Source organism: Nocardia sp. XZ_19_369, assembly GCF_015355715.1.
Classification (GTDB): Bacteria; Actinomycetota; Actinomycetes; order Mycobacteriales; family Mycobacteriaceae; genus Nocardia.
Genome location: NZ_JACVED010000010.1, coordinates 1 through 56031 on the forward strand (window position 1 = coordinate 1; position 56031 = coordinate 56031).

Annotated in this window: 59 protein-coding genes and 1 tRNA gene (1 of these 60 only partly in view); 28 read left to right on the forward strand and 32 right to left on the reverse strand. The window is 66.2% G+C overall.

Translation table 11 applies throughout. The features are described 5' to 3' along the window. Nucleotides 1-393: 393 nt before the first annotated feature. The 3 genes from IBX18_RS32860 to IBX18_RS32870 all read left to right on the forward strand — a co-directional run bounded on the left by IBX18_RS32860 (nt 394) and on the right by IBX18_RS32870 (nt 3039). Nucleotides 394-591: a hypothetical protein gene (locus tag IBX18_RS32860; RefSeq protein ID WP_194837400.1), complete on the forward strand. Its 198-nt coding sequence runs from the start codon at nt 394-396 to the stop codon at nt 589-591. A gap of 160 nt (nt 592-751) precedes the next feature. After that, nucleotides 752-1624, forward strand: a complete 873-nt coding sequence (locus tag IBX18_RS32865) for a hypothetical protein (protein ID WP_194837401.1) — start codon at nt 752-754, stop codon at nt 1622-1624. A gap of 581 nt (nt 1625-2205) precedes the next feature. After that, nucleotides 2206-3039, forward strand: a complete 834-nt coding sequence (locus IBX18_RS32870; RefSeq protein WP_194837402.1) for a hypothetical protein — start codon at nt 2206-2208, stop codon at nt 3037-3039. A gap of 526 nt (nt 3040-3565) precedes the next feature. On the opposite strand, the gene IBX18_RS32875 is transcribed toward IBX18_RS32870, so the two are convergent. Both IBX18_RS32875 and IBX18_RS32880 read right to left on the reverse strand, forming a co-directional pair. Beyond that, nucleotides 3566-3638: transfer RNA gene (locus IBX18_RS32875), tRNA-Asn, on the reverse strand. Nucleotides 3639-3716: 78 nt separating this feature from the next. Next, a complete protein-coding gene (locus IBX18_RS32880) occupies nt 3717-4613 on the reverse strand; it encodes an endonuclease/exonuclease/phosphatase family protein (protein WP_194837403.1) in 897 nt (298 codons plus the stop codon). A gap of 180 nt (nt 4614-4793) precedes the next feature. On the opposite strand from IBX18_RS32880, the gene IBX18_RS32885 reads away from it, so the two are divergent. Next, complete coding sequence (locus IBX18_RS32885; protein WP_186818640.1) at nt 4794-4934, forward strand: hypothetical protein; 141 nt, start codon at nt 4794-4796, stop codon at nt 4932-4934. Between the two features lie 94 nt (nt 4935-5028). Beyond that, entirely contained in the window at nt 5029-5274 is a 246-nt protein-coding gene (locus IBX18_RS32890) for a hypothetical protein (RefSeq protein WP_107654933.1), read from the forward strand. 62 nt (nt 5275-5336) lie between these two features. Here IBX18_RS32890 and dnaG read toward each other — a convergent pair whose 3' ends face one another. From dnaG to IBX18_RS32910, 4 genes are all read right to left on the reverse strand, one after another. After that, complete coding sequence (gene dnaG, locus IBX18_RS32895) at nt 5337-7262, reverse strand: DNA primase (RefSeq protein WP_194837404.1); 1926 nt, start codon at nt 7260-7262, stop codon at nt 5337-5339. 381 nt (nt 7263-7643) lie between these two features. Then, nucleotides 7644-8903 carry a deoxyguanosinetriphosphate triphosphohydrolase gene (locus tag IBX18_RS32900; RefSeq protein WP_194837405.1) on the reverse strand — a complete coding sequence of 420 codons (1260 nt, stop codon included), beginning with the start codon at nt 8901-8903 and terminating at the stop codon, nt 7644-7646. Continuing rightward, nucleotides 8903-9583 carry a YdcF family protein gene (locus IBX18_RS32905; RefSeq protein ID WP_194837406.1) on the reverse strand — a complete coding sequence of 227 codons (681 nt, stop codon included), beginning with the start codon at nt 9581-9583 and terminating at the stop codon, nt 8903-8905. The genes IBX18_RS32900 and IBX18_RS32905 overlap by 1 nt, the downstream gene beginning before the upstream one ends. A gap of 63 nt (nt 9584-9646) precedes the next feature. Further along, a complete protein-coding gene (locus IBX18_RS32910) occupies nt 9647-10324 on the reverse strand; it encodes an MBL fold metallo-hydrolase (RefSeq protein ID WP_194837407.1) in 678 nt (225 codons plus the stop codon). A gap of 189 nt (nt 10325-10513) precedes the next feature. Between IBX18_RS32910 and IBX18_RS32915 the strand changes: the two genes are divergently transcribed. Further along, nucleotides 10514-12493, forward strand: coding sequence for a TPM domain-containing protein (locus IBX18_RS32915; protein WP_194837408.1), 1980 nt, complete (start codon nt 10514-10516; stop codon nt 12491-12493). A gap of 45 nt (nt 12494-12538) precedes the next feature. Next, nucleotides 12539-13357, forward strand: coding sequence for a MerR family transcriptional regulator (locus tag IBX18_RS32920; RefSeq protein ID WP_194837409.1), 819 nt, complete (start codon nt 12539-12541; stop codon nt 13355-13357). 27 nt (nt 13358-13384) lie between these two features. Here the strand turns inward: IBX18_RS32920 and IBX18_RS43255 are convergent, their stop codons facing one another. Both IBX18_RS43255 and IBX18_RS32930 read right to left on the reverse strand, forming a co-directional pair. Beyond that, nucleotides 13385-14836 carry a molybdopterin-dependent oxidoreductase gene (locus IBX18_RS43255; protein ID WP_194837410.1) on the reverse strand — a complete coding sequence of 484 codons (1452 nt, stop codon included), beginning with the start codon at nt 14834-14836 and terminating at the stop codon, nt 13385-13387. Between the two features lie 166 nt (nt 14837-15002). Next, nucleotides 15003-16265: an acyltransferase gene (locus IBX18_RS32930; protein ID WP_306796522.1), complete on the reverse strand. Its 1263-nt coding sequence runs from the start codon at nt 16263-16265 to the stop codon at nt 15003-15005. A 62-nt stretch (nt 16266-16327) separates the two neighbouring features. Between IBX18_RS32930 and IBX18_RS32935 the strand changes: the two genes are divergently transcribed. Beyond that, nucleotides 16328-16936, forward strand: a complete 609-nt coding sequence (locus tag IBX18_RS32935) for a TenA family protein (RefSeq protein WP_194837411.1) — start codon at nt 16328-16330, stop codon at nt 16934-16936. Between the two features lie 9 nt (nt 16937-16945). Here the strand turns inward: IBX18_RS32935 and IBX18_RS32940 are convergent, their stop codons facing one another. Next, complete coding sequence (locus IBX18_RS32940; RefSeq protein ID WP_194837412.1) at nt 16946-17866, reverse strand: NADP-dependent oxidoreductase; 921 nt, start codon at nt 17864-17866, stop codon at nt 16946-16948. A 231-nt stretch (nt 17867-18097) separates the two neighbouring features. Here IBX18_RS32940 and IBX18_RS32945 point away from each other — a divergent pair, with 231 nt between their 5' ends. Next, a complete protein-coding gene (locus IBX18_RS32945; protein WP_194837413.1) occupies nt 18098-18823 on the forward strand; it encodes a DUF899 domain-containing protein in 726 nt (241 codons plus the stop codon). A gap of 44 nt (nt 18824-18867) precedes the next feature. Next, nucleotides 18868-19308, forward strand: coding sequence for a DUF1707 domain-containing protein (locus IBX18_RS32950; RefSeq protein ID WP_194837414.1), 441 nt, complete (start codon nt 18868-18870; stop codon nt 19306-19308). Nucleotides 19309-19381: 73 nt separating this feature from the next. On the opposite strand, the gene IBX18_RS32955 is transcribed toward IBX18_RS32950, so the two are convergent. After that, on the reverse strand, nt 19382-20773 hold the full coding sequence (locus IBX18_RS32955; protein ID WP_107654921.1) for a glycine--tRNA ligase: 1392 nt from the start codon (nt 20771-20773) through the stop codon (nt 19382-19384). 223 nt (nt 20774-20996) lie between these two features. Between IBX18_RS32955 and IBX18_RS32960 the strand changes: the two genes are divergently transcribed. The 3 genes from IBX18_RS32960 to IBX18_RS32970 all read left to right on the forward strand — a co-directional run bounded on the left by IBX18_RS32960 (nt 20997) and on the right by IBX18_RS32970 (nt 22908). Continuing rightward, nucleotides 20997-21347, forward strand: coding sequence for a helix-turn-helix transcriptional regulator (locus IBX18_RS32960; protein WP_194837415.1), 351 nt, complete (start codon nt 20997-20999; stop codon nt 21345-21347). A 3-nt stretch (nt 21348-21350) separates the two neighbouring features. Continuing rightward, on the forward strand, nt 21351-21797 hold the full coding sequence (locus tag IBX18_RS32965) for a Fur family transcriptional regulator (RefSeq protein WP_194837416.1): 447 nt from the start codon (nt 21351-21353) through the stop codon (nt 21795-21797). Between the two features lie 127 nt (nt 21798-21924). After that, entirely contained in the window at nt 21925-22908 is a 984-nt protein-coding gene (locus IBX18_RS32970; RefSeq protein WP_194837417.1) for a hypothetical protein, read from the forward strand. A 102-nt stretch (nt 22909-23010) separates the two neighbouring features. Here IBX18_RS32970 and IBX18_RS32975 read toward each other — a convergent pair whose 3' ends face one another. Next, nucleotides 23011-23985: a hypothetical protein gene (locus IBX18_RS32975; RefSeq protein WP_194837418.1), complete on the reverse strand. Its 975-nt coding sequence runs from the start codon at nt 23983-23985 to the stop codon at nt 23011-23013. A 102-nt stretch (nt 23986-24087) separates the two neighbouring features. On the opposite strand from IBX18_RS32975, the gene IBX18_RS32980 reads away from it, so the two are divergent. Further along, nucleotides 24088-24693, forward strand: coding sequence for a TetR/AcrR family transcriptional regulator (locus IBX18_RS32980; protein ID WP_194837419.1), 606 nt, complete (start codon nt 24088-24090; stop codon nt 24691-24693). A 54-nt stretch (nt 24694-24747) separates the two neighbouring features. Here the strand turns inward: IBX18_RS32980 and IBX18_RS32985 are convergent, their stop codons facing one another. Continuing rightward, nucleotides 24748-25023, reverse strand: a complete 276-nt coding sequence (locus IBX18_RS32985; protein WP_194837420.1) for a YggT family protein — start codon at nt 25021-25023, stop codon at nt 24748-24750. A gap of 247 nt (nt 25024-25270) precedes the next feature. Between IBX18_RS32985 and IBX18_RS32990 the strand changes: the two genes are divergently transcribed. Then, the gene (locus IBX18_RS32990; protein WP_194837421.1) at nt 25271-25696 is read left to right on the forward strand and encodes a hypothetical protein; all 426 of its coding nucleotides are present in this window, start codon (nt 25271-25273) and stop codon (nt 25694-25696) included. A gap of 37 nt (nt 25697-25733) precedes the next feature. Here the strand turns inward: IBX18_RS32990 and IBX18_RS32995 are convergent, their stop codons facing one another. From IBX18_RS32995 to recO, 3 genes are read right to left on the reverse strand one after another with little or no spacing between them, the layout of a single operon-like run. Then, nucleotides 25734-26162 (reverse strand): YbjN domain-containing protein, encoded by a 429-nt coding sequence (locus IBX18_RS32995; protein WP_194837422.1) that lies wholly within the window; start codon nt 26160-26162, stop codon nt 25734-25736. Next, nucleotides 26159-26977, reverse strand: a complete 819-nt coding sequence (locus IBX18_RS33000) for an isoprenyl transferase (protein ID WP_194837674.1) — start codon at nt 26975-26977, stop codon at nt 26159-26161. The genes IBX18_RS32995 and IBX18_RS33000 overlap by 4 nt, the downstream gene beginning before the upstream one ends. Before the next feature lie 50 nt (nt 26978-27027). Further along, nucleotides 27028-27780 (reverse strand): DNA repair protein RecO, encoded by a 753-nt coding sequence (gene recO, locus IBX18_RS33005; RefSeq protein WP_135235594.1) that lies wholly within the window; start codon nt 27778-27780, stop codon nt 27028-27030. Nucleotides 27781-27921: 141 nt separating this feature from the next. Between recO and IBX18_RS33010 the strand changes: the two genes are divergently transcribed. After that, nucleotides 27922-28302 (forward strand): DUF1870 family protein, encoded by a 381-nt coding sequence (locus IBX18_RS33010; RefSeq protein ID WP_159080204.1) that lies wholly within the window; start codon nt 27922-27924, stop codon nt 28300-28302. A gap of 24 nt (nt 28303-28326) precedes the next feature. Here the strand turns inward: IBX18_RS33010 and IBX18_RS33015 are convergent, their stop codons facing one another. After that, nucleotides 28327-28926 (reverse strand): TetR/AcrR family transcriptional regulator, encoded by a 600-nt coding sequence (locus IBX18_RS33015; protein ID WP_107654909.1) that lies wholly within the window; start codon nt 28924-28926, stop codon nt 28327-28329. After that, nucleotides 28913-29779 (reverse strand): alpha/beta fold hydrolase, encoded by an 867-nt coding sequence (locus IBX18_RS33020; RefSeq protein WP_194837423.1) that lies wholly within the window; start codon nt 29777-29779, stop codon nt 28913-28915. The genes IBX18_RS33015 and IBX18_RS33020 overlap by 14 nt, the downstream gene beginning before the upstream one ends. Before the next feature lie 315 nt (nt 29780-30094). Between IBX18_RS33020 and IBX18_RS33025 the strand changes: the two genes are divergently transcribed. Continuing rightward, on the forward strand, nt 30095-31540 hold the full coding sequence (locus tag IBX18_RS33025; RefSeq protein ID WP_194837424.1) for an amidase: 1446 nt from the start codon (nt 30095-30097) through the stop codon (nt 31538-31540). 848 nt (nt 31541-32388) lie between these two features. Here IBX18_RS33025 and IBX18_RS33030 read toward each other — a convergent pair. Then, entirely contained in the window at nt 32389-33438 is a 1050-nt protein-coding gene (locus tag IBX18_RS33030; protein WP_194837425.1) for a hypothetical protein, read from the reverse strand. A gap of 329 nt (nt 33439-33767) precedes the next feature. Here IBX18_RS33030 and IBX18_RS33035 point away from each other — a divergent pair, with 329 nt between their 5' ends. Continuing rightward, entirely contained in the window at nt 33768-36878 is a 3111-nt protein-coding gene (locus IBX18_RS33035; RefSeq protein ID WP_194837426.1) for an NACHT domain-containing NTPase, read from the forward strand. Between the two features lie 34 nt (nt 36879-36912). Here IBX18_RS33035 and era read toward each other — a convergent pair whose 3' ends face one another. The 6 genes from era to IBX18_RS33065 all read right to left on the reverse strand — a co-directional run bounded on the left by era (nt 36913) and on the right by IBX18_RS33065 (nt 42348). Continuing rightward, a complete protein-coding gene (gene era / locus IBX18_RS33040) occupies nt 36913-37830 on the reverse strand; it encodes a GTPase Era (RefSeq protein ID WP_194837427.1) in 918 nt (305 codons plus the stop codon). Continuing rightward, entirely contained in the window at nt 37823-38200 is a 378-nt protein-coding gene (locus tag IBX18_RS33045; protein WP_194837428.1) for a cytidine deaminase, read from the reverse strand. Before IBX18_RS33045 ends, era begins: the two co-directional genes overlap by 8 nt. Next, nucleotides 38197-39555, reverse strand: coding sequence for a hemolysin family protein (locus IBX18_RS33050; RefSeq protein ID WP_194837429.1), 1359 nt, complete (start codon nt 39553-39555; stop codon nt 38197-38199). The genes IBX18_RS33045 and IBX18_RS33050 overlap by 4 nt, the downstream gene beginning before the upstream one ends. Next, entirely contained in the window at nt 39552-40106 is a 555-nt protein-coding gene (gene ybeY, locus IBX18_RS33055) for an rRNA maturation RNase YbeY (protein WP_014982750.1), read from the reverse strand. The genes IBX18_RS33050 and ybeY overlap by 4 nt, the downstream gene beginning before the upstream one ends. A gap of 85 nt (nt 40107-40191) precedes the next feature. Continuing rightward, complete coding sequence (locus IBX18_RS33060; RefSeq protein ID WP_373889250.1) at nt 40192-41283, reverse strand: PhoH family protein; 1092 nt, start codon at nt 41281-41283, stop codon at nt 40192-40194. A 129-nt stretch (nt 41284-41412) separates the two neighbouring features. Then, the gene (locus IBX18_RS33065) at nt 41413-42348 is read right to left on the reverse strand and encodes a LysR family transcriptional regulator (RefSeq protein ID WP_194837430.1); all 936 of its coding nucleotides are present in this window, start codon (nt 42346-42348) and stop codon (nt 41413-41415) included. A 141-nt stretch (nt 42349-42489) separates the two neighbouring features. On the opposite strand from IBX18_RS33065, the gene IBX18_RS33070 reads away from it, so the two are divergent. Next, nucleotides 42490-43707, forward strand: a complete 1218-nt coding sequence (locus IBX18_RS33070; RefSeq protein WP_194837431.1) for an MFS transporter — start codon at nt 42490-42492, stop codon at nt 43705-43707. Between the two features lie 9 nt (nt 43708-43716). On the opposite strand, the gene IBX18_RS33075 is transcribed toward IBX18_RS33070, so the two are convergent. The 3 genes from IBX18_RS33075 to hrcA form a co-directional block, all read right to left on the reverse strand. Next, entirely contained in the window at nt 43717-44457 is a 741-nt protein-coding gene (locus IBX18_RS33075; RefSeq protein WP_194837432.1) for a 16S rRNA (uracil(1498)-N(3))-methyltransferase, read from the reverse strand. Continuing rightward, on the reverse strand, nt 44458-45609 hold the full coding sequence (gene dnaJ, locus IBX18_RS33080) for a molecular chaperone DnaJ (protein WP_107654897.1): 1152 nt from the start codon (nt 45607-45609) through the stop codon (nt 44458-44460). 141 nt (nt 45610-45750) lie between these two features. Next, complete coding sequence (gene hrcA, locus IBX18_RS33085) at nt 45751-46782, reverse strand: heat-inducible transcriptional repressor HrcA (protein ID WP_107660156.1); 1032 nt, start codon at nt 46780-46782, stop codon at nt 45751-45753. 194 nt (nt 46783-46976) lie between these two features. On the opposite strand from hrcA, the gene IBX18_RS33090 reads away from it, so the two are divergent. After that, complete coding sequence (locus tag IBX18_RS33090; protein WP_194837433.1) at nt 46977-47207, forward strand: hypothetical protein; 231 nt, start codon at nt 46977-46979, stop codon at nt 47205-47207. A gap of 228 nt (nt 47208-47435) precedes the next feature. Here IBX18_RS33090 and IBX18_RS33095 read toward each other — a convergent pair whose 3' ends face one another. The 4 genes from IBX18_RS33095 to IBX18_RS33110 all read right to left on the reverse strand — a co-directional run bounded on the left by IBX18_RS33095 (nt 47436) and on the right by IBX18_RS33110 (nt 50686). Further along, a complete protein-coding gene (locus tag IBX18_RS33095; RefSeq protein ID WP_194837434.1) occupies nt 47436-48044 on the reverse strand; it encodes a hypothetical protein in 609 nt (202 codons plus the stop codon). 369 nt (nt 48045-48413) lie between these two features. Continuing rightward, the gene (locus tag IBX18_RS33100; RefSeq protein ID WP_194837435.1) at nt 48414-49553 is read right to left on the reverse strand and encodes a DUF3558 family protein; all 1140 of its coding nucleotides are present in this window, start codon (nt 49551-49553) and stop codon (nt 48414-48416) included. Nucleotides 49554-49723: 170 nt separating this feature from the next. After that, a complete protein-coding gene (locus tag IBX18_RS33105) occupies nt 49724-50149 on the reverse strand; it encodes a DUF4254 domain-containing protein (RefSeq protein WP_194837436.1) in 426 nt (141 codons plus the stop codon). 78 nt (nt 50150-50227) lie between these two features. After that, nucleotides 50228-50686, reverse strand: a complete 459-nt coding sequence (locus IBX18_RS33110; RefSeq protein WP_194837437.1) for a DNA-directed RNA polymerase subunit beta — start codon at nt 50684-50686, stop codon at nt 50228-50230. A 255-nt stretch (nt 50687-50941) separates the two neighbouring features. On the opposite strand from IBX18_RS33110, the gene IBX18_RS33115 reads away from it, so the two are divergent. From IBX18_RS33115 to IBX18_RS33145, 7 genes are all read left to right on the forward strand, one after another. Next, on the forward strand, nt 50942-51823 hold the full coding sequence (locus IBX18_RS33115; protein ID WP_194837438.1) for a helix-turn-helix transcriptional regulator: 882 nt from the start codon (nt 50942-50944) through the stop codon (nt 51821-51823). Then, complete coding sequence (locus IBX18_RS33120; RefSeq protein ID WP_194837439.1) at nt 51820-52026, forward strand: DUF397 domain-containing protein; 207 nt, start codon at nt 51820-51822, stop codon at nt 52024-52026. The genes IBX18_RS33115 and IBX18_RS33120 overlap by 4 nt, the downstream gene beginning before the upstream one ends. Nucleotides 52027-52253: 227 nt before the next feature. Then, nucleotides 52254-52835: a DUF3558 domain-containing protein gene (locus IBX18_RS33125; RefSeq protein WP_194837440.1), complete on the forward strand. Its 582-nt coding sequence runs from the start codon at nt 52254-52256 to the stop codon at nt 52833-52835. Nucleotides 52836-52878: 43 nt separating this feature from the next. Next, on the forward strand, nt 52879-53592 hold the full coding sequence (locus tag IBX18_RS33130) for a DUF3558 domain-containing protein (RefSeq protein WP_228542173.1): 714 nt from the start codon (nt 52879-52881) through the stop codon (nt 53590-53592). A gap of 98 nt (nt 53593-53690) precedes the next feature. Next, nucleotides 53691-54272, forward strand: a complete 582-nt coding sequence (locus IBX18_RS33135) for a DUF3558 domain-containing protein (RefSeq protein WP_194837441.1) — start codon at nt 53691-53693, stop codon at nt 54270-54272. Between the two features lie 39 nt (nt 54273-54311). Next, complete coding sequence (locus IBX18_RS33140; protein WP_194837442.1) at nt 54312-54959, forward strand: DUF3558 domain-containing protein; 648 nt, start codon at nt 54312-54314, stop codon at nt 54957-54959. A 73-nt stretch (nt 54960-55032) separates the two neighbouring features. Beyond that, on the forward strand, nt 55033-55302 hold the full coding sequence (locus IBX18_RS33145; RefSeq protein ID WP_194837443.1) for a hypothetical protein: 270 nt from the start codon (nt 55033-55035) through the stop codon (nt 55300-55302). A gap of 30 nt (nt 55303-55332) precedes the next feature. Here the strand turns inward: IBX18_RS33145 and IBX18_RS33150 are convergent, their stop codons facing one another. Then, a complete protein-coding gene (locus IBX18_RS33150) occupies nt 55333-55668 on the reverse strand; it encodes a hypothetical protein (RefSeq protein WP_194837444.1) in 336 nt (111 codons plus the stop codon). A gap of 171 nt (nt 55669-55839) precedes the next feature. Here IBX18_RS33150 and IBX18_RS33155 point away from each other — a divergent pair, with 171 nt between their 5' ends. Then, nucleotides 55840-56031: the 5' end (the start) of a DUF3558 domain-containing protein gene (locus IBX18_RS33155; RefSeq protein WP_194837445.1), read on the forward strand. Its footprint extends 387 nt past the window's final position; the window shows 192 of its 579 coding nt (coding positions 1-192); its start codon is at nt 55840-55842; its stop codon lies off the right edge, out of view.

Consider the following 56031-nt stretch of genomic DNA (forward strand, 5'->3'; position numbering starts at 1 on the left):
AACGCACCTGCCCGACCGTGCCTACCCGCATGAGGCCAGCATCCTTCCCACCATTGAACCCACCCGATGTGCCTCCCCGCCAACGGCTCGCACAATCGCCCAGTTCCCACACCGCGCGCATTCTCAGAAAAGAATCAGGGTCATCGGCCCCACAGGCTTCGCTCCGGCGAGGCCGAACCAGACACGAAGTGCCTCGCATGCCACCGCGGCGTCCAGTGCGTGGAAGTCGGCATATCGGTGCGTTGCCGACGCTGAGATGAACTGTGGCCGTTGATCTTCCGCAGACCCGCGCTGTCCACTTCACACCGCGCTGGTTGCCGCAGCTGCGTACGTTCGGAACCGCGCTGTGGACGGCAGAAGAGTGCATTCGCGCTGTGCCGTTGGATTCACTACGTGAGAGTGCGCATTCAGGCAGGCGACAAGCCGATAACTATCACCTATGAGGTCCAAGGCGATGAGCAGCTGCGCTCGGCCGGTGATCATGTCATCCTGGAGTACGACACCCCGGACGGCGCCGAGGACGATGTGCATGTTCGGGGTGCCAAAGCCCTTCCCGACCAGTCACCGACGATCGGGGCGATGGATTCCTGATCTCGAGACAGCATCATGGACAAGTGCCGATCCATCAGCTGAACCTATACGAACCCACCTGGCCTAGGCACGCAGCTGAAGCCTCGGACCGGAGGCGCACCACGATTGGCTTGGGGTGCATTGGGATCCGCGACCGTCGCGTCGCGTCGTCTATCTCCCGATGTCGATGATGTTCGCGAAATCCGCTGCTGCGGAATTGATCTACGTCTCGGTCGAGTCGTGGGAGTACGGCTGCTGTGGAGAAGTCCCCGCCGAAGGCGGTTCGCTTCGCGCGGGTGTAACGGCGTTGCCGGACGAGGCGGGTGGGCAGTTTCCCGCGCCGTCCATACGGGACTGGGCTCCTGACTTGGAGTTGGTGCGATTCACCAACTTCTCCGCTCGGTGGGACCCGAGGTACGGGGACCCTCGTGGGCTGCCGCTCCGGCTGGCCGTGTCGTGGCACAATCAGGGCTCAGTGATTCCGGCGATCGTGGCAGACGTCGTCACCGTGTACCAGAAGTCGGTGCTGTATCAGCTTTCCGCCCGGGCCCTGATCCCACTGTGCAACACCATGGAATACACGAGAATTGCTGCCGTCGAACGGTTCCCGGACACTTCCGCACTCGAAGGGGAACAGACAATCGGCGCCCCGGTGCGAAACGTGTGCGGTGCGCTGATGGGGGTCCGGTTACGGTCATGCGAGGAACCATCAGCCGAGGCCTTCATCGAGTACCGCGACGGGCTCGAGCGGGCCTCCCGAACGGTTGATCTCATCGGACCGGCGGCCATGTTCGGGCCTGTGGTGCCCGGACGCGGCGATCGACTGACAGTCGATCTATCGGATTCGCGGCTCACGCTGCTCGGCAAACGGACTGAACTGTCCGGAGTAGTACACGGGCAGGCTGGTCAGGTCAGCATCGTCAACAACCCCGGGCAAGGATGGATCGACCTCGGCGACATCACCCGAGGCGCGCCAACGGACACGATCGACGCACCGCTGTATGTGGCACTAACGATCGAACCCAGCCGTCGGCCCGAACTCCCAAGCAATTGAGGACGTTCGCTCGAATACTTCGGCTTGACCTTGCCAGTCCGGTAATTCGGCATGTACGGATGTACGCGGCGACCGAACTCGTTTGGTGAGTCGGAGAAAGGATTGGTCGGATCGTGGCCTTCGATGGTGAGGCTGCTGGTATGAGTAACGACCCACTGTCCGGGGTAGAGCTGACGCGACGATTTCACGCTGAAGTGGTTGCGCCACTGCTGGCACGGTGCGCTCCACGGCTTCGGTATGCGGCCATCATCGCTCACTCGCCCTTGCTGATCAGCACAGGCAACTGATGCAGAACGTCTTACGCTGACGTGCGGATCCTGCGCGGCAGTAGATCTCACTGTTCGGAACGTTCGCCCAGCGGTGGTGTTGGCGCCGTCGCTGGATGAGTACGCGGACTATCAGGGGTTCAAGGGCACCGTGATTGCAGACGGTCCGTACATGGCAGCGTTGGCGGATCACTACGTAGAAGCTAGCCGGGCCTGGTGAACCCTATCGAGGCCCAGTGGGGCCCGCTTATCGGCGGTTGGCCGGAAAACGACAACGAAGCCCAAAGGTGGTGAAGACCCAGGAGAATCGAGCCCATGACTGGGCTGACGCTGACGACTGAGCGACGCACGGAACTTGCTGCCCTGCTGGAGGATGAGCAGCGGCTTCGACTGGAGTATCCGAAGGTTGCGGATTATCTCGATACTGCTCCGATGCTGCCGGGGACGGAGGACGCTGCTGCGGATGCGGCGTTCGATCTGCGGCTTGTGCATTACATGACTGGTGACGAGTCGGAGTCAGGGAATCCGTACTGGGACATCGTCGGACCGTCTGTCGGCGTCGCTGATGGCCGGCGAGTCGTCAACGGCGGCAGGACGAAGGGAAGTGCACGGTTGGCGTTTGCGCAGACGATCCTGCAAGCGGCGTACGCCTATGCGGTTCCGTCGCCGGAAACGATTGACTGGATGGCGCGGTTCAGTGCGGGGAAACGGGTGCTCGAACTTGGTGCGGGGCGTGGGTATTGGGCTGGGCAACTGACCTCTCGAGGCGTAGACGTCGCTGCCTTCGACGTAGAGCCACCGGACAGCACTACAAATGCGTCATTTCCGGGCGCGGCGGGGCAGTTGGACGTGTGGCACGCGGTCGGAGGACTGGAAAAGTTCGAGGCGGAACTCAACGGTGACACTGTGCTGTTCCTCTGCTGGCCGCCTGGGTGGGGCGAGCCGATGGCATCGCGGGCACTGCAGGAATTCGAATCGCGGGGCGGTAGTCGACTGGTCTTCATCGGTGAGCCTAAAGGCGGGAAGACTGGCGATGATGCCTTTTTCGACCGTCTCGGAGAGCGATGGGTGCTGGAATCGCAAGATACGCAGCATGTTTCGTGGTGGAACCTTGCCGATGTAGCGCAAGGCTGGGTTATCGAGCCGTAGCGTTCATGTTCCGCCTGGTCAGTTGCGGAGGTTGCGGCCGACCAGGCGGCAACAAGATTCGTAGACGATCGGGTTGCGTGTCGGGCGCCGTCGGCCGACTACGACGTGGACCTGATCTTCCCGTCGTTCTAGTGGACGCTGCGGGATCCGTGAATGTGAATCAGTGGCAGCGTGTTCGTGAGGCGTTGGGGTTGCCCGATGATGTGGTCCCGTACTCCCCGCGCAAATTGGTGGCGGGTCTCCTCGATGACGAGGGCCTCTCGGCTCGGGTGACCGCTGATGTGCTCCAGCATGCCGATCCGGCAATGACTCAGCGCAAGTACATGGAGCGCGGGCGGGTGCATCATGGGTGTGGCGGCGGTGGTCCACAAGATGGTCATGATCGGACTCGGTCAGGATGACGATGATCGTGACGCGGAGGGACGAGGTACGACTTTTGGGAGCGTTAGTGGAGCGGTTCGGGGTCTGGAAACGAATTCGACCCCTGACCAGTTCCGGTGATTCCCTGGTCAGGGGTCGGTTCAGGCTCCCCCATCTGGACTCGAACCAGAAACCTGCCGATTAACAGTCGGCTGCTCTGCCAATTGAGCTATAGGGGACTATCCTCGGTCCGTCTGTGCTAGGCGGGCCGAGGAGAAACTTTAGCGTATGGGCGGGCGCCCGCCCAAATCGCGTCGCTACCTGCTGACATGTGGGGTGGGGTCGAGGGTGGCGGTGGCGGCGCGGTGGTCGCTGCCGGGGGTGTGGCGGACGGTGGCGGCGCGGGGGGTGAAGCCGCGGGTGAGGATGTGGTCGGGGCGGGTGAGGGGGAAGTCGGCGGGCCAGGTGAAGCCGAGGCCGCTGCGGACGTCGTGCAAGGCGAGGGCGGAGAGTTCGGGGTCGGTGGAGGCGGTGTTGAGGTCGCCGAGGACGAGGAGTCGGTCGGCGGGGTCGCGGTGGACGAGGTCGGTGAGGGTGCGCAGGGTGCGGTTGCGTGCGTCGGTGTCGTTGAAGCGGATGGAGCCGAGGTGTACGGCGTAGACGGTGACGTCGCCGGTGGGGGTTTCGAGGGTGGCGCGTAGGGCGCGGGCCCAGCCTTGGCCTAGGTCGAGGCGTTCGACGTCGGACAGCGGGTAGCGGCTCCAGAGGCCGACGGTGCCGACGGTAGCGACGTGGGGGTGGTGTGGGTCCAGGGCCGCCGCTACGGCTGTTCGGTTGCGGTCGGTGAGTTCCTGTACCGAAATCACTGCGGCGTCGGTCAATTCGTCTGCTGTGCCGTCTGCACCGAGGTTCTGGGTGGCGACACGCAATGCGTCGGCGGACGGCTCGCCGTGCGGGCGGTCGACGAGTTCGGGGACGAAAACCACTACCCAAGCCAGGATCGGTGCTGTGACGGCGACGAGGCCCACTTTGGAGGCCGCGCAGAGGGCGACGAGGGCGAGCAGCAGCGTCGGGACGATCAGCCAGGGCAGGAAACTACCGACGAGCTGGCGAAACCCGCCGGTCTCGGGCAGTAGTCGAGGGGCCACCAGCAGTGCGGCGAGCAGTGCGGCGGCCGACGCGAGGGTGATGTCTCGAAAGGTTCCGTGCGGCATACCGGCAACGATGGACGCGGCAGATGAGAGGTTCATGAAACCGGTTCGCGTTCCACCGTTCTCACCTGGAAGTAACGGTACGGCCGCTATCAGGGGCGAGAATGAACACAAAGCGCTGAGCGCGTGGTGAATTGGGAACTCCTTGGCAACCCCGCTGAGCAGAGGAACGAGGTGGCCGTCATGAACGAATTCGCATGCGGCGATTGCTGGCGTCGCGAGAATCTGACCTTCCGAGAACTGCTGGATCCGGCGCACATCCGCCGCGGCCAGCGCCAGCTGTGTGACGAGCATCGGGCCAAGCGAGAGGAACTCGCCGCCTGAGCATCTGCCCTCCCAGTCCTAGCCGGATCGACAGGGCCACCGGCCGTCGGGCAGGATAGAGCCGCGAACAGGCAACTGGGAGGAGCACATCGAGATGCTGCGGTTGATCATCGGCGTGGCGGCCGGGTATGTACTCGGCAGCAAGGCCGGGCGGGCTCGCTACGAGCAGATCAGCGCGGCGACCCGGGCGCTCTCGGAGAGCCCGGTGACCCGCAAGCTGGTCCTCGTCGGCAGGCAAAAGCTGTCGGACAAGCTCAGCACGAAACCGCGGCTGGAACCGATGGAGCCGCTGGACGAGCGCACCACCATCCTCGTGCCGCAGGATCAGCTGCGCCGTTGACGACGGATCGATCGGGTGAGCCGATCCGTCGCCACCGATGCTGAGGATCCCGGGGTTGGTTACTAGGCCCCGGTAGCGAAGTCGGCGTGGTTGCCCATCGCCTGCGTCAACAGGCTCTTGCGGTACTGCTCCAGCGCCACCAGATCCCCGAACAGCGCCATGTACGCATCCGGCTGCTCGGTAGACGACACCCGCTGCAACTTCGACTTCAGCTCGGCGATCTGCCGCCCCACCCACGCCTCCTGCGTGCGCGCCAGCACACCGGCGACGAACCGTGGGATACCGGCCGCGTTCTTCACCGGCAGCGGCTCATTGGCCAGTTCGGACAGCAGCGCGCGCATCGTCAGATCGTCGGTGCGGTCCGCAACCGCGTTGACCCACTCCGCACCACCGAGCCCGGTCGAGGTGCCACCCACTTCGGCGATCAGCTGCCGAACCGCCGCATAGGCGGGATGGGTGAAGGCGTCGGCCTCCAGCGAGTCGAACACCGACCCGGCCATCGCCGGATACTGCAACGCCGCGGCGAGCACCTGCCGCTGCGGCATCAGCGTCGGATCGTTCGGATTGGGCCGTGCCGCAGGATGTTCGGCGACCACCTCGGCCTGCCGCGCGGGCGGCATCTGTCGCCCGCCGGCGCTACCGCCCCCGGTGCGGTTGCGCTTGGCTTCGTCACCGACCCGGCGGACCACAGTCTGGATGTCGTCCCAGCCGATCCACCCGGCCAACTTCGTCGCGTACGCCTTGCGCAACGCGTTGTCCTTGATCTGCGCGACCACCGGGATCGCCCGGCGCAACGCCTCCACCTGGCCCTCGGCGGTGTCCAGGTTGTGGTCGGCGAGCAGCCCGCGAATCACGAACTCGTACAACGGAGTACGCCGCGCAACCAGGTCGCGGACGGCACCGTCACCGGATTGCTGACGTAGCTCGCACGGGTCCTGCCCGTCGGGCGCCACCGCGATGTAGGTCTGCCCGGCCAGCTTCTGGTCGCCCGCAAAGGCTTTCAGCGCCGCCGCCTGGCCCGCCGCGTCACCGTCGAAGGTGTAGATGATCTCGCCGCGCCAGAAGTTGTCGTCGAGCAGCAGCCTGCGCAGCAGCGCGAGGTGCTCGTCACCGAAGGCGGTACCGCAGGAGGCGACGGCGGTTTTCACGCCGGCCAGGTGCATGGCCATCACGTCGGTGTAGCCCTCGACCACGACGGCCTGATGTCCCTTGGCGATGTCGCGCTTGGCGAGATCGAGGCCGAACAGCACCTGGGACTTCTTGTACAGGATCGTTTCCGGGGTGTTGATGTATTTGCCCGGCATGGTGTCGTCGTCGAAGAGCTTGCGCGCGCCGAAACCGATGACGTCGCCGCCGAGGTTGCGGATCGGCCAGAGCAGCCGACGGTGGAACCGGTCGATCGGGCCGCGCTGGCCCTGCCTCGACAGGCCCGCACCCTCCAGCTCCTTGAACTCGAAACCCTTGCGCAGCAGATGTTTGGTCAGCGTGTCCCAGCCCGCGGGCGCGTAACCACAGCCGAACTGCTGGGCCGCGGCGGCATCGAAATTGCGGTCGGTGAGGAACTTGCGCGCCGTCTCGGCTTCCGGCTCGCGCAGCTGGGCCATGTAGAACTCGTGCGCGGCGGCATTGGCGGCGACCAACCGGGAACGGGTGCCCCGGTCGCGCTGCACCGAGGTGCCGCCACCTTCGTAATTGATCTGGTAGCCGATCCGGTCGGCCATCTGCTCGACCGCTTCGACGAAGCCGACATGGTCGATCTTCTGCAGGAACGCGAAGACGTCACCGCCCTCACCGCAGCCGAAGCAGTGGAAGAGGCCATGATTGGGGCGCACGTGAAACGACGGCGACTTCTCGTCGTGGAACGGGCACAACCCCTTCATGGAGTCCGCGCCCGCGCGCTTCAGCGCGACGTATTCCCCCACAATGTCTTCGATGCGGACGCGGTCACGTATCGCCGCGATATCGCGATCTGGGAGTCGTCCGGCCACGGCAGTGAGCGTACCCGCAGAGGGGCGCCTTCTTCACCCTTGGCTCCGGCTCGACAGTCGCTCCGACGATGCGACCTGGCAGAAGATGGCAGTAGCACCCGAACTGGGCCGACGCGGCGGCGCGAGTTCCTGCTCCTCCGCCGAGCGCCAGGTCATGCTCGTCACACCGACCGAGGCAGGGCAGGCCGCGCGCTCGGCACGACGCAGTGACTGAGGACACCAGCGGCATCTCGAAGAACCGAGCCGTCTCCCGCGAGGTGCACCATCCTCATCGCACTGACCGATGGCACCGATCGCTGACGGGTACGCGCGCCGCGAGCACCGGATCCTGACCGACGCCGCCACCCGCTCGAGTCTGCTCTCCGTAACCGATGACGCCGATCACTGACGCAGCGACGCCGCCACCCGCTCCAGCCTGCTCTCCGTGTAGGACGCGATCTGATCCACGATCACCCGGACCCGCGCAGTGTCGTCAGCGGCTGCCTCCCACCATGGCAGCAACAGCGGTTCGAGGCTGCGCGGCGCTTCGCGGAGCAGCCCCTCGGCGACCGCTTGGATGCGCTCGCGCTGAGCTTCTTGGCGAAGTCGGTGATCTGGGTCGGACATGACGTAGCGAAGCGCGACGGTTTTCAATACGGCCACCTCGGCGGCGACCACCTGCGGAACCTCGAGGTCCGCACCGTACCGGGAGAGGGCGGCACTGCCGGCGGTCTCCCGAGTGGCAGAGATGGCGGCGGTGGCGAACCGCCCGACCAGTTCACTGGTGAGTCGTTTGAGCGCAACCGAACTGGCGAGCGTGCCGTCGTAATCGGTAACCGCAGCAACGACTGGCAGCTCGGAAAGCCGCTGCGCCGCAGCGACGAGCTCGTCCACGGACAGCGAGTAATGCTTGTGCCGACCGAGGCTGGCCAGCGCCTCCTGCTCGATCGGGTCGGCCAGCGCGCGCAGATCGATACGGCCTGCGATCACACCGTCCTCGACGTCGTGCACGGAATACGCGACGTCGTCGGACCAATCCATGATCTGGCATTCCAGGCTGCGGCGGCGCTCCGGCGCGCCTTTACGTACCCAGTCCAGCCGATCGGTATCGATGTCGTAAGCGCCGAACTTGGTGCCGGGACCTGTTCTGCCCCATGGGTATTTAAGAGCGGCGTCGAGCGCGGCACGAGTCAGGTTGAGACCGGCGCTCGCCCCGTCGGCGTCGAGCACCTTGGGTTCGAGACGGGTGAGAATGCGCAGGTTCTGCGCGTTGCCTTCGAAACCACCGTGCGCGTCGGCGAAGACATCAAGGGCTTTCTCGCCGTTGTGCCCGTACGGCGGGTGCCCGATGTCGTGCGCCAGCCCGGCCAGATCGACCAGGTCGGCATCACACCCGAGACCGTCGGCAATGCTGCGGCCGATCTGGGCGACCTCGATCGAATGGGTGAGCCGGGTACGCGGAGTGTCACCATCGCGCGGACCCATGACCTGAGTCTTGTCGGCGAGGCGACGCAGGGCCGCCGAGTGCAGCACTCTGGCCCGGTCGCGAGCGAACTCGGTGCGATGACCGGTCTCGAATTCACTGCGCGGCGGGCCGAGTCCCGCGGTTTTCGCGCGCTCGACGACCAGCCGTTCGCAATCGTGCTCGGTGTAACCGTCCACTACTGCCCTGCCGTATATCGGAAGTCCGCCGCGAAATGGGTGAGCTGGTACCAGAGCAAAGCGCCTGTCTCCCTGGCGATTCCGTGTGCCTGCGACTCACGGGTGTACACCGCGGGCCCGGTCCTGGTCGGCGCGGTCCACGCGTCCAAGCCCTCGTCGCGGGCCATGGTGCGGGTGCGCAACGAATGCCACGGATCGCTCACCAGCACCGCGGAGCCCATGTCGCGGGCCTGCATGGCCGTCGCGACCGCCTCGACGCTGCGCAAGGTGTCCGAACCGGTCTCGACGGCAAGGATCTTGTCGCTCGGCACGCCCCGCGATTGCAGATAGTTCTTGCCGGACGCCGCCTCGGTGTACAGATCACCCTCCTGCTTACCGCCCACCGTGATCACCCGCGGCGCCACACCGAGCCGGAACAGCCGGTAAGCCTGGTCGAGTCGCGCCTCGAACACCGAGGAGGGAGTGCCGGAGTATTGCGCGGCGCCCAGCACCACGATGGCGTCGGCCGTCGCGTAGTCGTCGATGCGCGCCACCTGCCACACCCGGAACGCCGTCCCGCCGACCAGCACCAGCCCCATCAACACCGACCCGACGATCAGCCGTCGAACCCACCGCAGCACCCCCGCGCCTTTACCTCGCGGCAGCACGGGGTCGGGCACCGAATCGGCTCGAGCGCGCATCGTTGGCGAATCCACTCCCCAAGTCTGCCAGTACGTGTGCTTCGCCCGCGTTTTTCGCCCGATCTACCAGCCGCGTTCCCGCCACTCGGACAGGTGCGGGCGCTCGGTGCCGAGGGTGGTGTCGTCGCCGTGGCCTGGGTAGACGACGGTGTCATCGGGGTATCGGGCGAAGAGTTTGGTGGTGACGTCGTGGTAGAGGCTGTCGAAGTCGGCCGGACCGCTGGTGCGGCCGAGTCCGCCGGGGAACAGCGAATCGCCGGTGAACAGGTGGACCTGGCCTGCGCCGTCGGTGAGGGCGAGGGTCACCGAGCCGGGAGTGTGCCCGCGCAGGTGGATGACCTCGAAGGTGAGGTCGCCGATGGCGAGGTGGTCGCCGTCGGCCAGTAGCCGGTCGGGGCGGACCGGGAGCGGGTCGGCGTCGAGTTGGTGGGCGGCGGTGGGGGCGCCGGTGGCGGCCGTCGTCTGCTTCAGCGCCTGCCAGTGGTCCGGATGCTGATGCGTCGTCACGATCAGGGCGATCTGGCCGGGCGCGACGTGGTCGACGAGTGCCTCGAGCCGCTCGGGATCGTTCGCGGCATCGATGAGCAGCGAGGCACCGGTGGCCGTGCACTGCACCAGATAACAGTTGTTGTCCATGCCGCCGACGGACATCTTGACGATGCGGGCACCCGGCACGTCCCGCTGCTGCGGATCGGCACCCGGCGACACATGGCCGGTATACGGGCGATCGATGGTGATCACACCGACGATGCTATCGACCACCCGCAACGTCGGCCATCCCCGCACGCCGCGTCTTCATGATCAACGGCACATGGCTGCGGCATCTCGCGAGTAAAGCTCACCACCATGTGCCGTTGATCATGAGCCGGAACTTCCGGTTGCGGCGTTTACCAGCGGCCCAACGGCTGGGCCACGCGATAGATTCGTGCCATGCCGCTTCCGAATCGTGTTGCCCGCTGGACCTCCCGGATGGTGCTCGGCGTGCTGCTCGCCGGGACCGTGCTGCTGGGTGCGCCGGTGGGTTCGGCGGAGGCACCGCTGCGGATGGACACCTATGTCGTCGACTCGGCGCAGGCACTGAACGGCGGGCAGCTCGATCGGGTGCAGTCGGCGGTCGACGAACTGTATGCCGATCAGCAGCTGCGGCTGTGGGTGGTTTACGTGCGCGATTTCGGCGGGCTCGGCCCGGAGGCATGGGCGCAACGCACGGCTGCGGAGTCCGGGTTCGGCAGCCGCGATCTGCTGCTCGCGGTCGCCACCAAGGATCGCGCGTACTGGTTCTACGGCGAATTACCCAGTGGCGTCAGCGATTCCGAGTTGAACAGCCTGCTGACGCGCCAGGTGGAGCCCGCGCTGCGCGACGGCAGGTGGGCCGATGCGGGCGTCGAGACGGCGGACGGACTGAAGAAAGCCAGGCAGGGTGGCGGCGTGCATGTCGGCTTCCTGCTCGTCATCGCCGCGCTGCTGGTGCTCGTGGTGGGCGGGCTGGTGCTGTTCTCCCGCAAGCGCCGTCGCGACCGGGCGAAGGGCGAACTGGCGGCGGCACGGCAGGTGGACCCGGACGACACCACCGCCCTCGCCGCGCTCCCGCTGGAGGCACTGCACGCACGCTCGCGGGAGGCGCTCGTCGAGATCGACAACGCGATCCGCACCAGCGCCGAGGAACTGGAGCTGGCGACCGGTGAGTTCGGCGCCACCGCGGCCCTCCCCTTCCAGACCGCCCTCGATCACGCGAAAGCCGCAGCCGCCAAAGCCTTCTCGATTCGCCAGCGGCTCGACGACGACATCCCGGAAACCCCGGACGAACAGCGCACGCTGCTCGTCGACCTGATCGGTACCGTCGGGCGCGCCGATCGCGAACTCGACTCCCAGGTCGCCGAGTTCGACGCCATGCGCAACCTGCTGATCAACGCCGCCGACCGATTGGACGGGCTGACAAGGGATCTGGTCGAGCTGAAGAGCCGCGTGCCCGCCGCCGAGGCGGAGTTGTCCCGGCTCACCGCCGCGCACCCGGCCAGCGTCCTCGCCCCGATCCACGACAACGTGGCCATGGCCGGCGAACGAATCACCTTCGCGGAGCAGAACATCGACGCGGGCCGTGCAGCGCTTACCCAGCCCGTGGGCAAGCAGGGTGGCGCGGTCGCCGCGATCCGCTCGGCGGAGGCGGCGGTCGGCCAGGCCCGCACCCTGCTCGACGGCATCGACAACGCGTCCGCCAATATCCAGCAGGCCCGCGACGGCCTGCCTGCGGTGCTGGACGAGCTGCGCCGCGATATCGCCTCTGCCACCGAGCTTTCCGGCTACGGCGGCGCGGACCTGGCCGCCGCGACGGCGAGCGCACAGACCACGTTGGACAAGGCCGAGTCCACCGCGACCGCCGACCCGCTCAACGCCTTCCACGACGCGGTCGCCGCCGACGGCGAGCTGGACCGCGCCATCGCGGCGGCCACCGACCGCAAACTCGCCGCCGAGGACCTACGGCGCAGGCTCGACCAGGCGCTCACCGCGGCCGGCTCCAGGGTGAGCGCCGCCGCGGACTACATCACCACCCGGCGCGGCGGCATCGACGCCGAAGCCCGCACCCGACTGTCCGAGGCGCAACGCAATCTCGATGCGGCACAGCAGCTGAGCACCACCGACCCCGCGCGAGCCCTGACCAGCGCCCAGGCCGCCGCCGACCTCGGCGGACGCGCGTTGCTGGCCGCCCAGGCCAGCGTGCAAGCCTGGGAAACACGTCAGCCGATGTCGGGTTCCTCGCATGCCGGGGCGGTGCTCGGCGGCATCCTCATCGACGGACTGCTGCGCGGCGCGGCGAGCGGTGGCCGCCGATCCGGTTCCGGCGGCTGGAGCACGGGGTCCTACGGCGGCTCGTCGGGTTCGCGACGGATCAGCCAGGGCGGACGATTCTGACCGCTTGACCCTGACACCGTGTGAGGTCATAGACCAGGAGTCGTTATGTTCACCATCGGAGACTTCGCCAGGCACGGACAGGTGTCGGTACGCATGCTGCGCCACTACGACGCGATCGGGCTGCTGCGCCCGGATCGGGTCGATGAGCACAACGGCTATCGCTTCTACTCCGGCGGTCAGCTGGCCCGGCTCAATCGCCTTGTCGCACTGAAGGATCTCGGCTTCACGCTGGAGCAGGTCGGTCAGATCCTGGACGATCAGGTGAGCGGCGCGGAACTGCGCGGCATGCTCACGCTGCGCCGTGCCGAGCTCGAGCAGCGCATCGCGGGCGATCGCGCCAGACTCTTCCAGGTCGAGTCGAGGCTCCGCATCATCGAGAAAGAGGGCGTCATGCCTGTTCATGATGTGATGATCAAATCCCTGCCTGCGGTCCGGGTCGCCGAATTATCCGCTGTGGCCGCCGATTTCGAGCCCGGCTCGATCGGGCCGGTGATCGGGCCGCTGTTCGAGGACATCTGCGCGCGGCTGGAGAAGGCCGGTGTGCCGATCGTCGGATGCGGGATCGCGTACTACGAGCACCGCGACGACGGCACAGTGCTCGCGCACGCCGCGATGCCGGTCGACATCGACCCCGACGACGCGCACGATTTCACCGTCGTCGATCTGCCCGCCGTCCCGCAGGCCGCCACGGTCGTCCATCGCGGCAGCATGAACGAGGTGCTGGAGCCGTGGCAGACGCTGGGCCGCTGGGTCGAGGACAACGGCTACCGGCTCAGCGGCCCGAGCCGCGAGGTGACGCTGGTCTACACCGAAGACCCGAGCGGCTGGGTCACCGAACTACAGGAGCCCATCGTCGCGAAGTAGACCGCGGCGCATGACCTCGGTTGTTGCTCAGACCTGAACAGTGACCGTATGGAATCCGGACGGGCCGGTGGGGAACGGCGGGCGATGACGCCCCTCCTGAACCTCACCGGACCGGCTGATCGTCCTGGCCTGCACGCGGTGCTCGCCCGGCGGTAGTTCCACCGTCGTGCGCCAGCGGCGCCATGCGGACGGAGCGAGCTCGGCGCCGAGATCGGCTGGGCGCCAGTCACCTTCGCCCACCCGCACCTCCACCCCCGCGACACCATGCGGCGGCGCCCAGGCGACCCCGGCCACCGTGGTGGTGCCCGCGGCGGACCGGCCCGGTGCGGTCACATCGATGCGGGCCTGCGGCGTCACCCACAGCGGGCCGGACGGCCAGCCGCGCCGCCACCAGTAGTCGACGTGGTCGTCGTCGGTAAGTTCCAGTTCGCCAAGCCATTTCGCGCCGGTGTACTGGCCGTAGAGGCCGGGAACGAAGACGCGAGCCGGGAAACCGTGTGCCGGGGTGAGTGGTTCACCGTTCATGCCGATCACCACATAGCCGGGCCATTCCCCGGAACGTAGCGGCTCGATCGGCAGCGAGATCGAATAACCGTCCACGGCTCTGGTGACCAGCCGAGTGGCATCGGATTCCGGGATGGCGTGCTTCAGCAGATCGGACAGCGGCACCCCGTACCAGCGACCGTTGGCCGCGCGGCCCTCACCGGCATGGTTGTGCACGCACACCATGACCGCATCGAATTCCACCGCGTCCTCGGCCAATTCGTGCAGCGACAACCGCAGCGGGTGCGCCACTTTACCTTTGACCGAGAGCCGCCAGTGGCTCGGATCGATCCGCGGCGCACGCAGATTCACGTCGGCGACATACATCCGGCGCGCGGCGGTGACCAGTGGCGACAGCCCCGGCTCGTCCTCTAGCCCGTCCTGCGGCACCACACCGAGTGCACCCATCGGGCCGATCCGGCGAATCTCGTTGTCGTGCTTACGGTCCAGATCGTGCTGCAAGGTGTGCGCGGCCGCGAACATTCCGGCGCCGGTCGCCGCCCAAGCCAGCGTGCCGAGCACACCGCGCGGACGCCTGCGCAGACCGGCGGCGAGCACTCCGGTAGCCGCCACGGCACCGGCAACGGCGGACGTCGAACGCGTCGGCAGTCGCATGGCCAACGCGCCCGCACCCACGCCGAGCGCGGTGGCCGCGGGTGTGCGCAACCGTTCGGGCAAGGCACCGAGCCCGACGACGGCCGCGATCACCCCCACACCGATACCGGACCGGGTCATGATCTTGTCGTGCCTACCGGACATCGCCACCGTGGTCTCCACGACAGGCACCGGGGCGACATCGATGGCCGCCCGCCCCAGCGTGTCGATCAGCGAGCCACCCCTGGTCGCCGCGATCGCCTCACCGACACCCAGCGCCGCCACGCCCACCGCGGCCGCCGCAACCCGTCCGCCGCGTTTCCGGTCTCCGTTTGTCACCACCGCCGGCACACCCGCTTCCGCCTATCGTCCGCTGTCACCCAGCATTCTGCCCGACCGAGGCCATCGGCCAGCCGGTTTCCCCCGCAGCCCGGCCAGGTGGACGCCCGGCGACCAGTTGAATTCGTGCTGGGCATACAACCCAGCCGCACAGGCTACGAGTACCGGCTCACTCCTCGATCGTCTCGGCGGCCAACGCGGTCAGTTCTTTGCGGACCGCCGCGAGCAGCCGGTCGGCGTCGGTGCCGCCACCGAGTAGGCCGACGGCCAGGCGTCCGTGGAAGGTGTACACGAGGAAGGTGACCGCGGCGGATGCGCCGGTCGAGGGACGGGGGTGTGCGGAGAGATAGACGATTTCGTAGTCGGTGAAGACAAGGCCCGCAGGTGTCCGGAAACGCGGCACCGCGCCGGTGTTGGTGATCGCGACATGACCGGCGAGAGAGTTAATTCGACTGGGGCCGAAGAAGTCGGGAAAGTGCAGCACCGACTGTTGCACAACGCCTTCGGCCAGGTCGTCGCGGAGCCGTTTCGAAACCCGCTGAGCCAGTTCGATAACGCTCTCCGAGAGGTCGATGTCGGCGGCGAAGGACGCGAGTCCGGCCATGTTGGTGCCCTCGGCCGGTGCCACCCGCGGATCGAGTCGTGGGCGCATGTCCACCGGGTACAAACACCCCAACGGCACCGAACCATCGGCACTTTCGGACGCATACGCCCGCAGCAACGCGGCGGTGATCAACCCGTTGACGCTGACGCCCCGTTGATGGCCGAGCCTGACGATCCGCGCCGTCATCGCCTCATCCAGCAGCGCACGCGTCGGCCTGGCAAGCGAAGCAGGTGCCGGTTCACCGCCCGGGACAGCCTGCGTTTCCGGCGGCAGCGGCCGCGTCACATCCTCGAAGCCGGTCACCTCCCCGGCAGCGATGCCACGTTGCGCCAGATGCCACTCCAACGGTTGCGGATAGTCCTGTGGCACAACACTTATCGGCGTGGATTCGACGATGTCGGTGTAGAAGTCCCAGAACCGCGACAACAGTTCGACGCAGTGCCCAGCGTCCGCGATGCTGTGGTGCGCGTAGAGCGTGACCCGCCACCGATCACCACCGGACCCCACCGCATCCAGATAGGCCAGCTGCGTCGCCGGGTCCACCACAGCAGCGGGCAAACCCACAGTCTGCACATCACCCTCGACCACCGAGGCCTCGACAGGCGAATCCTCCGGGCGCAGAAGATAACCCGCCCCCGCCTCGTCATCCAGAATCCGGCAGAGCACCACCGGATACGCCAGCTGTAATGCGGCGAAAGCCTCTTTCAACGCCGCCGCATCGAGCGCCCCCGTCACCGACACCGACCGGCCCGTGTAGGTGCCGTGCCGAACAAACCGCTGTTCCGACGGTGCCAATACGCGCACCATCGCATCCTCATCCCGCAACACCTCGCAAGCGTGCGGCAACACCGGCGGACGCGCAAACCGCGGGATGCGCCAGACTGGCAGGCATGAGTCTCGCCGCGCATCTGGAAGAACTCGGCCGCCCCCTGGTCGAGCATCAGCTCGACCACCCGACGGTCGCGGGCATCGCCAAGGGCGACCTGCCCGAGCCGATCTTCCGTTCCTGGCTGGAGCAGGACTATCTCTTCCTGCTCGACTACGTCCGCGTCTTCAGCCGCCTGGCCTGGCAGGCTCCCGCGGCCCATCTCGGCGACCTGGTGGACCTGGCGCACGCCACCTACCACGACGAACTCGCACTGCACCGCTCGCTGGCCGCGGAGTTCGGCGCCGACCTCGGTGGTGCCGCCAAAGGCCCTGCCTGCCAGGCCTATACGGCGTTCCTGCTCGACTCGGCCGCCGACTACGCCGAGGGACTAGCCGCCCTGTATCCGTGCATGTGGGGCTACTCCACCCTGGGTGCCCGCCTCGCCGAGAACCCGCCCGCCGAACCGCGCTACCGCCGCTGGGTCGACACCTACGCCGACCCCGGCTTCGCCGCCCTCACCCGACGCTGCGCACAGATGATCGACGAAGCCGGGGCCGACACCGCCCGGGCGGAGCAGCTGTTCCTGGAGGGCATGCGCCACGAACTCGCCTTCTGGGACGTTCCCGCCTGAGGCAGCGAATCAGGGGCGCAGCACGATCTTGCCGCGGGTGTGCCGCTGCTCGAGCTCCCGGTAAGCCTCCTGCACCTTGTCGAGCGGATACGCCCCGGCGATCGGCACTTCCAGGGTGCCCGCCGCGGCGAGATCCGCTAATTCGGTGAGCACATCGATAGTCCCCGCGGCGGCATTGCCGTCGCCTTTCACGCCGTACTTCTCGACGGCGGCGAAGTTGATGATGGTGTCGATCCGCTCGATCGGCACGCCGAGTTCCACAGCGATGTCCACATAGTCGGCGCCGAACGTATCGATGAACGCGTCCACGCCCTTCGGCGCGGCGGCCCGGAGTCGTTCGATCAGTCCGTCGCCGTACGCGACCGGTGTCACGCCGACCTTCCGCAGCCAGTCATGGTTGGCCGCGCTCGCGATACCGATCACCTCGGCCCCGCGCGCACGCAGCAGCTGCACCGCGATCGAGCCGACGCCGCCCGCGGCGCCGGACACGACGACCGTATCGCCCGCGTTGGCTTCCACCGCCCGTAGCGTCGCGAAAGCCGTTGTCCCCGCGACATATAGGGCGCCCGCGACGTCCCAGTCCAGTCCGGCGGGCTTGGGCGTCACCTGGTCTACCGGCACCATCACATGCGTCGCGTGACTGGCCCGGTGCTCGGTGAACCCGAGCACCTCGTCGCCGACCTCGACCCCGCCGACGCCGTCCCCGACCTCGACGATCCGCCCGGCGAAGTCGCTGCCCTCGCCCGACGGAAACGTCGCGGGCCACTGCTCGCGGAACACCCCGCTGCGGATGTACGCCTCACCCGGATTGATGCCCGCCGCGACGACCGCGACCACCACCTGCCCCGGCCCGGCGGTCGGCGTCGGCACCTCGACCACCTTCAACTCTTCGATTCCGCCATATCGATCGAACTGCACCGCTCTTGCCATGCTCGGCTCCTCGTTTGGGTGACTTACGGCATTTCGAGCGTCAACCGCGCGCCAGGACCGGTTCATTCCCATCGGCCTGGGCCCGAAATCCATGGTTTCGCAATGGGACTCTGCACGCACCCATGCCGTCAAGCCCGCTGAACACGTTCGCACCTTGTCGACCGATTCCTTGCGCTCCGGCAGCCGGTCTACACACATGGACCACTGTTCCGCGAATCCAGGGAGAACCCCATGAACCGTCCCGCCGTGACCACCCGCGACGAGTGGCTGGCAGCCCGCACCAGCCTGCTGGCCGAAGAGAAGGCGCACACGCGCCGACAGGACGAGCTCGCCGCGAAACGCCGCGCACTGCCGATGGTCACGGTGGACAAGGACTACGTATTCGACGGCCCCACAGGCAAACTCACGCTGCGCGACCTGTTCGAGGACCGTCGCCAGCTCATCGTCTATCACATGATGTGGCGGTGGGACCTGGACGCGGGCTGCCCGAGTTGCGCGGTATTGCTCGACAACATCGGACATCTGGCGCACCTGCATATCCAGGACACCAGCTTCGCCGCGGTGTCGCGTGGCCCGTGGGACACGCTCAGCCGGTATCGCGAGCGGATGGGCTGGCAGTTCCCGATGTACTCCTCGTACGGCAGCGATTTCAACTACGACTACCACGTCACCATGGACGAGTCCGTCCGCCCGATCGAGTACAACTATCGCACCAAGGCGGAGATCGAAGCCAACGGCACTACCTACCAGCTCGACGGCGAACAGCCTGGCACCAGCGTCTTCTGGCGCGACGACGACGGCGCCGTCTTCCACACCTACTCGGCCTATGCTCGCGGCGGCGATGTCCTCATCGGCACCCACAACTACCTGGACTTCACTCCGCTCGGCAGGCAGCGGCACGTCGGCGAGGCGATGCATCACGACAGTTACGGCACCGATGCCGCGCACTGCCACTGAACAATTGCGGCGCGGATCACGCGCCACCGCTTACTCTGACCAGTGTGGGTGCGGAGAATGTGCGGGCGTCTGATGCCGATCGCGAGAAAATCGTCGAACAACTACGTTGGGCGATGGACGAGGGCAGGTTGACCCTGCACGAGTACGACGACCGGCTGCAGCAGGTGTACGCCGCCAAGACCTACGGCGAGCTGACCCCGCTGCTGTCCGATCTGCCCGCGCACCGCGGTTCGCGCGCGGCGCAGGTGAGGCCGGTACCGCAGTGGGTCGTCATCATGTGGACCCCCTGGGTGTTCGTGAACATGCTCTGCCTGCTGATCTGGGCGGCCACCGGCATGGGCGACTTCTGGCCGTTCTGGGTGGCGGTGCCGTGGGGTTGCGCGCTGCTCATCCCGACGGCGATCGGAATCATTGTGCGCGGCAACGGTTCCGGGCCACAGCAGCCACCGATGCCGCCGCTGCCACCTGTCCCGCCGAAGCTCTGAAACACCGAGGCAACGACGAACGACCCGCACCGATCACCGGTGCGGGTCGTTTCGTTCGAGTGTCGCGAAAGCCTCAGGACCCCAGCAGATGCTGAGCCAGGTACCCCTCGACCTTGTCCAGCGCGATCCGCTCCTGCGCCATCGAATCCCGCTCGCGGATGGTCACCGCCTGATCGTCGAGCGTGTCGAAGTCGACGGTGATGCAGAACGGGGTGCCGATCTCGTCCTGGCGCCGGTAGCGGCGGCCGATCGCGCCCGCGTCGTCGAACTCGACGTTCCAGTTCCGGCGCAGTTGCGCCGCAAGGTCTTTCGCCTTCGGCGTCAGATCCGCGTTGCGCGACAACGGAAGCACGGCCGCCTTGACCGGGGCCAGCCTGCGGTCCAGTCGCAGCACCGTGCGAGTGTCCACGCCGCCCTTGGCATTCGGCGCCTCGTCCTCGGCGTAGGCGTCGACCAGGAACGCCATCAGCGAGCGGGTCAGGCCGGCCGCGGGCTCGATGACGTAGGGGATGTAGCGCTCGTTGGTGGTCTGATCGAAGAAGCTGAGCTCGGTGCCCGAGTGCTCGGAGTGCGTCTTCAGGTCGAAGTCGGTGCGGTTCGCGACGCCCTCGAGCTCACCCCACTCGTTGCCCTGGAAGCCGAACCGGTACTCGATGTCGGTGGTGCCGGCCGAGTAGTGCGACAGCTTTTCCTTCGGGTGCTCGTAGAGCCGCAGGTTGTCCGGGTTGATGCCCAGATCGGTGTACCAGGAGAAGCGGGTCTCGATCCAGTACTTGTGCCACTCCGCGTCCTCGCCCGGCTTGACGAAGAACTCCATCTCCATCTGCTCGAACTCGCGGGTGCGGAAGATGAAGTTGCCGGGGGTGATCTCGTTGCGGAAGCTCTTGCCGATCTGGGCGATACCGAACGGCGGCTTCTTGCGCGCGGTGGTCATCACGTTGGCGAAGTTGACGAAGATGCCCTGCGCGGTCTCGGGCCGCAGGTAGTGCATGCCGTCCTCGGACTCGATCGGGCCGAGGTAGGTCTTGAGCATCATGTTGAAGTCGCGCGGCTCGGTCCACTTGCCGACGGTGCCGCAGTTCTGGCACGCGAGCAGTTCCATCGAGACGGTGTCCGGGTCATCGATCTTGTGCTTGAGCGCGTACGCCTCCTGCAGGTGGTCCTGCCGGAAACGGTGATGGCAGTTCAGGCACTCCACCAGTGGATCGTTGAACACACCGACGTGGCCCGAGGCCACCCACACCTGACGCGGCAGGATCACCGACGAGTCGAGGCCGACGATGTCCTCGCGGCTGGTGACCATGGACCGCCACCACTGCCGCTTGATGTTCTCCTTGAGCTCGACACCCAGCGGACCGTAGTCCCATGCCGACTTGGTGCCTCCGTAGATCTCACCGCTCGGGTACACCAGACCCCGGCGCTTGGCGAGGTTGGCAACGGTGTCCACCTTCGACTTGGGTGCCACGCGAGAATTCTCCATCCACTACGAGTCGGATTGTGCGTTCAGGCTCTTGTTTTGCGTGTACGCAACGATACGAAGACAGACTATCGGCCCTGCCTGTCCGACTTTCCACCGCACGCCTAACCTCCTGCGCTTCGCGGAAAATGCCGGTCCCCCGGCGCGCCCGTTTGACATGCGCAACTATGCATATCAAAATGGGATCGCTTTCCAATAAGGAGTTGGTGCCATGACCGCCGAGACCGCCGCCGCCCATCCGCACAACCCGTACCGCTCGCCCGCGCCCGCGCCGGTACCGGCGCGGACCGTCCTGGAGGACGCGGGCGAGCTGCTGCGAGCCCTGGCCGCACCCGTCCGCATCGCCATTGTGCTGCAACTGCGCGAGTCGCCGCGCTGTGTGCACGAATTGGTCGACGCGCTCGGGGTGACCCAACCGCTGGTGAGCCAGCATCTGCGCATCCTCAAGTCCGCGGGCGTCGTACACGGCGAGCGGTCCGGTCGCGAGGTGCTGTACGAACTCGTCGACGACCACCTCGCGCACATCGTGGTCGACGCCGTCGCGCACGCCGAGGAAGGGTAATTCGTGTCAGAGAACACTGTCGTTCCGCAGAAGCCGGTCGGCATCCGCAGCACCAGACAGCGCAGTGCGATCGCCGCACTGCTCGGTGATATCGAAGAGTTCCGCTCCGCGCAGGAATTACACGACGAGTTGCGCAAGCGCGGCGAGGGCATCGGCCTGACCACGGTCTATCGCACGCTGCAGTCGCTGGCCGACGCGGGCATGGTCGACGTACTGCGCACCGACACCGGCGAATCGGTCTATCGGCAGTGTTCTACCGGACACCATCATCATCTGGTGTGCCGGCATTGCGGGCGCACCGTGGAGGTCGAGGGTCCGACGGTGGAGGCGTGGGCGGGTGCCATTGCGCGCGAACACGGTTTCACCGAGGTCAGCCACACCATGGAGGTGTTCGGCACCTGCCGGTCCTGCGCGACCGCGGGCAACGGCGACGGCCGGGTGGTCGAGTAGTCCGCTCAGCGGACCGCGCTCTGGTTAACACCACCCCTCCCCCTACAGATTTCAACGCGAGCCCGAGAGAACGCCCGGACTGAACCGGGTGTCGAACGCTGGGTTCGCACATCTTCTGGGAGGCAGCGTGCGCTCGATTCCATCTGTGGCTGCGGCGGGCAACCGTCGAATCCGCACCGCCGCAGGAACGGTCGCGCTGGTCGGCGTGGCCGCGCTCGTGCTGACGGCATGCAACGACAAGGTAGGCACCGCAACACCGACCTCGGCTGTAGCCAGCAGTGCCGCAGCCACCAGTGTCGTCGCCAACGGTCAGCCCGGCGGCAAGAGCGGGCAGTCGACGGTTCGGGCGGTCGGCAAGACCGGCTGGTTCGACGGCTTCGCCATCACCGTCGACAAGGCCACCCTCGTGCCCGACGAATACGGCGGCGCCAAGGTGCTGATCGACATCACCTACAAGAACACCACGCTCGACAACAAGACCATGGGCAACAACACCTCACTGCTGGTCGACGACGAGGTCGACGGCGGAGCGAGCTGGGACAACCCGACGGTGCCCGGCGGTGGATCGGCGACCGGCAAGGTGACCACGCCGGTCAAGTCCGCCAAGGACGCCGAGCACCTGCTCGACACCATGACCGTGGTCTACGGGCAGGCCTCGGACAATCAGACCAAGATTCCGCTCAGCGCCGCAGGCAAAGTCGAGAGCGTGCAGCCGAAGACGTTGCCCATCACCGGCACGCTGGTGCAGGGCCACACCACGATCGAGGTGACCGCAGGCAAGCTCGACCCGAGCTACGCCAAGAACGAGCGCGGCAAGAACGAACTCGCGTTGCACATCAAAATCAGTGGCGGACAAGGGGTTCCCGCAGGTGGAGCGAACATCTTCACCGAGTACTTCTCGCTGAAGACACCGGACGGGAAAACCGTCGTCGCCGACGACCGCAGCCCGATCAACGAACTGCTCGACGCAGGCAAGACCATCGACAACCCGAAAAACTACGTCGTGTTCGTCTTGCCGACACCCAGCACCGGTGACTACGTGCTGAGCTACAACAGCCAGAAGGAAGAGGGCGCGGCTACCGCACCAACCTTCGCGTTCACCGTGAGCTGAGATTCGCCAGACCGACCTCGATACCGGTCGGCAGCGCAAACCAAAACCGCCGAAAGTCACCTCCTGCGTGCGAGGAGGTGACTTTCGGCGGTGCAGGCTGACTCAGCTCGCGGTGACGGGAACCGGTGCCGGAGCGGGAGTTTCGGCGATGCTCCGGCCGCGCAGTGCGCCGACCCCGAGTAGCCCGAGTGCTGCGACGGCCCAGATCAGCAGTATCGCAAGAGGACTCGCGGCGCCTGCGCCGTCGAAGAAGGCGACGGAGCGGAGCAGGGAGGCGGCGGCGCCGGGCGGGAGGAACTGGCCGATGGCGCCCCACGGCTGCGGGAGCAGTTCCGGGGCCGAGGTGGCGGCGGAGAACGGGTTGCCGATGAGCAGCATGGTCAGTGCGGCAATGCCGATGCCCGCTCGGCCGATTACGGTGGCGAGTCCGACGACCGCGCCGGCGACCGCGAACGAGACGAGTCCGGCGACGGCGGACAGTTCGAGGTAGGAGCCCGGCACCACCGACATCCAGCCGTGGATGATCTCCATGCTCAGCAGGCCGCCGACTACGCCGAAGGTGAGCAGCCCCAACGCTTTTCCGGCGACGGTCGGGATCACCAGGCTGAGCAGTACGCCCGCCGCGATGCCCGCCATCACCAGCGGCAGCACCATGGCGCCGAACGCGGTGCCGCGCGGGTCGTCGGAGTCGGCGGCGACCACATCCTCGACCCGAGGCGCCGGGGCGCCGGACATCTGCTGACCGATCTGGGTGAGTTGTTGCGCGACAATCGGACTCGCGCCGGAGGCGACCAGCACTCGGGGCGGTCCGTCGCCGGTGACGATCGCGCCGTAGACCTCGCGGTCCGCGATGGCGGCGCGGGCGGCGGCCTCGTCGGCCGGACGGGAGATGTCGAAGGCGCCGGGGCTGTGCTCGGTCAGCCGACTCAGCACCATCTCGGCCTGCGGACCGGTGACGGCGATGGGCAGATCGCGTGGGTTGATATTGGCGGCGGGCCAGGCGAATGCGATCAGCATCAGGGCCTGGAGCAAGGCGGCGCCGACACCGACGGCGAGCGCTCGCTGCATCGTATTCATGACATTCTCCCGTAAATCGAATGATCGTTCTCTTTCGATGGGCATATCGTCGCGCGGGGCTGCGGACTTGTCAAGAACGGATGTTCGTTTTACTTTGGAGGCATGCCCAGAGTCAGCGAAGAACACCTGGAACGCCGCAGGCAACAGATCCTCGAGGCGGCCCGCCTCTGCTTCGCACGCAAGGGCTTCCACGAGACCTCCATGCAGGACGTCTTCGCCGAATCAGGGCTGTCGGCCGGGGCGGTGTACCGCTACTTCAAGAGCAAGAACGACATCATCGCGGTCTTGGCCACCCAGACCACGCTCCCCCTGCGCGCGCGGATGACCGAACTGATCCGCGCCGATCCCCTGCCCACGCCGGACGTGCTGGTCGCCACCCTCGCCCGGCACATGGTCGCGAACAGCGGACCCGACGGACCGCTGCGGCTGGCCCCCCAAGCGTGGGCACTGGCGCTCATCGACCCCGATGCGGCGCAGTATGTGAAAGAGGCGATCCTCGGCCTCCGCGACCGCTGGTACGAGTACACCGAGCGCATGCGCGACGCAGGGTGGATCCCCGCCGACGCCGACATCCACGCGGTAGCCACCGCCCTCATGGGCGTGCTGCCCGGATTCATCTTGCAGCACTTGATCATCGGGGATGTCGATCCCGAAACCTTGGCCCGCGGCATCCGCACGCTACTGCCCTACGGGACTTCGGAAGCCTGACAAGGTGTGCGACAGCCTCTGCCCGTCGATGCGGCCGGGCAGGTCATCAGGGGGTCAGAGGCTGAACGCGATTCCGCGCAGGATCAGCGCGACGAGGAACACCGCGGTGAACGCCAAGTCGATCGCCATCCCACCGGCGCGAATCGGCTTCAATACCCGCCGAACAGGTGCGATCACCGGCTCGGTCGCGGCGTGCGCCAGTTCGCGGGGACGGTTGGCCCAGCTGGGATTGTTGCCGAGTGCCGTCATCCAGTCGAACACCATCCGAGCCAGCAGCAACACGATGAACACCGTCAAGGCGTACCCGATCAGGGTCCCGATGAGGCTCATGTCCAACTCCTTCGTGGTGGCCGCGTTGGCCCTCTCACCAGTGTCAACGCAGCGGACGGGGTCAAAAGTGTCGCGTTTGCCGGGTTCTCAGCCGACTATCAGGTCGGCAGCGACTCGTTCGCCGGCGGACCCATCCCCCAGAAACTACCGGCAGTGCGATCCGTTCCAGGCCATTGATCGCGGACTACACCTGTGTAAGTGTCGGAACCTCATGGGATGAATCTGTTCGTCGAAAGGGAAAACCGCAGTGACCGTTTCGAAGAAGACCGCCGCCACCGTCACCACGCTCGGTGCGTTGACCGCCGCGATCGCCCTCGCCGCCCCCACCGCGGGCGCCGCGGTCACCCGGATCGATATCGCACCTGGCCTGAGCTTCGGCAGCTCGGGTTCCTACGGCACCGGCTGCTCCTACACGGTCACCGCGACCGCACGACCGGGCGTCGCGGTGGTCTTCCTCGACGAGGTCGACGGAAACCGGACCGACACCACGTTCAAGCCGGTCGGTCCGGTCGCGGACGCCTCCGGCAAGGCCAGCACCACCTGGACGCCCGCCAAGAAGGGTGAGCACAAGATCTGGGCGGCTGAATACATCGCGGGTGAGACCTACTTCCTCACCTCGGTGACCGTCGGCACCGGCCTCAACGCCGGCCCGGCCTGTGTCGTACTGCCGTAAACAGCCGTACGCCGCTGGCACAGCGGCACTTACGGGGTCAGGGCAGGAGACCCTGGCGAGCCCGCCCGGCGCCGGACAGCACGAGGACCAGCATGGTGGCCAGCGCTTGGTCGTCGAGTCCGGCGGCGGGGAAGGTGTAGCGCAGGATGATGTCGGCGAGTTTGTCGTGCGCGATGACGGTGAGCGAGCCGAACTGCAGTGCGTTGTTCCGCTCGGCCACCCGCTTGTGCAGCTGCGGTTTGATCGGGCGGTCCCAGGCGAGCACGCAGGTGAGCGTGAGCACGTCCAGGCCAGGCGCGAGGTTCACCGCGCGCAGCGAGCACAGCGCACCCTCGTACTCGAACCCGATCGAGCCTTCGGGGTCGACGCGCACGTCGATGTCGTAGAGCGACAGGCAGGCGCCTGCGCGGGCTTGCAGTTCGTGTTCCGGGGTCACCGATGATTCCATGTCCGCGCCGCCGTTCATTTCGTGCCGCCGAACCGGCGGTCCCGCGAAGCGTACTCGAGGCATGCGGCCCACAGGTTGCGCCGGTCGAAATCGGGAAACAGGGTGTCCTGGTAGACGTATTCGGCGTAGGCGGACTGCCAGATGAGGAAGTTCGAGCTGCGGAACTCACCGGAGGGACGCAGGAACAGATCCACGTCCGGCATGTCCGGCTCGTCCATGTACTTCGCCAGCGTCGCCTCGGTGACCTTCTCCGGGTCGATCTCCCCCGCCGCCACCCGTCGCGCGATTTCCCTTGCCGCGTCGGCGATTTCGGCGCGTCCACCGTAGTTGACGCACATGGTGAGGGTCATCACCGTGTTGTCCTTGGTGAGCTCCTCGGCGACCTCGAGTTCGTTGATCACGCTGCGCCACAACCGAGGTCGCCGCCCGGCCCAGCGCACCCGCACGCCCATCTCATTCATCTCGTCGCGGCGGCGGCGGATCACGTCGCGATTGAAGCCCATGAGGAAGCGCACCTCCTCGGGGCTGCGCCGCCAGTTCTCGGTGGAGAAGGCGTAGGCCGAGAGCCACTTCACGCCGATCTCGATACACCCCTCGACGGTGTCCATCAGCACGGCCTCGCCGCGTTCGTGGCCCGCGGTGCGCGGCAGTCCGCGTTCCTGTGCCCACCGGCCGTTGCCGTCCATCACCAGCGCGACGTGTTTGGGCACCAGCACGGCCGGGATTTCCGGCGGACGCGCGCCCGAGGGGTGCTGCGAGGGCGGACGAACAGTGCGGGGTGCGCCCGACTTGGTCGCGGTGGAGGAGTCTCGGCGGAGGATCACGGCCCCTATCCTGCCTGATGGTTGTGGAGGCCTTGTGAAGGTCTCCGCCCACCCGGGGATCAGGCGGGCGAGCGCACCGGGCTCGACCGCTCGATCAGCGGCAACGTCCGCAACTGCCGTTCCAGGTGCCATTGCAGATGCGCGGCGACCAGGCCGCTGGCCTGCCTGCGCACCCCGTCGGGCACCGTCTCGATGTAGGCCCATTCCCCGCGCAGCAGCGCGACGAGCAGATCGAGCACCCCGGCGGCCGGTGTCGCCGCACCCGGCGGGCGGCAGTGCACGCACACCGCTCCCCCGGCCGCGACATGGAACGCCCGATGCGGGCCCGGCGTCGCGCACTTGGCGCATTCGTCCAGCGCGGGCGCCCAGCCCGCGAAACCCATGGCGCGCAACAGGAATGCGTCCAGGATCAGCTCGTGGGGCCGTTGCTTGGCGGCGATGGCGCGCAGCGCGCTCGCGGTGAGCGCGTGCAGTCGCGGCGCGGGGGCGCGCTCCTCGCCTGCCAGCCGTTCGGCGGTTTCCAGCACCGCGCAGGCCGTGGTGTAGCGCCCGTAGTCGTCGATGATGTCGGCGGCGAACGCCTCCACGGTGTGCACCTGGGTCACCACGTCCAGCGTGCGTCCCGGATGCAGCTGCACGTCGATGTAGGCGAACGGCTCCAGCCTGGCCCCGAACCTCGATTTGGTGCGGCGCACTCCCTTGGCCACCGCGCGCACCAATCCGTGCTGGCGCGTCAGCAACGTGACAATGCGGTCCGCCTCGCCCAGCTTGTGCTGGCGTACCACCACCGCCACATCTCGATACAAACGCACGCCTCATCCTCGCACGAGGACCCGACAGCCTTCGGCAGGCGCGGCATCACCTCTGCCACTTCCCCGACGAATCCCCCATGCGGGTCGGCGCACTGACCTATCCTTTTTCTCTACCGCACTGCTGGGGAGGGGTTTTCGGATTTGGACGACCTACTTGGTACCGGAACCGCCGCCGGGTTCCGGGCCACTCGCGAACTACTCGGTCTGCCGGTGCCCTGGTGCGCCCGGCTCTTCGCCGTCGCCGAACGCACCGTGGAACGGTGGGAACGGGGCGCCTTCCAGATCCCGGACACGGCGGCCCGCGAGCTTGCCGAGATCGCCGACGAGACCGAACAGGTCGTCGAGGCGATGGTCGACGCCATCGGCGCCGGCGAGATCTCCCCGCGCCTGCACACCTATCGGACCAACGACGACTACTGCAGGCACGAGCCGGACACCCGCTATCCGGCCACCTGGCATCGGGCCGTCTGCGCCCGGGTCATGGTCGAATTACCGCAGGTAGAGCTGCAATTCGTGGAGTAGAACGAGGCTTTCGCGCGAGCGGATTCAGGTCCGCACGATGCCGGAGATGAGCAGCAGCACCGACTGCTGGGCTTCGGCGCGGGCACGGTCCGGGTCGTCGGCGTGCGCGACGATCAAGGCCGACTCGGTGAGCGCGCTGAGCAATAACTGGGCAAGAACCTGAATGGGGGCGTCGGCGATCAGACCCGCGGCGCGGGCGCGTTCCAACTGCGCGGTGATCATGCCGAGGCCGTGCTGGTTCTCGAATTCGCGCCAGGCCTGCCAGCCCATCACGGCGGGCGCGTCGGTGAGCGCGATGCGCAGCATGGCGGGGCGCTGACAGATCTCCAGAAAAACGCTGAGGCCCACCGCCATCCCGGCCATCACATCGTCGGGATCGACTGCGCCGATGGCTTTTTCGATCTCCTCGGTGGTCTCCACCTCGATCTGTTCCAGCACCGCGAGGAACAGGCCGCGCTTGTCGCCGTAGTGGTGGTGCAGCGCACCGCGGGTGACCCCGGCCTCGGTGACGAGTTCCTCCGCCGAGGTGGCCGCGAAGCCGCGCTCGGTGAACAGGCGACGTCCGGCCTGTTCGAGCGCGGCCCTGGTGGTGCGGGAGCGGTCCTCCTGGCTACGGCGTGGCATGCAGCCGAGTGAACTCCAGGATCGACTCGGTGAGCAACTCGGGCTGATCTTCCGGCAGGAAGGTGTACGAGTCGTCGATAACCTGCAATGTCGCATGCGGCAGGTCCCTGGCCAGGCGTTCGGCGTAGGACATCGGGAAAATCTTGTCCTCGCGCGCCCACACCAGCAGCACCGGGATATCGACCGACGGGAAGCGGGACGCGGCCTCCAGCGTGTAGCGCCGGTGCGCGTTCTTCAGGAACAGCCGCAGGTCCTTACGGACGGCGCCGGACTGCTGCGGGCCCGCCAGATAGGAGTCGGCGATCTCCGGCGGCACCCGGCGCTTGGCGACCATCCCGAACACCAGTGGCGTCTGGTGCAGCGCGCGGATGCGCGCCAACTCGATGACCGGGCGCATCGAACCCGGAATCCTCGCCAGCCAGGACAGCAGCGCGAACGGTTTCGGGAGGAAGCCCTCGTAGCTGTCGACCGCGGCGAGCACGACGCGGCCGATCCTGGCCGGGTGGTGGGTCATCAGCACCTGGGTGATCGCGCCACCGGTGTCATTGGCGACCACGGTGACGTCTTGCAGGTCGAGTCGCTCGAGGAAGGCTGCGATGAGGTCGGCGACGCCGGACGGGGTCAGGTCCGCATCGGGCATCGCGATCTGGTGGGCGCCGAGCGGCCAGTCGGGGGTCAGGCAGCGGTGGCCTGCGGCGGCGATGCCGGGGACGACTTTGCGCCACAGGTCGGAGTTGACGAGCAGGCCGTGGACGAAAACGACCGGGGAGCCCTGGCCGGTGTCGTGGTAGCGGATGCGGCCGCCGGGCAGGTCTACCTCGTGGGTGGGGCCGAGTTCGGTGCTGATTCCCATCGTTCCTCCAGAATGTTGCGGTGCGTCGAGCTTTACATACATTCCGTATGTATGTCTATAGTCCTGCCCGCTGGCCAGCGGAAATCAGCAACGCCGTTCGCTGGCTGGCCTGCCGGCCACCTGGCTAGCCGACTGGCCGCCTCGGCTGGATGGCGGGATGGCCGATGGGCCGACCGCCTGGCTATCACCCATCTCGGCGGCCGACATGAATCGTTGTTGCGGCGACGGGAGCGGGCCCCAACAGACGAACTAGTCACTTGACCAGGTGCGCGATACCGTCTTCCGAAAGTGCGAAGAGAAGAGAGGGAGCTCACGATGACGGTGCCCGATCCCACTCGGCAGGCGTCCGAGACGCAGACCGGCGACCTCGGGCTGGCCGACTATGCCGCCACGCTCGCGCAGGGCACGCTCAGCTCCGTTGCCGCCGTCAGCGCAGTCCTCGATCGCATCGAGGCGTCGCAATCGACGCTCAACGCGTTTCGGATCGTGCGCCGGGAACGCGCGCTCGTCGAGGCGGCCGACGCCGACCGGCGCCTCGCGGCAGGCGAACGGTTACCGCTGCTCGGCGTACCGGTCGCGGTGAAGGACGATACCGACATCGCCGGTGAGCCGACGGCATTCGGTTGCGGCGGCAGCTTCGCCCCGAAAACCGAAGACGCCGAATCGGTTCGGCGGTTACGCGCGGCCGGCGCGGTGATCGTCGGCAAGACCAACACCTGCGAGCTCGGACAACTGCCGTTCACCAGCGCGGCCGCCTTCGGACATACCCGCAACCCGTGGTCGGCCGACCACACGCCCGGCGGCTCCTCCGGCGGATCGTCGGCGGCCGTCGCAGCTGGATTGGTCCCTGCCGCACTGGGTTCCGACGGTGCAGGCTCCATCCGCATCCCCGCGTCGTGGACCAACCTCGTCGGCATCAAACCGCAGCGCGGCCGGATCTCCACCTGGCCGCACGCCGAAGCGTTCTACGGACTCACCGTCAACGGGCCACTGGCCCGCACCGTCGCCGATGCGGCCCTGCTGCTCGACGTGGCCGCAGGACCGCACGACGGCGATTTACACACTCCCGCACCGATTTCCGCAAGCGCAGCCGTCGGCCGCGATCCCGGCAGACTGCGTATTGCACTCTCGCTACGCACTCCGTTCACCGCGACCAGGACCGCGCTGGATCCCGAGGTAGCGGCGGCAGTGCGAAGCGTCGGCGACACTCTGCGCAAACTGGGCCATTCCGTGACCGTCGCAGACCTGCACTACGGCTTGCTGATCGGCGCGTCGTTCCTGCCGCGCTCTATGGCCGGCATCCGCGCGGCACATCGGAAATTCCCTGGCGCCCAGGTAGATCCGCGCACGATCGCCAATACCCGACTGGGCAGACTCCTCGACGGACCCGTCCTGTTCGCCGCCCGCCAAGCGGAACCCTTGCTACACAAGCGCATCGGCAGCTTCTTCCACGACTACGACCTCGTTCTAGCGCCCACCACCGCGACACCTCCCCCGCGCGCCGAGGACATCGACGGTATCGGCGTGCACGCCACCAACAACCTCATCACGGCCGCCTGCCCCTACACCTGGCCGTGGAACGTCCTCGGCTGGCCGAGTGTGAACGTACCCGCCGGGTTCACGGAGGCAGGACTGCCGGTCGGCGCCCAGCTGATGGGCACGGCAGCCACCGAGCCGCTGCTGATTTCAGTTGCGGCGCAACTGGAGTCGGAGCTGCATTGGGAACGCAAACGCCCCAGCCGTTGGTGGTTGTCTCGCTGAAGCTCGCCGCCGGGCAGGTCAGACCCGTGACCGCAGGCAGGCGCGGCCCAACCATAGTGGCTGTCTCACTGAAGCCCGCCGCCAGTCAGATCAGACCCATGACCGCGCGCAGGCGCGGCCCAACCATGGTGGCGGTCTCGCTCACGCCCGCCGCCGGTCATGCCATGACCATGGCAGCACGCAGGCGCGGCCTAAACCATGGTGGCTTTCGCCCCGCGGACGCACCCCGCCGCCACCCTCGAAGCGAGAACACCCCCGCAGGCCAGCACAGCACGGCCCACCAGATTCGCGATCCACCGCGCGGCACTAACCGTCGAGATGAAAATGCCGCACTCTCTTCCGGGATCCGCACTCGCTCTAGGGCCCCCAAGTCAGTGCAGATCCCGAGAAAGGGTGCGGATTTCGGGGCTCGACGGTCATGCTGGGGCGAGATCGCTCGAGGTACCGCGACCCGCTCGCGCTCCCGCCCCGGCACCCGCACCCCGCCGCCACCCTCGAAGCGAGAACACCCCGCAGGCCAGCACAGCACGGCCCACCAGATTCGCGATCCACAGTTCGGCACTAACCGTCGAGATGAAAATGCCGCACTCTCTTCCGGGATCCGCACTCACTCTAGGGCCCCCAAGTCAGTGCAGATCCCGAGAAAAGGTGCGGATTTCGGGGTTCGGCGGTCATGCTGGGGCGGGGTCGCTCGCGGTACCGCGACCCGCACCCACAGCCCGAGCCCGCACCTGCAGCCCGCAGCCGCACCCGCGCCCCACCCGCACCCGCGCCGCTCCCGCCTGGGACCCATCGGGACGAATTTTGTGCGGCTCAAGCAATGCGGTCATGACAAATTCACCGCCGCGTCAGCGCGGGCTGACGAGGACTCGGACGAAACCTCGACCGTCGGCCAGGGAGGTCAGCGCTTTACCGATCACCGCGCCGAATGCGCGCGCGGGTTCGGTGACTCGGCGGCAGTGACCGGGTGTTGCCGATGTGGTGAGCAGGTCGCCGGGTCGGATGGGTGCGCTGTCGGCATCGGCCGCACACCACACCTTGCCCATCAGCGCGATGTGCGCGCTGTTGTCCTGCCGGTCGAGCACGATGGCCGGTTTCACGCCGCCCGCGCCGGATACGATGCCTGCCACGGTCGTGTCGTAGTCGCGGGTGCACGGGTGAACTTCGCCGTCCGCACCGAGCACGACGACCAGCCCCTCCGCGACGGTAGCGTCGGTCGTGGTCAACGCCTCCGCGTAGTCCGCGCCTTCGAGCATGAGATCGCCTCTGACCGTGACATTTCCGGTGACGTACACAGTGCCCTCGAAGAAACCCGCATCACCCCCGCCGGTGTTGACTCCCACCACCGCACCGTGGTTCCGGTTCTTCGACCAGCCCCGAACGCCCTCGCCCTCAGCACTTTCGAAGAATCCGGCGGTGCCGCCGCCGGTGTTGACCCCGACCACCGCGCCATGGTTCGGATTCTTCGACCAACCCCGAACCCCCTCCCCCTCAGCACTTTCGAACCACCCACCATTACCACCAGGAGCAGCCGAATTGTTCACCCCGACGACACCGGCGCCCGCGCCCTGGCTTTCACCGACGATGCTGTTCGCCGAGTTGCTGAGACCGTAAACCGCAGCACCGCCGCCGGTGTTGACGCCCACCACGGCGCCATGATTCGGATTCTTCGACCAACCCCGAACCCCCTCCCCCTCAGCACTTTCGAACCACCCACCATTACCACCGGGGGCCGCCGAATTGTTCACACCGACGACCCCGGCACCTGGACCCTGACCATCGCCACGAACCCCGAATCCAGTACTGCTGGTTCCTTGAACACCGACCCCCGCGGCATTGTGCGCACCGGCCACGGCAGGCACATCGGTGACCGTCGAATCGCCGTTGACATTGCCCATAACGAATCCTCCCCATCTGACATGACTTACGGATCGAGCCATCCGACTTGTCGCGTCGGCGGAACACCCCTCCAGACTGGCGGTCGACCAGCCTCGGAGGACACGTTTCGGTCCGTCCAACGGACCCCGTGAGGTTGGTGTGCAAACACTGGAGCGGCGCGACGGGCCACCCATCCGGTCGTGGCCGATGTGTCCATCGTCTGGCTCGGGGTGCCGAAAGGACCGCTCTGGCCGCGATTCTCCGCAGTTCGCTCGCGGTGTCGGACAGCGGTGGCATCATCGAGGGCTACGAGGTGGATCGGACAGCGCATCCTTGCGACAGGGGGCACATGAGCGCGGAACTCGTTGCGGTCAGGCTCGGTACCGCGCTGGTGGGGCGAGCGGCGCAGCTGCTGCTGGCGAAGCAGCAAAGCGACCAAGCCCGGCGTTCCGAGATGGACGACCTGATCCGGCGCCACATTCCTGGCTTTCGCCCACAGCGCAGCGTCAAGCGACAGTTCGAACAGATCGCGGACGCGGTGGCCGAACGGCTCGAACCCATGCTCGCCCATGAGTTCCGCGGGATGGATGAAGGTGAGCACACGGCGGTCGTCGATGCGGTGGTGGACACCTTCGAGAAGGCCGATCTGTCCGATGCCGCGATCTTCGCGTCGAATGCCGACCCGGCACAGTTGGCCCGGCGGATGCGAGAAACCGTGCCGACACCGGATTGGCTCAGCGCCGCCGGATCGGCGCTGTACGAACAGCTCGTCGCGGAATGCTGCGACTGTTATGTGCAGATCGTGCGCCACCTGCCGGTCTTCGTCGAGCGGGCCGTGCCCGAATTGCTCAGGCGCGTCGACCGATTGGGTAGTGACGTCGAGCAGGTCCTCGAGCGACTGCCCAAGCGCTCGCTGTACGCACCGGACGGCAGCGACCACGACGCCGCCTTTCGCCGCGAGTATCTCGAGCTGATCAGCCGGACCCTCGACGAGGTCGAGCTGTTCAGTTTCGCGGTCGAACAGCCTTTGCGGACAAAGCTTTCCGTTGCCTACGTCAGTCTGCGAGTGGTCGGCCAGAACTACCTGTGGTTCGGTGACAGGCGCCAAGCCGACGAACAAGGACTCGGCGGCGGACGAGTCGAAGCAGCTTTGAGCCGAAAGCTGCGGATCCTGCTCCGCGGCGAAGCCGGATCGGGCAAGACAACGCTGCTGCGCTGGTTGGCGGTCACCGCGGCCCGTGCGACGTTCACCGGCGACCTCGCCGCGTGGAATGGGCTGGTCCCCGTGCTGCTCAGGCTGCGCAGCTACACCGCTCGCGAGCTGCCCAAGCTGCATGAGCTGCTCGATGACGCGGCGGGGCCACTGACGAGTCACATGCCCGAGGCCTGGGTTGATCGTCAACTGGCGAGCGGTCAGATCCTGTTGCTGGTCGACGGCGTGGACGAACTCGTTCCCGCAGATCGCGACAAGGTCCGGCAGTGGATCACTCTGCTACTCAACGCCTACCCGCTGACCAGAATGGTGGTTACCTCCAGACCAGCTGCCGCCCACCATGATTGGCTCGCCACTACCGATTTCACGCCGGTCGAGCTCGAACGAATGACACAGTCGGATCTGAATGCCTTCGTCCGCCAATGGCATCAAGCCGTCGGCGAGAGCGGTCAGCGTCTGCCGTGCGCACCGACGGAACTGCCCGACTACGAACGCGCCCTGATCGCCAGTATCCGGGATCGCCCACATCTGCAGGCATTGGCCGCCAACCCGCTTCTTGCCGCGATGCTGTGTTCGTTGCACCTGCGGCGTAAGCGACAGCTGCCGCGCAATCGCATGGAGCTGTATCAGATCGCGGTCGATCTCCTGGTGCAGCGGCGCGATGCGGAGCGGCATATTCCCAGCGCGCAAGGGGCTTCGCTCAGCTTGACCGACAAGGTCACCGTGCTCCGCGATCTGGCATGGCGTTTGTCGGACAACAATCTCAATGAAGTCGACATCGACAGGGCCGCAGGGTATGTGACCACGAAGATCGCGTCCATGCGCCATCTGGCGGTCGATCCGCGGGACGTGCTGGACTACCTGCTCAATCGATCGGGCATCCTGAGATCCCCTGCCGACGGCCGAATCGACTTCGTGCACCGAACTTTTCAGGAATACCTCGCGGCAGCGGAGGCCGCCGCGCAGGACCGCATCGGCAACCTCGTCGGACGCGCTCATCTGGACGTATGGCACGACACGGTCATCATGGCAGCCGGCCACGCCAACAGCAGCCAGCGCGGTGAGCTGATCACCGGCCTGCTCGACCGCGCGACCGACGACGACCGTAACGAGCGACACCTGCGGCTGCTGGCCGCGTCGTGCTGGGAAACGATCGAGTCGCTCTCGGGCGAACTGGCCCAGCGGCTGGACGAGACGATCGCCGGGCTCGTCCCGCCGCAGGACCTCGATGAGGCTGCTTCGCTCGTGGCCGTCGGCGAGCCGTTGCTGCGATATCTGCCGAAGCACCTCGACGACCTTCCCGATGTGAGCGCGATGACGACGGTACGAACGGCGGCGCTCATCGGCGGGCCTGCCTCATTGCGGTTGCTGGGCAGCTACACCAAGGACACTCGAGAAGAGATACAGCGGGAGCTGATCAACACCTGGGACTACTACGACCCGACCGAGTACGCCGATGAAGTACTCGCCAATTTTCCGCCAGAGCCCGGTCTCGATCTCTGGCTGTTTCGTCCGCGCCAGTGGAAGCCCACCGTTCGGCTCGACAACCTTCGATCCCTGATCGTCGAATTCCCCTCGAGCATCGGCACGCTGGCAGCTGACGGACTGCCGGCGGCCCCTCTGCTCTCGTTGTTCCGGCTGACCGGAGTAAATGATCTGCGGGCGCTGGCCGCTGCGCGCGACCTCGGTTACCTCCGCGGGCTGGTGCTCGCCACGAATGACCATCAGGCAGTGCTCGACGGCCTGGACGGGCTGGCAGCGTGCACCGGCCTGCGCCGCCTGCAGCTGGTTGGTTGGAAGTCGCTGCCGCAGTTGGCCGCGGCATCGCTACCGGTTCAGCTGCGATCGCTCGGCCTCGAGCCGGTTCCGGTGGGATACAACCTGACCTGCCTCGTGGATCACGGACTGAGCAAGCTCAGTCTCAGCGGCGAGGGTGCACCCGCCGCACTCACCACAGTCGGCCGAGGATTGCCCCTCGAACGGCTGACGCTGGCCGATTGTGATCTCATCGACAAGCTGCCCGCCCTCGCCGCCACGCTGCCCCGGCTCCGATCACTGCAGCTGTCCGCGGTCACTCTTCCGGACGACCTCGCACCGTTCGGCGATTTCCCGCTGTTGAAGATGATTTCGCTGCAGGACTGCGCCGGGCGAGATGGCCGCACGGTTGATCTGACATCCATCCCGCAGCCGAAGGCACCCCGACGATTGATCGTGACGACCATGCCACGGCGACGACGCGAACGATGATGCCGACGGGCGACACCGTGTAGTCGCCCGACTACTAGAACCCCAACTTCCCCAACTGCTTCGGATCCCGCTGCCAATCCTTGGCCACCTTCACATGCAGGTTCAAATAGATCCGCGTCCCGAGAATATGCTCGATCTGGTGGCGAGCATTCGTCCCGACCTCTTTCAGCCGAGCTCCACCCTTGCCGATGATGATCGACTTCTGACTGGGCCGCTCCACATACAAAATCGCATGCACATCGAGCATGTCCTCCCGCTCCTCGTACGGCAGGATCTCCTCGATCACCACCGCCAACGAGTGCGGCAGTTCGTCCCGAACACCTTCCAGCGCCGCCTCGCGAATGAGCTCGGCCATGAGGGTTTCCTCGGGCTCGTCGGTGAGCTCCCCATCGGGGTAGAACGCAGGCCCCTCCGGCATTTTCGAGGCGATGACGTCTACGAGCACCTCGATCTGCTCACCCTTGACCGCGGACACCGGCACCACGTCGGCGTCGGGGCCGAGCAGGTTCGACAGTGCGAGGAGTTGTTCGGCGATCTGGTCCCGGCTCACCTTGTCGATCTTGGTGACCACACCGAGCACGGTGGTCTTGGGCGCCATCTGCTTGATCTGCGCCACGATCCACTTGTCGCCGGGACCGATCTTCTCGTCGGCGGGCACGCACAGCGTGATCACGTCGACTTCCGAATACGTGTCGCGCACAAGGTCGTTCAGCCGCTGGCCGAGCAGGGTGCGCGGGCGGTGCAGGCCGGGGGTGTCGACCAGGATGAGCTGGACGTGGTCGCGGTGCACGATGCCGCGGATGGTGTGCCGGGTGGTCTGCGGGCGCGAGGAGGTGATCGCGATCTTCTGGCCGACCAGGGCATTGGTCAGCGTCGACTTGCCGGTGTTCGGGCGGCCGACGAAACAGACGAAGCCGGAACGGAATTCGGCGTTACCCTGGCCGTCAGCCACCGTGCACCTCGGCCGACTCCGCGTCGACGGCGAGCTGCGAGTCGTCGACGATCTCGAATACCGCACCGTCGCGGTCGGTGAAGATGATCTTGGCTTCGGGCGACACTTCGCGCACCGCCGTGACCCCGTAATCGGACAACCGTCCGCCGACCACCACGGCCACCTCGAATCCCTCTGCGCCACTGGAGATCGCGGCCGCGACCGCCGACTGCAGCGCGGTCAGGCGCAGCGCCGTCAGGCTCACCTCGCCCGCCGCGTAGGTGCGGCCGTCGGTGTCGCGGATCGCCGCGCCGCTGGTGCCGCCGGTGCGGCCCATCGCGCCGCGCGCCAGCACCAGTAACTTGTTGTCCTCGGGATCCAATTCGGTCATTCGGTGTCTCCGTCCTCGTGTCGACCGGCCGGGACTTCCCGATCCGATCCATTGCCCTTGTGTTTGCCGTTCGGCTGTTCGCCGTCGGCGTTCTGCGTCTTGTCCGTCACCTTGCGCACCACCACGGTGTGCACCCGCACCCGCCCTCGGGTGTCCGCGCCGCCCTCGCCACGCAACATCAACCCGTGCACCACGACCTTCGAGCCGGGCAGCGGCACCCGGCCGAGCTCGTGCGCCATCAACCCGCCGACCGTGTCGACGTCTTCTTCCTCGATGTCGAGCCCGTACAGATCGCCGAGGTCTTCGATCGGCAGGCGCGCCGAAACGCGATAGCGGCCGTCGCCGAGGTCTTCGATGGGCGGCGTCTCGTCGGTGTCGTATTCGTCGGCGATCTCGCCGACGATCTCCTCGAGCACGTCTTCGATGGTCACCAGCCCGGCGATGCCGCCGTATTCGTCGACCAGCAACGCCATGTGGTTGCGCCTGCGCTGCATCTCGTCGAGCAGGCTGTCCAGCGGCTTGGAGTCGGGCATGAACACGGCCGGGCGCATCACCTCGCGCACCAGCACCTTGCGACTCCGTTCCGCGTACGGCACAAGGTCTTTCAGGTACACCACGCCGAGGATGTCGTCGACGTTCTCGCCGATCACCGGAATACGCGAGTGCCCGGATCGCACCGCGAGCGACATCGCCTGTGCCGCAGTCTTGTCCGCTTCGATCCAGACCATCTCGGTGCGCGGCACCATCACCGCGCGGGCGGCGGTGTCGCCGAGTTCGAAGACGGACTGGATCATTCGGCGTTCGTCGTCGGCCACCACGCCGCGCTCGCTGGCCATCTCGACCACTTCGCGCAGCTCGATCTCGGAGGCGAAGGGGCCGTTGCGGAAGCCTTTACCCGGCGTGATCGCGTTACCGAGCAGGATGAGCACCCGGCTGAGCGGGCCGAGCAGCGCGCCGATGAACTGCAACGGCAGCGCGGCGGCCAAGGCGATCGAGTAGGCGTGCTGGCGGCCGAGGGTACGGGGGCCGACCCCGATCACCACATAGGACACCAGCACCATCACCGCGGCGGTGACCAGCAGCGCCCAATTGTCGTCCCAGACCGAGATCAGTGCCGCGGCGAGCAGGACGGTGGCGCCGATTTCGCACAGAATGCGCAGCAGCACCATGAGATTCACGTAGCGGGCGCGGTCGGCGACGATCTTGCTGAGCCGTACCGCGCCGGGCCGATCGGCCCGCACCATATCGTCGACGCGGGCCGGCGAGATGGTGTTCAACGCCGAATCGACGCCCGCGAAGACCCCGCCGACCGGGACGAGCAGGACGGCAAAAGTTATCAGGGTCAGCGAACTCACGCGGGTCCTAATGCGTCACCAGGTGTGGTGAAGCCCGCCTTCCCCAGCAGCCTGGCGTCGCGGGCGGCTAGTTCGGCCCGCCGCTGTGCTTCGCGCAGGCTCTCGTACCACTCTTCGAGCAGTCGGGCCTGCAGCGCGAACATTTCCTTCTCCTCCTCCGGCTCGGCATGGTCGTAGCCGAGCAGGTGGAGCACGCCGTGCACGGTGAGCAGCGCGAGTTCGTGGTCCAGCGAGTGACCGGCCTTGCGGGCCTGGCCCGCGGCGAACTCGGGGCACAGCACGATGTCGCCGAGCATGGACGGGCCGGGTTCGGGACTGTCGGGGCGCCCGCCCGGCTCGAGTTCGTCCATCGGGAAGGACATCACGTCGGTCGGGCCGGGTAGGTCCATCCAGCGCATGTGCAGGTCTGCCATGGTGTCGAGATCGACGAGCACCATCGACAGTTCCGCGGCAGGGTGCACATCCATCCGGGTGATCACGAAGCGCGCGACACTGACCAGATCTTCTTCGGGTACGTCGATACCCGACTCGTTGGCGATCTCGATACTCACCCGGTCAGCCTATGTCACGGCATGCTGCCGTCCGGCTGACACCCGGCGTCGCGGGATGTCAGCCGGACGGTGTCGAGCACGCGGCTCAGCGCCGGTCGCCGCGGTTGGCGGCGCGACGCTGGGCCCGGTTGCCCGGATAGTGCGGGCCGACCTGCGGCCTGGTCTCCGACTCGGCCCGGTCGTAGGCGTCGACGATGTCCGCGACCAGCCGGTGCCGAACCACATCGCTGCTGGTCAGGTACGAGAAGTGGATGTCGTCGATGTCGGTGAGGATCTCGCTGGCCGCGCGCAGCCCGGACCGCGCGCCGGTCGGCAGGTCGACCTGGCTGACGTCGCCGGTCACCACGATCTTCGAACCGAACCCGAGGCGGGTGAGGAACATCTTCATCTGCTCGGCCGTGGTGTTCTGCGCCTCGTCGAGCACGATGAACGAGTCGTTCAGCGTGCGGCCACGCATGTACGCCAGCGGCGCGACCTCGATGACGCCGGCCGCCATCAACTTCGGAATGGCTTCGGGATCCATCATGTCGTGCAGCGCATCGTAGAGCGGGCGCAGGTACGGGTCGATCTTCTCGTTGAGCGTGCCGGGCAGGAAGCCGAGCCGCTCCCCCGCCTCCACCGCGGGGCGGGTGAGGATGATCCGGGTGACCTGCTTGGTCTGCAACGCCTGCACGGCCTTGGCCATCGCCAGATACGTCTTGCCGGTGCCTGCGGGGCCGATGCCGAACACGATGGTGTTGGCGTCGATCGCGTCGACATAGCGCTTCTGGTTCAGCGTCTTGGGCCGCACGGTCTTGCCGCGCCGGGACAGGATGTCCAGGCTGAGCACCTCGGCCGGGGACTCGGAGGAGCCCTCGGTGAGCATCGACACGGTGTGCCGCACCGCTTCCGGGGTCACCACTCGGTTCCGGCCGGTGAGCGCGACGAGCTGTTCGATCACCCGCTCGGCGAGGGCGACGTCGGCCGCCTTGCCGGTGAGGGTGACGGAATTGCCGCGGACGTGGATGTCCGCGTCGAGCAGCTGTTCGAGTTCACGCAGGTTCTGGTCGGCCGAACCAAGGAACGGGAACACGGATTCGGGAGCGAGTTCGATACTGGAACGCACGGTGCGTGCTGCGGGACCCGAGCTGGTTTCGTCGGCGCCGATACCTGTTGCGGATGTCGTCGGGTCGCCGATCTCGCCTTGTGTTCTCAAAAGTGGCTACAGCCTGCTTTCCGGTCTCGACGTGCTGCTGTGTTGATGAAAGTTTAACGCGCCCCACCGACACCGCCCAGTGAATAAGCCGCTAACGGAGGGACCGGGTCTTCACGGGATTCCCCCGCGGCGCTGGGCCCAACCCTCGGCGAAATCACGAAAGCGTCGCGCGGCCCCAGGCGCAGACCTCGCGGCCGACCACACCAACCCGACTTCCCGGGTGGCACCCGCGTCCGCAAGCGGGATCAGCACCGGCCCGGCCAGCCGTCCGTCCGCCTTCGCACCGGTCACCCGGACCGCGCTCGCCGGACCGAGATCTTCCTCCGGCAGCACCCCGACGCCGAGACCTGCGGCGACCAGGCCCGCGACAGTGACGAGATCACTGGCCTCGAAGGCGATGCGCGGACGAAGATCGGCGGCGGCACACAATTCGTCCACGATGCGGCGCATGCCGAAGCCGGGATGCATGGCGATGAAGTCCTCGTCGGCGACCTCGACGAGGCGCACCTGTCTGCGGCCGGCCAGCCGATGATCGGCGGGCACGGCCAGCGCGAGCCGCTGCCGCAGCAGGCCGCGCCAGCCGATGCCCGCCACGCTCGGGCGCGGCGAGACGATACCGAGATCGGAGGTTCCGTCGAGCACATCGGTGGCCACCATTTCGGCGGGTCCTTGGCGCAATGCGAAAGTGATTCTGGCCGAGCCGCGGCGGAATTCGCCGACCAGTTGCGGGACGAGCCAGCCGCCGAAGGAATGCAGAAAAGACAGGCGCACAACACCGTTGGCGGGACTGTTCAGATCGGCGATGGACTTGGCGGCGGTGTCGAGTTCGGATTGCGCGCGGCGCGCCTGTTCGTAATAGATGCGGCCGAATTCGTTGAGGATGATGCGTTTGCCGCGGCGGTCGAACAGCTCGACGCCGAGCCTGCGCTCCAGCCTGCCGAGCATCCGGGACAGGGTCGGCTGGGCGAGGTGCAGGCGTTCGGCGGCCGCGCCGACGCGTTCCAGTTCGGCGAGCATGATGAACCATTCGAGGTCTTCGCTCAGCATGGGGCCCGCCCTTTCCGGTGACACGTGTCACAGCGCAGCTGAGAGCGGCATGGGCTGTTCTCCCTATATGCGCTCAGCGCATCAACTCGACCATTATTATTCATTTCCCTTCGGAAGGGTTCGCTCGCGATCCTGAAAGCCATGACCTCGACGAAGACCGGGCCCGCCGCCGCAGGCCGCACGACCCACGAGCGCCGGATCACCACCGCGCTGTTCGCGGCGGGCTTGGCCACCTTCGCGACGATGTACAGCGCACAGGCCTTGCTGCCCAGCCTGTCCGCCGCCTTCGATGCGACCCCGGCCCATGCCGCGCTTGCGGTTTCGCTCACCACCGGGTTTCTCGCGCTGGCGATCATTCCGGTGAGCGCGCTGTCCTCGCGGATCGGCCGCACCCGCGTGATGATGGTTTCCGCGGTCGGGTCGGCGGTGATCGGCCTGTTGCTGCCGTTCAGCCCGTCGCTGGAAGTGCTGTTGACCGGGCGAGCGCTGCAAGGGCTCACCTTGGCCGGGGTGCCTGCCGTGGCGATGGCCTATCTCGCGGAGGAGATCGGCACGTCGGGGCTCGGGGCCGCGATGGGTGTCTATATCGCGGGGACCAGCATGGGCGGGCTGGTCGGCCGAGTGATTCCGGGGTTCGTGCTCGGTCTGGGCTCCTGGCGCTGGGCCGAGGCGGTCATCTCGGTGGCCGCCGCGGTGTGCACGGTGTGGTTCGTCCGCAGTCTGCCGCCGTCGCGTGGTTTCGTCGCCCGGCCCGCCGGAATCCGTACCGTGCTGGGCGATCTCGCCCTCCAGCTACGCCATCGCGGGCTGCTCGCCTTGTTCGGGCTGGCGCTGGTGCTGGTCGGTGGTTTCGTCTCGCTCTACAACTTTCTCGGTTATCGGCTGACGCAGCCGCCGTTCGAATTGCCCGATGCGGTAGCGGGTTTGGTGTTTCTGCTCTATTTCGCGGGCACTGCGGTGGCGACGGTTGCCGGGCGGCTGGCGGATCGCGTCGGCCGTCATCGGGTGCTCGGCGGCACGGTGCTGCTCATGGGCGTGGGATTGGTCTTGACCGTGCCCGACAATCTGGTGACTCTGATCCTCGGCATGGCCCTGTGCACGGCAGGCTTTTTCGGCGCACACACCGTGGCTAGCGCTTGGGTCGGCGTGCTGGCATCCGGGAATCGGGGCGCTGCTTCGTCGCTGTATCTGTTCTCGTTCTATGTGGGCAGCGGTGTCGTCGGCGGTGCAGCGGGTATTGCCTATACCCATCACGGGTGGGCGGGACTCGTTGTCTGCGTTGCCGGTCTGCTGACGGTGGCGTTGATCCTGGTGTCCACCTTGACGTTTCGGGCTCAGCACCTCCGTGTAGAGGCCTGATGTCGTTCGCTACCAGCGAGGCGTCAGCGCGCCGAGTGCGCCCAGGGCGACGGCTGCCGCGGTAGAGGTACGAAGCACGGTCGGGCCGAGCAGGACGATGTCGGCACCGGCCTCGGACAGTGCAGACAGCTCGGAGTTGTCGAGGCCGCCTTCGGGTCCGACGATCAGCACTACTTCGGGCACGTCCGCGAAAGAGAGTTCGGTGAAACGGCCCGCACCGGATTCGTGCAGCGCCGCAACGATTGCGCCGTCCGCCTTGGCTTTACGGATCAACTCGAGGAGATCGCGACTGCGATGCAGATCGGCGACCTCGGGGATGTAGGCGCGGCGGGATTGCCGGGCGGCCGAGCGTGCGGCGGCGCGCCATTTGTCAACGGCCTTGCCCGCCTTGCCTTCCCAGTTCGCGATGCAACGAGCGGCCTGCCACGGGACGATGGTGTCGGCGCCCGCCTCGGTCATCAGCTCGACGGCCAGCTCCGAGCGGTCCGATTTCGGTAACGCTTGCACGACCGTCACGCGCGGCGAGACGGCTTGCGCGACAGCGCGATTCAAGACTCGTAGATCCAGCCGATCACGCTGCGCTGCAACCACTTCCGATTCGGCGAGCACACCGCGCCCGTCCGACAGGGTGATCGGCTCGCCGACCCGGATGCGGCGCACCGTGGCGGCGTGCCTGCCCTCCGGGCCGTCGAGCACGGCGACGGCGCCCGGTTCGGGCACCTCGTCGAGGTAGAAGACCGTCGCGGCCAATTAACGTCCGCTGAACGAGGCCCGCAGCCTGGCGAACAGGCCGCTGTTGTGCTCGGACTGGGTGGACATGACCTCGGCGCGCTCGCTCGGGCGCATGCCCTTGTACTTGCGCAGCAGGTCGGTCTGCTTGCTGTCCAACTTGGCGGGGATCACGATGTCCAGGTGCGCGAGCAGGTCGCCGCGCGCGCCGGACCGCAGCCGCGGCATACCGTGGCCACGCAGCACCGAGACCTCGCCCGGCTGGGTGCCCGGCGCGATGGTCAGCTCGGTGGGGCCGTCCAGGATGGTGTCGATCACCACGGTGGTGCCCAGCGCGGCGTCGACCATCGGCACGCGGATGGTGCAGTGCAGGTCGTCGCCGTCCCGGACGAAGACGTCGTGCGGCTGCTCGACGATCTCGACGTACAGGTCACCGGCGTGCCCGCCACCGGGGCCCACCTCGCCCTGCGCGGCGAGCCGCACCCGCATGCCGTTCGCGACACCGGCCGGTATCGGCGCGGCGATCTCGCGACGGGCGCGCACCCGGCCGTCGCCACCACACTTGTGGCACGGATCGGGGATGGTCTCGCCGGCGCCGCGGCAGGTCGGGCAGGGGCGCGAGGTGAGCACCTGGCCGAGGAAGGAGCGCTGCACGGATTGCACTTCGCCTGCGCCGCCACAGGTTTCGCAGCGCACCGGCTTGGACTTGCCGTTGGTGCCCGCGCCGGTGCACACGTCGCAGAGGATCGCGGTGTCCACGGTGAGATGCTTGGTCACGCCGACGGCGCATTCGGCCAGGCTGAGCCGGGTCCGCAGCAGCGAGTCCGCGCCGGGCTGCACCCGGCCACGCGGCTTGCGCGCGCCACCCGAGGCATTCATGCCGCCGAAGAACGCCTCGAACACGTCCCCGAGTCCGCCGAAACCGGCGCCCGAGAACCCGCCACCGCCGCCACCGGACTCCAGCGGGTCGCCGCCGAGGTCGACGATGCGTCGCTTCTCCGGATCCGACAGCACCTCGTAGGCGGCAGACACTTCCTTGAACCTGGCCTGCGCCGTCTCATCGGGGTTGATGTCGGGATGGAGCTCCCGCGCCAGCTTGCGATAGGCGCGCTTGATCTCCTGGTCGGTCGCGTTCTTCGCGACGCCGAGCAGTCCGTAGTAGTCCCGTGCCACTTGAGTTCTCTAGTCCTTGGTCGTTCTCGACAGTGCCGACGGTGCTTCACCGCTCCAACCGCATGCTGATCGACAGCATTAGTCGGATGCACTCAACTTTATCCGGCCGGAACTACGAGCGTATCAGCGGCATCGGAGCCGTCAGCGTTCGGCGAGGACCTCACCGATGTAGCGGGCAACGGCCGCGACCGAGGCGATGGTGCCCGGATAGTCCATCCGAGTGGGGCCGAGCACACCCATGCCGCCGAGGATCGCCCCCGACGTGCCGTAGCCGGTCGACACCACCGAGGTACCGCGCATCTGCTCGACCTGGGTCTCCTCGCCGATGCGCACCGTCACGGTGCCGGGCTGTTGCGCGGCGGCCAGCAGCTTGAGCACGATGACCTGCTCCTCCAGCGCCTCCAGCACGTCACGCAGCGAGCCGGGGAACCCGAAGTCGGCCGCATTGCGGGTCAGGTTGGCGGTGCCGCCGAGCACCAGCCGCTCCTCCGGATGCTCCACCAGCGTCTCGACCAGTACCGTCGACACCCGGATCAGCACATCGCGCAACCGTGGCGGCGCCTGCTCGGGCAGTTCGGCCACCGCCGCCGACGCCGCGGCCAGTCGCTTGCCGTCCATCGCGCCGCCGAGCATGCCGCGCAGTGCGGCCAGATCGTCGTCGTTGATCAGCGCGCCGAGCTCGACGAGTCGCTGGTCGACGCGGCCGGTGTCGGTGATCACCACGAGCAGCAGGCGCGCGGGATTCAACGCGACCACCTCGATGTGCCGCACCGTCGACGCGGATACCGACGGATACTGGACGACCGCAACCTGCCTGGTCAGCTGGGCCAGCAGTCGTACACCGCGGCGCAGCACGTCGTCGAGGTCGACCCCCGACTCCAGAAACTCCATGATCGCCCGCCGCTCCGCCCCCGACAGCGGCTTCACCTCGGCGATTCGATCCACGAACTGCCGGTAGCCCTTGTCGGTGGGGATCCGCCCGGAACTGGTGTGCGGCTGCGTGATGTAGCCCTCGGCCTCCAACACCGCCATGTCATTGCGCACTGTTGCACTGGAGACACCCAGATTGTGCCGTTCCACCAGGCTCTTCGACCCGATCGGCTCCTTGGTCGCGACATAATCCGCGACGATCGCGCGCAGGACCTCGAACCGCCTGTCCTCGGTGCTCGACATCGGCCCCACCTCCTCGCTTCCGTCCTCGGGTACGCCGCCGTAGGCCGTCGGCGAACCCGCCACATCGCACAACTTCCTGCGAATCCCGGTCCGTCTGGTTAACCAGTCTAATTGCCTATACCCGAATCGCCGCTTGCGCGCCACGGGTGGGAGAACTGGACTGCGGTCGATACTGGTGGCGGAACGGGGAGACGATGGCGCTGCTGATCTATTACAACCAGCTCAGGGATGACCCGAGCGAGGTCGAGTACGAGTTCGGGGGCGATCGGGAGAACCTCGATCGCACCTTGATCATCGACAAGGCGCACGAGACCGTCCGGACGGACCAAGCGGAGGATGGGATCTTTCGGGCCGCCGCCGGACGGATCATCGGCCAGGCCCACCGTGAGAAGAGTTGGCCGCAGAGCGGGGTGATCGCCTCGTAAACGGCTCGTCGGCGCCCCAGCGGATGCGGCGGGGTGAGGTCAACCGATACGCCCACGCGATCAAGCCCGGGAGCCGCAGCGTCGACCTGCGGCCCCCGGCAAGGAGAAACACACGGATGCCCGCTATCCCTGCGAATTTCGGAATCGGCAGCAGAACCGGGCCGGAACACGGTCAGGATCGTTGCCCCGATGGACTCCGTCCGCCGTGTAACCATCAACTACGCGGTATTAGAGGTCCTTGTCGTCCTCGTCCGAATTCTCACCCCAGATTTCTGCCCACTCCTCGTCTTTGATGCCGCGTCGCTCCTGCTCGCCCTGCAATACCGCCTTCATCTTGGCCATTTTGTCGGCATACAACTCCTCGATTTTGCTTTCTTCGTCGTATCCCGGTTTCATTCTCTTACCGTACTTTTCATCGAGTGTCTTCTTTACATTGCTCCATTCAGACTTGAATTCAGCACTGTTGCAGACATTTGCTCGCCAGTGCAGCAGTCTGTCCCAGTCGCTGGAGCCGAGCGGCGGCGCGAACTTGCTGTCCGGGTGCAGCAGAATGCTACGGCCCACGTCAAGCGGGTCTTCGACGAGCTCCAAGGGAGACATTCGATACGCGTCGTCGTACGCCACCAGCCCGTCGTAGCTGAACTGCTCGCGAGCTTTTGCCTTGTCGGTCTTCGGACCGACTGCCTTTTCCCCCGGCTTGATATGGCAATAAGTCTCGGAGATCTTTTCCCACTTGTCCAAGTCGCTTCGTGCATGTGCCGGTGCCGGTGCCGCAACGTTAACGCACCCCACTGTGAACCCCAATGCGAGCAGCGCGGCTATGCGTTTGACCATCATTCCTCCTGGTTTAATGCGCCTTGTGTGCTTCTGACCGTTGCCGCCATCACCCGCGCCCGTACAGACACAACGCCACGGGGCTTCTTCACCAGAATCGGAGCCGAGCTTTTCTATATATGCGCAGATGAAGACAGAGTCGAGTCAGCCTCAGTTAGTTCGGTGCGGAAGCGTCGTTGGATGTGTCCGACATCGCCAGCGACACGGGCACACTCTGCGCGCACGGCACCGCGACGGCACGGAGGCGGCGGGTACCCCCGGAGAGGGCAAAACCGGGAAAAGGCCACCGCGTCGTGCCGATGGCCGACGACGCTACGTCGAGCTGGGCGGGTTCCGGTCGAGCCTGCGGGCGGCAAGGCGGTTCGGCCGGAGTCAGGGGATCGCGCGCAGGACCGTGGGAGCGACCTGGACGACTTGGGTGCAGGCGTCGAAGGGGAAGGGCGGAGTGGCCGGGGCGAGGTTGACCGAGACGCGCAGGAGGTGGGCGTTGCTTGCGGTGGGTGGGTCGGCGCGGCGGTAGTTCAGGGTGATTGCGCAGGTGGAGTTTTCCCGAGTGGGGTCGGTGGACTGGACCGTGCGGAGTTCGGTGCCGGTGAGTCCTTCGACGTTGGTGTGGCGCGCGTATTGGATGGCCTGTCCGCCGTCGAGGCCGGAGGGCAGGCGGTTGACTTCGCCGGTCTTGACCATCTGCTCGTTGCTCTGGTCGAAGGAGACCTCGACGGTGGCGCGGTGGGCGCCGCCGGTCTGGACGAGCGTGATCGCGCACTTGTAGGCCTTGGTCCAGCCGACGGAGGTCAGCTGCCAGCCGGTGAATTGGGTAGCGATCTGCGAGGTAGCCCCGCACGGGTTGCGCTGTCGCAGTGAGCGTCCGGCGGGTTCGTCGATGACGTGGGGCGGCAAGGCGGTGAGGCCGTCGATCGTCGCGGCGAGGTATTCCCTGACGAATCGGCAGGGCTGGGACCACGGGACCGGCGTCTTCGTCGGGCCGGTCATCTTGGTGACGCTCAGATGGTGCGCGAATCCGGTGTCCCCGGCGGGGATTCGGTAGTCGCAGCCGTACGCCTCGGGTCTGTCGTCGCTGCTCGCGCTGCGGTACACGGTGCGGCCGTTGACCTGCTCGGTCCGGTCCGCGGCCCGCTGGGACGAGGTGTAGAGCTTGTCCAGTTCCAGATTGAACGAATAGTAAGCATCATCGGGGGCATTGAGTATCAATCCGCAGCCGGTCCAACCGCCGCCGCGTTCCAATCCGGGACTGCGGTCGTAACGCTGGAAAAGACCTAAGCGCTCAGCGAATTCGCGATTCAGCAGTGCGCACGGGTCGGTGGCGCGGATGCGTGCCATGAGGTCGGCCGTGCCGGGTGCGATGGCGGCCAGTTCTTGCGAACCCGGCGTCCCCGCCTGCGCTTTCGCTGCTTTCGGGGCGGTGGTTTCGGCGCTGGGACGCACCTTCGCGTCGGTGGAGATGGTGCCGCACGCGCACATCATGAGGACGACCGTGGCCAGTGCTGCCATGGCCGCCCAGCCCCGTCTGCCGCCTGAGATCAACGGCAACTCCCTCGGCTTATCGAACGATCCACGGCAGGTTAACCCAATTGCGGCGGCTCCCTTATCGGTTCTCGAATACCCGGTGAATCGTGACCTAATCAGTGTCGGAAAACACGTCACACGAACAAAACTCATGATCAGCGCCCGGTAGGCAGGCGGCGGCGGCCCGCGGTCAGTTCGGTGATCAGGTCCTCGTAGCCGACCGCTAGTTCGGCGAGGCGTTCCCAGGCGAACCAGAGCTCCCAGTCGGATTCGCCGGCCAGGGACGCGTAGGCACTCGCGGTGAGCCGAGCGAGGCGATCGAGGATCGCGCCGAGGGTTTCGGTGTGCACATAGGCACCGCCATGCGCGACGGGGAGGTGCGCGGTGACCCAGCGATCAATGTCACGGACTTCCCGAGCACGATATTCGTCTATATGGCAGGCGGATTCGTGCGGAGTGGACAGTCGGTGTTCGTGCAGTGCGGTCAACTCCCGAACCGCGCGTAACAACGGATGGTCGACGGTGTCCTCGCCGCGGCATGCGCGCAGCACTTGGCTTCTCGTCGGCAACGAACCATTCACGCGATTACCTCCCCCGGTGCGTGGGCTGAATTGCACACCCTTTGTAGGAGCTGCACAGGGTGCGGCTTGCAGAAGGGGTCAACGGACAGCCCTCTTGGTGCAGGCGCGGAGGTAGTCGATGATGACCGCGCAGGAGGGACGGAAGGTGTCCCGCGGCAGGACGACCCAGGCTCGGGACGGGGTGTGCGAATCCGTGGGGGACGGAAGGGCGATCTCACCGCCGAACGGCACGATAGCGACGTCGAGACGGAATAGTTCGGTAAAGAGGCGGGGGTCATCGGGCACGTCGGGCCGGCACAGGAAAGTCCAACGGCGGGAACGGATATGGGCCATTATCGGGCCGACCGGGCAGCCGCGGAACAGCATGTCGTCCCGGACGCGCTGGCCGAGCCGGGCGGGCATGGTGATCGCGCCGACCAGGCCGACCTTGACGATGATTCGGCCTGCTTCCGGTTGGATTCCGGCCGGTAGCCCGCAGGTGCGGCGGTAAAAGGCACAGCGCGAAAAAGGGGTGTCTTTGAACGTTGGGTCATGCATATCGAACCTCGACTCACCTCGATCGATCGGTTGGTGCCCCCGGTGCCGAGTGGACCTGAACCCGCTCTCGCCGATAAGGTTTCAAGTCTTCGATGACACGGACCGGGGCGCGCGTTCAGTAGAGCACCGGAAATGATCGGCGGGAACGTTCCCAGTAGTGGAACCAGGGGAAAATTCGCAAGGTTCCAAGGATTCCCGTCCATGCGGTTCCAGTTGCATACCTGGCCAATAGTGAGGCTACGAAAGGGAATTGCCGTGACCCCCACCGGATCCACCCTCCCCCGGCGCATGCTGGCACGTCAGCTGCGGGAACTCCGGGAGAATTCAGGCGTCAGCGCGGAAATCGCGCGCCTGGCGATAGGCGTTGGCAAACAAACACTGTGGCGGATGGAGACCGGGCAACCCGTGCGGTTGAATCCGTTGTTCATCCAGCGGTTGTGCGAGGTGTACGGAGCGCCCGAGGACGTGACGACGATGCTGCTCGGATTGGCGGAAGAATCGCATCGCACCGGATGGTGGCATGCGTACGGGGATGCCGTGCCGAAGCATTTCGATTTGTTCGTCGGGTTGGAAGAGGCTGCGAAGAGGATTGTTTCGTATCAGACGGTGCTGTTGCCGGGGTTGTTGCAGACCGATGAATATCGGCGGGCGATGATTTGGGTGGACTCGCCCACAATGCCCACCGAGGAAGTCGAACAGCGGATCGAACTGTTCACTCGGCGGAAGGTTCGGCTGACCGACATTGACAATCCGTTGACCGTCGACGCCATCGTGGACGAATGCATCCTGCGTCGGGCCATCGGTGGTCCGGAGGTGATGATTGATCAGCTCCACCATCTCGCCCGAGTCGGCGAGCTGCCGAACGTCTCCGTGCGGGTGGTTCCGCTCAGTGCGGAGGCGTACGGAGGCCTGGCCGTTGGGCCGTTCGTGCTGCTCGAATTCCCAAGGCACCCAACGGCACATCTGACCGAGCCGCCTGTTGTCTACATGCAGGGCCACACCGGAGCGCTGTACCTTGAGAAGACCGACGAGGTGCAGCAATATCAGCAGGCATGTATCGACTTGCGACGTTCTGCATTGGATGAGTCCCGCAGTCGTACGCTCATCCACGAGATCGCGAAGGAGTACGCGAGGTGAGAACAGATCTATCGACAGCCTCCTGGTTCAAGAGCAGCTACAGCAGCCCCAGTCAGGACTGCGTAGAGGTCGCCTTTCTCGGCGACGACGGGGTCGGCGTTCGTGACTCGAAGAACCCGAACGGGGCTGCGCTTGTTTTCAGCTCCAGCGAATGGGGGGCCTTCACCGCCGGTGTTGCCGGTGGGGTGTTCGATCTGCGGTAAGGGTGTGCCGAGGACGTAAGCCGGGCCGGGACTTCGCTCCGCGTGAAGTCTCGCGCCCGACCTCGGGCAGTGCTGACCGACCCGCCACCGACGGCTGCCGACCTGCGACGCGACTCGCTTGCACCCAGGTAGACGCATCGGTAGCGTCAGCATGAGCTGAAGCGGGGGGCGGAGAAGCCGGTCCGGTCCCGCGCGATCGATTCGAGCACCGGCGGGCGAAGGATCCGATGACGAGCAGGTCTCTCTCGTGGAAGGTGTCCGGTCTCGTTTTTGGTGCCGTGTTTGCGTTGGCGGGGTGTGGGCCTGCGGACGATGGAAACGGGAACCCCACGGGAAGCACGAATAGCCCGGCGACTTCCAAGGCAGGTCTCGCTGCAGATGTCCCCTCCGGATTCAACGCCTGTAATGACATCCCACAAGCCGTCCTCGATTCCGAGAAGCTCTTGGACAAGACGCCGAACGACTCCAACGCCAACGGTGGTATCAAATGGCGCGGCTGCCTCTGGGCCAAGACGGATGGATATGCGGCGAGCATCCAAACGACCAACATCACTGTGGACATGGTCCAGGACAAGAAGTTTCCGGACAGCCGCGATTTCACCATCGGCAATCGACGGGCGCTCTCGACACGACAAATCGCTGATCGCCCCGAGGAAGCGTGCACGGTCAACGTCGAGATGAAGGGCGGCAGCCTCGAGCTCAACCTCACTAATCCAGCGTCGAGCAAGGCCACGGGACATCTCAACACGTGCGACTTGGCGCGCGGACTGGCCGAGAAGATTGCACCGGCGATGCCCGCCACAGCCTGACGCACCCGCTTGACTACCGCATTTATCGGGAGGAAGAAACCACATGGGTGACGACATGCCGCCGACGCCTCGCCCCATGGCGAACTTCATCAGCTCGGCCGAACTCGCAGGAGAGGGCAACGATGTCTACACGACCATGAGTCAGCTCCGGCGCGATCGATTCGAGTACCGACAGGCGATGGATCCGATGACCAGCAGGACTCTCTCGTGGCAGGTGTCCAGCCTCGTTCTTGGTGCCGTGCTCATGTTGGCGGGATGTGGGCCTGCGGACGATGAGAACGAAAAGCCCACGAGAACAGCTACTTCACATGCAGGTCTCGCCGCGGACGTTCCGTCTGGCTTCAATCCATGCAACGATGTCCCGCGGGGCGTGCTCGATTCTGAGAAACTGCGTCAGAAGATCCCGAATGATTCCAATGCCAACGGTGGCGTCAAGTGGCGAGGCTGCATGTGGGTTCAGCCGAACGGATACGCAGCGAGCATCCAAACAACGAACATCACCGTCGACATGGTCCGCAAGAAAAAGTTTCCGGACAGCCGCGAGTTCATGATCGGTGCGCGTCATGCGATCTCGGCGCGACAGGTCGACGATCACCCGGAGGCGGCATGCACGGTCAATGTGGAGATGAAGAGCGGCAGCCTCGAGTTCAACCTCACCAACCCCGCATCCAACAAGGCCACAGGGCACCTCAACACTTGCGACTTGGCTCGTGGTCTGGCTGAGAAGGTTGCACCAGCGATGCCTGCTTCGACGTAACCCACTGTAAGCGAATGGATTCACCGGGAGGGATGGACCGAAATGGGTGACGACACGACGCCAACGATCGATTCGCGTACCGACAGGCGAAGGCTCCGATGACCAGCAGGACTCTCTCGTGGCAGACGCCCAGCCTCGTTCTTGGTGCCGTGCTCATGTTGGCGGGATGTGGGCCATCTGCGGGCGGTGGCGACATGCAAACAGGCAGCGGAAGCACCCCTCCCAACGCCAAACCTGGGCTCGCTGCCGACGTACCTGGCGGTTACGACCCCTGCACAGCGACCCCGCAAAGTGTGCTGGACTCGGAGAACCTTCGCGGCAAAAATAAGGATGATTCCAATGCCTCCGGTGGAGTCAAATGGCGTGGTTGCGCCTGGATCCAAACGGATGGGTACGCGGCATCTATCCAGACGACCAATCTCACCGTTGATATGGTGCGCGACAAGAACTTCCGTGAAGCTCGAGAATCCACTATCAGTGGCCGTCGGGCGATCCAGTCACGGCAAGTGGATGACCACCCCGATGCTGCGTGCACGCTGAACGTGGAAATGAAGGGTGGCAGCCTAGAGTTCAACCTCAGCAATCCGCCATCTCGCAAAACCACCGGCAGTATCGACACCTGCCAACTCACCCGAGCATTGGCCGAGAAGGTTGTACCCACAATGCCTACCACTGTATAACCGACCCCTGATCGGACTCGTTGGGAGGAAAGTAACGATATGAGCAACGATGTCTACTCGACCATGAGTCAGCTCTTGCACGATCGATTCGAGAACCGGCGGGCGAGGCGTCCGATGACGAACAGGTATCTTTCGTGGCAGGCGTCCCGTCTGGTTCTTGGTGCCGTGTTTGTGTTGACAGGGTGTGGACCGTCCGATGGTGAGAGCGATCAGCCGACGGAACGCTCATCGACCTCCACACCGAGCGTCGCTCCGGACGTACCCGCTGGTTACGACCCGTGTATAGACATTCCGCAAAGCGTGTTGGACTCCGAGAAGTTGCTGGATAAAACGCCCGACAATTCGAACACGTCAGGCGGCATAAAGTGGCGAGGGTGCCTGTGGGCGCAAACCGACGGGTACGGGGCGCGAATCCAGACGACGAACATCACGGTGGACATGGTGCGCGCGAAGAACTTTCCCGACACTCGAGAGTTCACCGTGAATCGTCGCCGGGCGGTCTCTACCCGACAGTCAAGTGATCACCCGGAGGCTGCATGCACCGTGGATGTAGAGATGGCGGGCGGCAGTCTCGAATTCAACCTGAGCAATCCACCGTCACGGCGTAACACCGGACAGCTCGACACCTGCGAGCTCACTCGGAAGCTCGCGGAGAAGGTTGTTCCGACCTTGCCTGCCACCGTGTAACTCCACTGACCGCGACGGCCCCGATTGGGAGGGAAAGAATCGTGGTGACAATCAGATACCATCGCCTCGACCGATGTCGAACCTGATCAACGCAGCACGCGAAGGCCAACTGGCGGTTGAGATGAAGCCCGAAGACTTCGTCTGCATCGACCGCGACTGCGACTACTTCAAGCGCACAATCCAGCGAATCCAGACGGCTGGTGCCAGCGGGCACAGTGGTCGATCGATTCGAACAGAAGGCCAAAAAGCGAAAGACCGCAATGACGTCTGTGCGGTCAGGGAGCAGCACTACAAAATGGTCGACGGCCTCCAGTCTTTCTACCGATCAGTCCGGGACGAATGATGCAGGCGGACAGCGACTTTGCCGGCGAGTTCACTCGTTTGAACGAGACCCTTCCGCAGCGCCCACCCGCGCAACTCCCCGCCGACCCGGACCTCCTCCCGGATCGAACAGCCCGATGACCGGATACGACCCTTCACGGATTCCGGGTGACGACGAGCACACCGACAGCTGGATCACCCGAAGATCAACAGTGCATTCGATCCGGTCGACACCACCAACACGATCGATCAGGCCGAAAAGTGCTGAGATACGGCGACTCTGGAAGCAAGGTGTGGCGACCTTCACCCACTCGATCCAGAACTCGATTTCCCAAGCCTGGCCTGGACCGGTAGCAGAGGCTTCGAAGAACTCGATCCAGGCGTACATAACCGACGCCCACACGCTGATCGACCCGCCATCAGGAGCCGCCGGCCTGCGATGCGACTCGCTTGCACCCAGGTAGACGCATCGGTAGCGTCAGCATGAGCTGAAGCGGGGGGCGGAGAAGCCGGTCCGGTCCCGCGCGATCGATTCGAGCACCGGCGGGCGAAGGATCCGATGACGAGCAGGTCTCTCTCGTGGAAGGTGTCCGGTCTCGTTTTTGGTGCCGTGTTTGCGTTGGCGGGGTGTGGGCCTGCAGACGATGGCGGTGGTAGCCCGACAGGTAGCGTCACTAACTCCGCGTCAGCATCGGGAGTCGCGACGGATGTTCCTGCGGGCTACAACCCGTGCACGGACATTCCCCAAAGC

What these genes read in the sequence shown, in the direction of transcription:
- IBX18_RS32865 (WP_194837401.1), top strand. Translation starts at nt 752, where the DNA reads ATGTCGATGATGTTCGCGAAATCCGCTGCTGCGGAATTGATCTACGTC.
- IBX18_RS32870 (WP_194837402.1), top strand. Translation starts at nt 2,206, where the DNA reads ATGACTGGGCTGACGCTGACGACTGAGCGACGCACGGAACTTGCTGCC.
- IBX18_RS32880 (WP_194837403.1), bottom strand. Translation starts at nt 4,613, where the DNA reads ATGCCGCACGGAACCTTTCGAGACATCACCCTCGCGTCGGCCGCCGCA.
- IBX18_RS32885 (WP_186818640.1), top strand. Translation starts at nt 4,794, where the DNA reads ATGAACGAATTCGCATGCGGCGATTGCTGGCGTCGCGAGAATCTGACC.
- IBX18_RS32890 (WP_107654933.1), top strand. Translation starts at nt 5,029, where the DNA reads ATGCTGCGGTTGATCATCGGCGTGGCGGCCGGGTATGTACTCGGCAGC.
- IBX18_RS32905 (WP_194837406.1), bottom strand. Translation starts at nt 9,583, where the DNA reads ATGCGCGCTCGAGCCGATTCGGTGCCCGACCCCGTGCTGCCGCGAGGT.
- IBX18_RS32915 (WP_194837408.1), top strand. Translation starts at nt 10,514, where the DNA reads ATGCCGCTTCCGAATCGTGTTGCCCGCTGGACCTCCCGGATGGTGCTC.
- IBX18_RS32920 (WP_194837409.1), top strand. Translation starts at nt 12,539, where the DNA reads ATGTTCACCATCGGAGACTTCGCCAGGCACGGACAGGTGTCGGTACGC.
- IBX18_RS32935 (WP_194837411.1), top strand. Translation starts at nt 16,328, where the DNA reads ATGAGTCTCGCCGCGCATCTGGAAGAACTCGGCCGCCCCCTGGTCGAG.
- IBX18_RS32940 (WP_194837412.1), bottom strand. Translation starts at nt 17,866, where the DNA reads ATGGCAAGAGCGGTGCAGTTCGATCGATATGGCGGAATCGAAGAGTTG.
- IBX18_RS32945 (WP_194837413.1), top strand. Translation starts at nt 18,098, where the DNA reads ATGAACCGTCCCGCCGTGACCACCCGCGACGAGTGGCTGGCAGCCCGC.
- IBX18_RS32960 (WP_194837415.1), top strand. Translation starts at nt 20,997, where the DNA reads ATGACCGCCGAGACCGCCGCCGCCCATCCGCACAACCCGTACCGCTCG.
- IBX18_RS32975 (WP_194837418.1), bottom strand. Translation starts at nt 23,985, where the DNA reads ATGAATACGATGCAGCGAGCGCTCGCCGTCGGTGTCGGCGCCGCCTTG.
- IBX18_RS32980 (WP_194837419.1), top strand. Translation starts at nt 24,088, where the DNA reads ATGCCCAGAGTCAGCGAAGAACACCTGGAACGCCGCAGGCAACAGATC.
- IBX18_RS32985 (WP_194837420.1), bottom strand. Translation starts at nt 25,023, where the DNA reads ATGAGCCTCATCGGGACCCTGATCGGGTACGCCTTGACGGTGTTCATC.
- IBX18_RS32995 (WP_194837422.1), bottom strand. Translation starts at nt 26,162, where the DNA reads ATGAACGGCGGCGCGGACATGGAATCATCGGTGACCCCGGAACACGAA.
- IBX18_RS33015 (WP_107654909.1), bottom strand. Translation starts at nt 28,926, where the DNA reads ATGCCACGCCGTAGCCAGGAGGACCGCTCCCGCACCACCAGGGCCGCG.
- IBX18_RS33020 (WP_194837423.1), bottom strand. Translation starts at nt 29,779, where the DNA reads ATGGGAATCAGCACCGAACTCGGCCCCACCCACGAGGTAGACCTGCCC.
- IBX18_RS33025 (WP_194837424.1), top strand. Translation starts at nt 30,095, where the DNA reads ATGACGGTGCCCGATCCCACTCGGCAGGCGTCCGAGACGCAGACCGGC.
- IBX18_RS33030 (WP_194837425.1), bottom strand. Translation starts at nt 33,438, where the DNA reads ATGGGCAATGTCAACGGCGATTCGACGGTCACCGATGTGCCTGCCGTG.
- IBX18_RS33035 (WP_194837426.1), top strand. Translation starts at nt 33,768, where the DNA reads ATGAGCGCGGAACTCGTTGCGGTCAGGCTCGGTACCGCGCTGGTGGGG.
- IBX18_RS33045 (WP_194837428.1), bottom strand. Translation starts at nt 38,200, where the DNA reads ATGACCGAATTGGATCCCGAGGACAACAAGTTACTGGTGCTGGCGCGC.
- IBX18_RS33065 (WP_194837430.1), bottom strand. Translation starts at nt 42,348, where the DNA reads ATGCTGAGCGAAGACCTCGAATGGTTCATCATGCTCGCCGAACTGGAA.
- IBX18_RS33070 (WP_194837431.1), top strand. Translation starts at nt 42,490, where the DNA reads ATGACCTCGACGAAGACCGGGCCCGCCGCCGCAGGCCGCACGACCCAC.
- hrcA (WP_107660156.1), bottom strand. Translation starts at nt 46,782, where the DNA reads ATGTCGAGCACCGAGGACAGGCGGTTCGAGGTCCTGCGCGCGATCGTC.
- IBX18_RS33090 (WP_194837433.1), top strand. Translation starts at nt 46,977, where the DNA reads ATGGCGCTGCTGATCTATTACAACCAGCTCAGGGATGACCCGAGCGAG.
- IBX18_RS33095 (WP_194837434.1), bottom strand. Translation starts at nt 48,044, where the DNA reads ATGATGGTCAAACGCATAGCCGCGCTGCTCGCATTGGGGTTCACAGTG.
- IBX18_RS33100 (WP_194837435.1), bottom strand. Translation starts at nt 49,553, where the DNA reads ATGGCAGCACTGGCCACGGTCGTCCTCATGATGTGCGCGTGCGGCACC.
- IBX18_RS33110 (WP_194837437.1), bottom strand. Translation starts at nt 50,686, where the DNA reads ATGCATGACCCAACGTTCAAAGACACCCCTTTTTCGCGCTGTGCCTTT.
- IBX18_RS33125 (WP_194837440.1), top strand. Translation starts at nt 52,254, where the DNA reads ATGACGAGCAGGTCTCTCTCGTGGAAGGTGTCCGGTCTCGTTTTTGGT.
- IBX18_RS33130 (WP_228542173.1), top strand. Translation starts at nt 52,879, where the DNA reads ATGGGTGACGACATGCCGCCGACGCCTCGCCCCATGGCGAACTTCATC.
- IBX18_RS33135 (WP_194837441.1), top strand. Translation starts at nt 53,691, where the DNA reads ATGACCAGCAGGACTCTCTCGTGGCAGACGCCCAGCCTCGTTCTTGGT.
- IBX18_RS33140 (WP_194837442.1), top strand. Translation starts at nt 54,312, where the DNA reads ATGAGCAACGATGTCTACTCGACCATGAGTCAGCTCTTGCACGATCGA.
- IBX18_RS33145 (WP_194837443.1), top strand. Translation starts at nt 55,033, where the DNA reads ATGTCGAACCTGATCAACGCAGCACGCGAAGGCCAACTGGCGGTTGAG.
- IBX18_RS33150 (WP_194837444.1), bottom strand. Translation starts at nt 55,668, where the DNA reads ATGTACGCCTGGATCGAGTTCTTCGAAGCCTCTGCTACCGGTCCAGGC.